The organism is Streptomyces sp. NPDC040589, from assembly GCF_055594445.1.
Genome location: NZ_JBVIWP010000003.1, coordinates 85264 through 142452, shown reverse-complemented (window position 1 = coordinate 142452; position 57189 = coordinate 85264). Strand labels below are relative to the sequence as shown.

Below are 57189 nucleotides of genomic sequence, written 5' to 3'. Positions count from 1 at the left end.
CGCTTCTACCGCACCAAGCTGCCTGACTGGGCGGGCTTCTTCGGCGGTCGCCGCATGGTTCCGATCCTGTCCGCCTTCGCGGGCCTGATCATCGGCATCGTCTTCGGTTACATCTGGCCGGTCCTCGGCACGGCGCTGCACAACTTCGGCGAGTGGCTGGTCGGCTCCGGAGCCGTCGGCGCGGGCATCTTCGGTGTCGCCAACCGCGCGCTGATCCCGATCGGCATGCACCACCTGCTGAACTCCTTCCCCTGGTTCCAGGCCGGCACGTACGAGGGCAAGAGCGGCGACATCGCGCGCTTCCTGGCCGGTGACCCGACCGCCGGGCAGTTCATGACCGGCTTCTTCCCGATCATGATGTTCGCCCTGCCTGCCGCCTGCCTGGCGATCGTGCACTGCGCCCGGCCGGAGCGCCGCAAGGTCGTCGGCGGCATGATGTTCTCGCTCGCGCTGACCTCCTTCGTCACCGGTGTCACCGAGCCGATCGAGTTCACGTTCATGTTCATCGCCCCGGTGCTGTACGCGATCCACGCCGTGCTGACCGGTGTGTCGATGGCGCTGACCTGGGCCCTGGGGATGAAGGACGGCTTCGGCTTCTCGGCCGGCGTGATCGACTTCGGTCTGAACCTGGGCATCGCGACCAACCCGTGGGGCCTGGTCCTGGTCGGGCTGTGCTTCGCGGCGGTGTACTACGTGGTCTTCCGCTTCGCGATCACCAAGTTCAACCTGCCGACGCCGGGCCGCGAGTCCGACGAGGAACTCGCCGAGCTCCAGAAGGCGGAGGCGAAGTAACACGCGGCACGACGAAGGCCCCGGAACCGCCTGGTTCCGGGGCCTTCGCGCGTATGGACCTCATACCTCGTACGTCTGCCTCGGTGCCGCGAGGTCCACCGGCCCGTCGTACACCGCGCGGGCGTCGTCGACGTTGACCTGAGGGTCCGTCCACGGCGGGATGTGGGTGAGGACCAGGTGCCGGGCTCCTGCCCGGGCTGCTGTCTCGCCCGCTTCGCGGCCGTTGAGGTGCAGGTCGGGGATGTTCTCCTTGCCGTGCGTGAACGCCGCCTCGCACAGGAACAGGTCGGCGTCCCGGGCGAGTTCGTCCAGGGCCGGGCTGATGCCCGTGTCGCCGGAGTACGTCAGCACCTTGCCGTCGTGTTCGAGGCGGATGCCGTACGCCTCCACGGGGTGGGCCACCCGCTCGGTGTGCACCGTGAACGGGCCGATCTCGAAGGCGGACGGCTTGACCGTGTGGAAGTCGAAGACCTCGCTCATGGAGGAGGCGGAGGGGGTGTCCGCGTAGGCGGTGGTCAGCCGGTGTTCCGTGCCCTCGGGTCCGTAGACCGGGAGAGGATCGCAGCGGCCGCCGTCGTGGCGGTAGTAGCGCGCGACGAAGTACGCGCACATGTCGATGCAGTGGTCGGCGTGCAGATGGCTGAGGAAGATCGCGTCGAGGTCGTAGAGACCGCAGTGGCGCTGCAACTCGCCCAGGGCACCGTTGCCCATGTCGAGAAGCAGCCGGAAGCCGTCGGCCTCGACGAGGTAGCTCGAACAGGCCGATTCCGCGGACGGGAACGACCCCGAGCAGCCGACGACGGTGAGCTTCATGAAGCAGAAACCTCCGCTGGCGGGAAAGTCTGTGTAAGGGGCGTCGGGGGTCGTGCGGTTTGTCGAGCGTAAGGCGCAAAACCTCCGGTAGCTCCTCCGCCAAGGGCTGTTGTGGGCGAACTCACCTGTGGTGTCACCGGTTCGGGCGGCAGGGCCGGACGTGATCCTTGTGAGGAAGGGCGCATGGGAGGGATGGCGCCGGTAACGTCTCAGTATGGACACGTCCTGGTGGCTGGCGCTCGCCGCGGTGGTACTGCTCGCGCTCATCGCGACGCTCGTCGACGGCTGGGGGCGCCGGTCGCCGGCGCGGCGGGGCCGGCCGGCCGCACCGGCCACCGCGGTGGCGGGCCTGCCGCAGCCGGCGGAGATCTGGTGGGCGGACGTGCCCTACGAGGACGCGGCGCGGACCAAGGACCGGCCGTGTCTGGTGCTGGCGGTGCGCGGGGAGCGGGCGACCGTCGCGAAGATCACCACACGGTTCCGGGACGAGCGCCACGGCGTCATCCCGCTGCCGCCGGGCTCGGTCGGCGATGCCAGGGGCCGTGCGAGCTTCCTGGAGACGGACGAGCTGCGGGAGGTCCCGGTGTGGGGCTTCCGGCGACGGGTCGGGGTGGTGGACCCGGCGCTGTGGGACCGGGTGCGGTATCTGGCGGGGTGAGACCGCCCGCCCCTTCCCGGAGAAACACCCGCCCCGTCCCGGAGAACCGGAGGAGAACCAGAAGGGCCGGAGTGAGAACTCCGGCCCTTTCGTGTGATCCGCCGTCGGCTCACGCCCAGAGCTGTCCCTGGAGCGTCTCGATGGCCGCCTCCGTCGTGGCCGCCGTGTAGACGCCCGTCGACAGGTACTTCCAGCCGCCGTCAGCGACGACGAAGACGATGTCGGCCTGCTCGCCGGCCTTCACGGCCTTGCGGCCCACGCCGAGCGCGGCGTGCAGCGCGGCGCCCGTCGAGACACCGGCGAAGATGCCCTCCTGCTGGAGCAACTCCCGGGTACGGGTGACCGCGTCGGCCGAGCCGACCGAGAAGCGGCTGGTGAGGACGGACGCGTCGTACAGCTCGGGGACGAAGCCCTCGTCGAGGTTGCGCAGGCCGTAGACCAGGTCGTCGTAGCGCGGTTCGGCCGCGACGATCTGGACGTCCGGCTTGTGCTCGCGCAGAAAACGGCCCACGCCCATGAGCGTGCCCGTGGTGCCGAGGCCCGCCACGAAGTGGGTGACGGAGGGCAGGTCGGCGAGGATCTCCGGGCCCGTCGTCGCGTAGTGGGCGCCCGCGTTGTCCGGGTTGCCGTACTGGTACAGCATCACCCAGTCCGGGTGCTCGGCGGAGAGTTCCTTGGCGACGCGCACGGCGGTGTTGGAACCGCCCGCGGCCGGGGAGGAGACGATCTCGGCGCCCCACATGGCCAGCAGGTCCCGGCGCTCCTGGGAGGTGTTCTCCGGCATCACGCAGACGATGCGGTAGCCCTTGAGCTTCGCCGCCATGGCCAGCGAGATGCCGGTGTTGCCCGAGGTGGGCTCCAGGATGGTGCAGCCCGGGGTCAGGCGGCCGTCCTTCTCCGCCTGTTCGATCATGTGCAGGGCCGGACGGTCCTTGACCGAGCCGGTCGGGTTGCGGTCCTCCAGCTTCGCCCAGATACGGACGTCGGGGGACGGCGACAGCCGCGGCAGGCGCACCAGGGGGGTGTTGCCTACCGCGGCCAGGGGTGAGTCGTAGCGCATCGGTGATCAGACCATGCCGCCGGCCACGGCCGGCAGGATCGTGACGTTGTCGCCGTCCGACAGCTTGGTGTTGATGCCGTCGAGGAAGCGCACGTCCTCGTCGTTCAGGTACACGTTGACGAAGCGGCGCAGCTGGTCGCCGTCGACGATGCGGGCCTGGATGCCCGCGTGCCGGGTCTCGAGGTCGGTGAACAGCTCGGCGAGGGTGTCACCGCTGGCCTCCACCGCCTTCTGACCGTCGGTGTACGTGCGGAGGATGGTCGGGATGCGGACCTCGATGGCCATGGCTTCAGGGCTCCTGTCGGGAGTAGTCAGTCGGGGCGCGCGGCAGCGCAGGAACAGCGGGTTGTGCGGTGTGCAACGCCGCGGCTCACGGCCGTACGGCGGCAGGGACCTGCGTCAACAGATGGCGCTGGCGAGCCTGCACAGGTCGACGTGCAGCCGCGCCACGAGCAGCTCGCCCGGCGTCTTGTCGCTCACGTCGTGGAAAACCATGGGGTCATCGTATCGATTCCCGGTCCGGGTACTGGAATGTGATCCCACATCGCGGACGGTTGCGGGCCGGGGAGTGAGACCGCGCTGCTCAGGCCCGCTCAGTACGCCTCGACGACCTGGACCTCTTCCTCCGTGACCTCGCCCTCGACGATACGGAACGAGCGGAACTGGAACTCGCCGGCCCCGTCGGTGTCGGCGGTGGAGACGAGGACGTAGTGGGCGCCCGGCTCGTTCGCGTAGGAGATGTCGGTGCGGGAGGGGTAGGCCTCGGTCGCCGTGTGGGAGTGGTAGATGACCACCGGCTCCTCGTCGCGGTCGTCCATCTCGCGGTAGAGCTTGAGCAGGTCGCCGGAGTCGAACTCGTAGAACGTGGGCGACATGGCCGCGTTCAGCATCGGGATGAAGCGCTCGGGGCGGTCCGAGCCCTCGGGGCCCGCGATCACGCCGCACGCCTCGTCGGGGTGGTCCTTGCGCGCGTGGGCGACGATCTGGTCGACGAGGGCCTGGGTGATGGTCAGCATGCTGGTCAGGATAAGCAGAAGGGCCGTTCCGTACCGAGGGTTGGTACGGAACGGCCCATATGCCGGACGCCCTGAGCGGCAGCGGCAGGGAGTGCCACGAGTACTCCCTGCCGCTGGGCGTCCTGGCTGGTTCGGTTCCGGCGGGCTTCGTCAGCCGACCTTCTCGAAGTCCGGGTCGCGGCGCTCGGCGATCTGCGGGTTGCGGCTCTTGAGGACCGCCCAGCCGATACCGAGGGCGACGGCCCAGCCGGCGGCGACGTACAGGCAGACCCGCGCGTCCTTGTCGTACGCGATCATGCAGGTCACGCCGATGAGGAAGACGAGCGCGACCCAGCTGAAGAGCGCTCCGCCGGGGGCGGGGAAGGACGAGGCGCGCAGCCGGCCCGCGTCGACCGCGGCGCGGTAGCGGATGTGGCTGACGAGGATCATCATCCAGGTCCAGATGCCGGCCGCGGTGGCGACGGAGGTGACGTAGAGGAACGCCTTCTCCGGGACGACGTAGTTCAGGACGACGCCGATGCCCATGAGCGCCACGGAGACCGTGATGCCGACGGCGGGCGTCTTGCGGGCGTTGAGCTTGCCGAACGCCTGCGGCGCCTCGCTGTTGGAGGCCAGGTCGCGCAGCATCCGGCCGGTCGAGTACATGCCCGAGTTGCAGGACGACAGGGCCGCGGTGAGCACCACGAAGTTGACGATGCCCGCGGCGAGCGGGATGCCGATCTCGCCGAACGCGTGGACGAACGGGCTCTCGCCCTCGGAGAACTCGGTCCACTTGACGACGGAGAGGATCACCAGCAGCGCGCCGACGTAGAAGACGATGATGCGCCAGGGCAGGGTGTTGATGGCCTTGGGCAGGGTCTTCTCGGGGTTCTCGGACTCGCCCGCGGTGACGCCGACGAGCTCGACGGCGAGGTAGGCGAACATGACGCCCTGGAGCGTCATCAGGCTGGAGCCGATGCCGTTCGGGAAGAAGCCGTCGTGCGCCCAGAGGTTGGAGACGGTGGCGGTGTCACCGGCGTCGGAGAAGCCGAGGGTGAGCACGCCGAGGCCGATGACGATCATGCCGATGATGGCCGTGACCTTGATCATCGAGAACCAGAACTCGACCTCGCCGAAGATCTTGACGGAGATCAGGTTGACGCCGAAGAGCACCACCAGGAACACCAAGGCGCTGACCCACTGCGGGATCTCCGGGAACCAGAAGTGGATGTAGATCGCGGCGGCCGTGAGTTCGGCCATGCCGGTGACCACCCACATGAGCCAGTACGTCCAGCCCGTGACGAACCCGAAGAACGGGCCGAGGAATTCGCGGGCGTACTCGGCGAAGGAGCCGGAGACGGGCCGGTAGAGGAGCAGTTCGCCCAGGGCCCGCATGATGAAGAAGATGACGACGCCCGCGAGGGCGTACATCAGGATGATGCTGGGCCCGGCCTTGGCGATGTTCGCCCCGGCGCCCATGAACAGGCCGACGCCGATGGCGCCGCCGATGGCGATCATCTGGACCTGACGGCTGCCGAGTCCGCGCTCGTACCCCTCTTCGGGGACGTTTTCCGTGTCGACCTGCGCAGAGGTCATGTGTGGTGCGCCCTTTCTCCATGCCGACCCGGGCCTCGCGTCGGCCTCGGATCGGGTCTCGATCCCCCCGGAATGATGGAGCTGAGCGGGCCCCGGAGGGCCGCTCGTGCCTGGCCGACGGTTGTCGGCTCGGTGGCGCACCCGGCCGAACATTCGGGTGGTGTCGGCCGGGCGGTCGTGAAGATTTATCACGGCCGCAACATTGATCACATGGCTGATTTGTGACGCACCGCACAGGGAGAACCGGACAAAGCGCAGCCGAAGACGGCATAGAAGGCGGGCGCGGTGACGCGATCGTTATCCGGATTTGAGTGTCCTCTGAGCGAACACCGATCGGTCACCCGCCGGTCACAGGACCTGCACTGACCAGGGCATCAGCGTTCACTGATCAAGGCATCAGCGTTCCGACCAGCGTCTCCTGGAGTCCACCCAGCCACAGATAGGCCATCACCATCGGCTTGCGCGGGTCCTCGTCCGGGAGGCGATAGAGGAGATCACTGTCCTCCTCATCGGTGATTTCCAGCCGCGAGCCGATCGCGAGCCTCAGATCGTTCAGGGCACCCAGCCACTGCTGCGACTCCTCCGGCGACAGCTTCAGCACGGCCCCGCCCTCACCGGCCGAGGCCGAGGGGAGCGCGTCCAGGGAGCGGATCACCGCGAGGGCGCTGCCCCGCTTGCCGGCCCGCAGGTCGTTCTCGGTGTAGCGGCGGAACTCGGAGGAGTACGCCCGCTGCTCCTCGGCGTCCCGGGGCGAGGCGGGCTGCTCGGGGTCGCTGTAGGCGTCCGGGAAGAGCCGCTTGAGCACCGGGTCGGTCGGCGGCTCGCTCGGGCCGTCCGCGAACAGCTCGGCGAGCGGGTCGTCGGGGGCGTCCTCGGCGGGGCCGGGGCCGATGAGCTCCAGGAGCTGGACGGCCAGCGACCGGATGATGGAGATCTCGACGTCGTCGAGGGCGACGGCCGCGCCGCCGCCGGGAAGCGGTTCGAAGGTTCCGGGCATGAACGCCTTTTCGCTGCTGGGCGGGCTGCTGGCTACTTGCGGTCCTGCTGGAGAGTGGCCCACAGGCCGTAGCCGTGCATGGCCTGCACGTCGCGCTCCATCTCCTCGCGGCTGCCGCTGGAGACGACCGCCCGGCCCTTGTGGTGGACGTCCATCATGAGCTTGGTGGCCTTGTCCTTGGAGTAGCCGAAATACGTCTGGAAGACGTACGTCACATAGCTCATGAGGTTGACCGGGTCGTTGTGGACGATGGTGACCCAGGGAAGGTCCGGCTCGGGGACGGCGAAGACCTCCTCCGCCGACTCGGTGCGTTCGATCTCCAGGGGTGCGGGTGACGTCACATGCCCATGCTGCCACCCGAGGGGGGTAGTCGCACAAACGGGCCTGGGGGCAAGGCGATCGCGTCGCCCGGAGACACAATCGTCAGACTGACGAAATGGGGGTACGATCTCGCCATGAACACAGCGGACCTTGGGCTGCCGGTGGACGTTCCCTCGACGGCGCTCTTCACGGACCAGTACGAGCTGACGATGCTGCGGGCCGCGCTCGCGGCGGGCACGGCCGAGCGGCGGAGCGTGTTCGAGGTCTTCACCCGGAGGCTGCCGAACGGGCGCCGCTACGGCGTCGTGGCGGGCACCGGGCGGGTGCTGGACGCGGTGGAGAACTTCCGCTTCGACCCGGGCGTCCTCGGCTTCCTGCGCGAGCGGGAGATCGTGGACGAGCAGACCCTCGAATGGCTCGCCGGCTACCGCTTCAGCGGGGACATCTGGGGCTACCCCGAGGGTGAGGTGTACTTCCCGGGCTCGCCGATCATGCGGGTCGAGGGCACCTTCGCCGAGTGCGTGCTACTGGAGACCGTGATCCTGTCGATCCTCAACCACGACTCGGCGATCGCCGCGGCGGCCTCGCGGATGTCGTCGGCCGCCGGTGGCCGGCCGCTGATCGAGATGGGCGCCCGGCGCACGCACGAGCTGGCGGCGGTGGCGGCCTCCCGGGCCGCGTACGTCGGCGGCTTCGCGACCACCTCCGACCTCGCCGCCGGTTTCCGCTACGGCATCCCGACCGTCGGCACCTCCGCGCACGCCTTCACTCTGCTGCACGACAGCGAGCGGGACGCCTTCCAGGCCCAGGTGGACACGCTGGGGCGGGGCACGACCCTGCTCGTCGACACGTACGACGTCGCCGAGGCCGTGCGCACGGCCGTGGAGGTCGCGGGCACCGACCTGGGGGCCGTGCGGATCGACTCCGGCGATCTGCTGCTGGTGGCGCACCGGGTGCGGCAGCAGCTGGACGAGCTGGGGGCGACCGGTACGAAGATCGTCGTGACCTCGGACCTGGACGAGTACGCGATCGCCTCGCTGGCGGCGGCGCCGGTGGACGCGTACGGCGTCGGTACGCAGCTGGTGACCGGCTCCGGGCATCCGACGTCCTCGATGGTCTACAAGCTCGTCGCGCGGGCCGAGTCCACCGACCCGAGGGCGCCGCTGATACCGGTGGCGAAGAAGTCGACCGGGGGCAAGACGTCGGTGGGCGGGCGCAAGTGGGCCGCGCGGCGGCTGGACGCGTACGGGGTCGCCGAGGCCGAGGTGATCGGCACGGGGCCGGTGCCGGCCGGGCTCGCGGACCGGCAGCTGCTGGTGGAGCTGGTCAAGGGTGGTGAGGTCGTGGCCCGTGAGCCGCTGGACGCGGTCCGCGACCGGCACGCGGCCGCTCGCGCGGGGCTTCCGATGTCGGCGACGCAGCTCTCGCGCGGGGAGCCTGTCCTTCCGACGGAGTACGCGCACGGGGCCTCGGGTAGCTAATTGCGGTGTGCCGCTGTGCGCCGACCCGTACCCCCTCCCGCCCTCTCCTCCTTGTCAATAGGCTCGGACGTTCACCGGCCGGGCTTGCCGACCTCATAGCCGAAGGACACCGACCATGCGCCGCGCCTTGATCGTCGTAGACGTGCAGAACGACTTCTGCGAGGGAGGCAGCCTCGCGGTGTCCGGCGGTGCCGATGTGGCTGCCGCCGTCACGGAGCTGATCGGGCAGGCGGCCGGGTCCGGCTACCAGCACGTCGTGGCCAGCCGCGACCACCACATCGCTCCCGGCGGCCACTTCTCCACGAACCCGGACTACGTCCACTCCTGGCCCGCGCACTGCGTCGCGGGCACGGAGGGCGTCGGCTTCCACCCCAACTTCGCCCCCGCGGTCGCTTCCGGTTCGATCGATGCCGTGTTCGACAAGGGGGCGTACTCGGCGGCGTACAGCGGCTTCGAGGGAACGGACGAGAACGGCACGAGCCTGGCCGACTGGCTCCGCTCCCGCGAGGTGACCGAGGTGGACGTGGTCGGCATCGCCACGGACCACTGCGTCCGCGCCACGGCCCTGGACGCGGCCCGGGAGGGCTTCCGCACCCACGTCCTCCTGGACCTGACGGCAGGCGTCTCCCAGGAGACCACCGAGCGGGCCCTGGAGGAGCTGCGCGAGGCGGGCGTGGAGCTGTCCGGGAAGCCGGTCGTCCTGTAGGGAGCGGGCGAGCCACGAGCCCGCCCCGGACCGGAACCGCCCGTGGGCCTTGGCTGCCGGCCGGCCATGTCCGCCGTCGCCCCGGCGGGCGCGCGGGCCGAACGGGCCGCGAGGCGGGCCCGGGCGGGGGGGCGTAACCGGCCGGATCGGCGGAATGATCACACTCGGCCGAACCACCGGCAGGCCCAGGTGGGGCAGGTCCCACCTGGGCGCCGTGCCCTGGCGGTGGGATCACGCCCGGTGGGGCCGCCGCCAGACGCCCGGCGGGCCCCGGCAGGGGCCCATCCGACCGTGGGCCGGGCCTCAGCGAGGGCATCCCGGCCCGGGGTCTGTCGCGGGAGGCCACGGGCCACCGGGCAAGGGGCCGTCCGGCTGGGGTCGGCGAGCCGCCAGGGCCCTGTAGCCCCGGGCGGGCCATGTCCCACCGCGGGGCCGAGCCCCAGTGCTTCCGGTACCGACCATGGCCGTGGCGGACGCCCGGCCGGCGGGTAGCCGGGCGCGCGTGGGCCCGCTCCCAATCCGTGAGGCGGGCGGGAGGGGCTTGGCGTCAGGTCTGGGCCGTCGGGCGTCTCAGGAGGGATCTGATCGGGCGCCACAGTTCCGTGGTGAGGTCCGGGGACAGGACACCGTTGTCAGGGGCCGTGCGCCATATGAGGCCGTCGGGGTGGTGGAGGACCGCCGTGATCTCGTCGGGGGTCGGTGGGGCGGCGTTGCCGCGCAGGTAGACCGCCCGCAGACCCAGGTTTCGGAGCCTGGTCAGGGCTCGGGCGCGGTTGGCCGAGTGGACGAGCACGCGGACGGCGCCGGGGCCGTCGGCGGCGGGGCGGGGCAGGTTCAGTGCCACCACCACCGTGCCGTTCGGCAGCTTGCAGAAGCCTCCTGCGGCCATGCGGTCATCCCCCCGTGTCGGTCGGTGTCAATAAGAGAACCACAGGACGCACCTAAACACGGATCGGCGGTGACCCGCCAGGGGGTCACCGCCGATCATGCTCTGAGCTGGGAAAACGCGTCTTACTTCGCCGCGGGGGCGACCTCGAGCTCGATCGTCGAGCCGTCCTTCGCCTCCTTGATGATCTTGATCTTGGTGTTGGTGTCAGTGATCTTGACGCCGCCGGTCTTGTTCGACTCGTCGTAGTAGGTGTTCTTCCGGTCGTTGAAGACCGACACCCCCTTCGACGACTTGATCTTGGTCGCGACGTCCGCGTTGTGCAGCGTGATGCCGTCCGTGCCGTACAGGCTGAAGGGCGAGTCGTAGGCCTGGATCCGGTTGCGCATCAGCGTGCCGTCGGACCACTTCATGGCCTTCGGGTGCGAGTCGACGGGCAGCAGCAGACCCGTGCCCGGGTGGACGCTGGTGTTGTTGTCCTGCTGGGAGGTGTCCCACTTCCAGATCAACAGGCCGTTCTGGTACGCGTAGTGCTCCACCCAGTCCGGACGGGTCTTGGAGAAGCCGAAGTTGTACGGGCCGACCTTGAGGGTCTTGTCGTACGACACGTACTGGCGGTTCTCCGCGAGGTAGTACTGCGCGTAGTCCTTGGTGAAGGACGCGCCCATGCGGGCGAAGCCGTTCGCCTTCCAGGCCGCGTCCGCGGACTCGGCGTCGTCGGAGAAGACCGCGGCACCGTCGGCGGTCACGGTGATGCGGTCGGCCGTGAAGCCCTTCTGGGCCACGCCGCCGTCGGTCTGGTAGCGGAAGCGCAGGTCGATCTTCTTGCCCGCGTAGGCGTCCAGCGGGAACGCCAGCTTCTTGTACGCGTCGACCGTGCCGGTCAGCGCCGGCTTGTCGCTGCCGTCACGCGGGATCGGCTGACCGTCCACCGTGCCGTCGAGCGCGGTCCAGTTGGCGCCGCCGTCGGTCGACACCTCGGCGTAGAGGTAGTCGTAGTTGGCCTCGATGTCGTACCAGCCGTCGAGGGTCAGCGACGCCGACTTCTTGCCGGTGAGGTCGACCGAACGGGTCAGCGAGTTCTTGAGGTTGTCGCCGCTGCCGCTCCACCACTGCGTGGCGCCCTGCGCGGGCTCCACGATCTCGGTGGTGACCTTCTTCTTGGGCAGCTCCACCACGAGGCCCTGCTTGTGCTTCGTGTTGTACTCGGCGACACCCAGCTTGTGCCACGAGTTCGTCGCGGCCTTCGCGGTGTCGTACTTGAGCCAGCCCAGCTGGAGCTTGTCCCAGGCGGTCATGTCGCCGGGCAGGTCACCGATCTCGTTCTTGCCGGTGCCGAGCCAGGAGCCGGAGGACATCAGGGTCCAGAAGCCGGTGGAGTTGTCGCCGGCGCCGGTGGTGTCGTAGTGGTCCGGCAGACCGAGGTCGTGGCCGTACTCGTGGGCGTAGACGCCGAGTCCGCCGTTCTCCGGCTGGACGGTGTAGTCGCCGACCCAGATGCCGGTGTCGCCGATCTTCGCGCCGCCCAGCTTGTTGTCCGCGGGGCCGGTGGCTCCGGCGTCGGTGCCGAAGGCGTACCAGCGGTGGGCCCAGATCGCGTCGGTGCCCTGTACGCCGCCGCCCGCGGACTCGTCCTCACCGGCGTGCACGACCTGGAAGTGGTCGATGTAGCCGTCGGACTCGTTGAAGTCGCCGTCGCCGTCGAAGTCGTAGCGGTCCCACTGGTCGTACTTCTTGACGTCCGCCTTGATCTCGGCGTCGGTCTTGCCGGCCGCCTTCTGCTGGGCGACCCACGCGTTCAGACCGTCGCTGACGACGTTCCACACGCTCGGGCAGTTGGTGTCACCGCAGGCGTTGTTGCCGTAACGGGCCTCGTTGTAGGGGACCTTGACCCAGTCGGAGACCTCACCCTCGACCGAGTAGCGGCCGGAGGACTGCTTCTCGTAGTACTTCTTGACCGACTCGGTGTTCTTGCCGGTGCCGAAGTAGAGGTCCTCGAAGTACTTCTGGTTGTAGTCCGCCCGCCAGGCCGTGGAGTTGTCCTTCTTGCGGTCCGGCTTGGCTATCTTGTTGTGCAGCGGGCCCGGGGTGCCGCCGTACTTGCTGTCGATCTCGTCGCCGAACTCGACCAGGATCGTGAAGATCTTGTCGGTCTTCTCGCGGCCGAGCTCGACGTACTTGCTGTCGCCCTTCTTGCTCTTGAGCTGGACGACCTTGGAGCCCTCACGGTTCTTGACCGTGGACTTGCCGGATATGACCTGGTTCAGGGCCTCCTGGCGCTGAGCCTCCTGGGTCTTGCTCAGCGGGCCTTCGAGGTTGTGCTCGTCGTGCTTGTGCTCCGCCGGGTCGTGCCGGTCCACGGTGGTGGACCGGGGAGCGGAGGCGTCGTCGGCCTGCGCCACCGCGTAGGTGGAGACGGTGGCGGTGGCCGCCGCGAGCGCCACACCGATGGCGGCCGCTCTGAACGTCCAGGGTCTACTGGTCACTTGAGTTCCTCCCCCGCGTTCGAGCGCGCGGGGGAAGGGGTCTCGTATGTGCCGGAGTCCGCGCGCGCGTGATCAACGCGTGTAGTCAAGTGACGACATTTGACTAGAGGTTAAGCAGAAAAGACAGACCTTGACTTGGACAGGTCAAGTGCACTATGCGGAGTCCACGTTCGTTTTGCGGACAACCAACCGCATGCCCATCTGGCAGCAGGCGCGCGCATATGTCCACTGGGTGGACGCCATGACCCCGTGCGCCCCCTGTGCTCCGGACCTGTTGATTAGGTCACGCTTACCGGCGGTTCCGCTCGGGCACCCTGCCCCTGAGAATGTCACTTGGCGGAACGCTCGGTAAGCGGCGGAAAGCCAGGCCGACACCCCCGTGGACCCCCACTTTCGAGGACATGATGGCCATGCCCCGTCCGACTGCCGCACAGCTCGCCTACGGTTCGTGCACCGTGATCTTCTCGACCCTCGCCATGCTGCTGCTGTCACAGACGAGTTCGGGTGTGGGGGTCGCGATCATCGCCCTCGCGGCGCTCGCCCTCGGGCTGCTGGTCGCCATGACGGTGCCGCTGCCCGGCAAACGCCGCACCACGGTGGAACAGCCCGCCCCCGTGGAACCCCTGCGGGCCTCGGTCCCCGCGCCGGCCCCGGCCCCGGAGCCGGTGCGCGAGCGGGCCGCCTCCTGACCGCCGGCTGATCCCGCTCCGCAGTGACGCGACCGCCTCAACCGGTGCTGACCACGACCGACTTGGCCGCCTTGTCGTGCAGGCCCTGCTTGTAGGGCCGGTCGAAGAAGCTCCAGCCGCCGCAGACCGCTGTCCAGACACAGGCGCAGCAGAAGGCGAACGGGATCCACAGCACCGCGGCGCGCATCAGCGAGTTCTGCACGGAGGGCGTGGCGCCGTTGTCGAGGTTGGCCACGCGCAGGTGCAGCAGCTTCTTGCCGAGGGTCTGGCCGGTCCTGGCGGTCAGGATCGTGTCGTAGGCGATGTACAGGACGGCGGCGACCCCCGACTGCCAGAAGGACTTGCCGACCTCGATGCGGTCGCTGTCCACGTCGTACTCGTTGACGTCGAAGCCCCAGGTGACCAGCCAGACGACGACACCCACCAGGATCATGTCGATGACGCGGGCGAGCGTGCGCTTGCCGCTGTCGGCCAGCGGGGGCATGCCGGCGAGGGGGTCGGTGGGGTAGGAGCCGCCGCCGTACGGATCCCCGCCGTAGGGGCCGCCGCCTGGACCACCGGACGGACCGCCGCCGCCCTGGTACGGCGGGGGTTCGCTGCCGTAGGGCGAGCCCGCGCCCCCACCGGGCGGCTCGTTCGGGGGCCGCTTCCTGAACGGGTCGTCTTCCGGGGGCTGCTGCCCGGAGCCGGGGGGCGGTTCACTGCTCATGGCCCGAGTCGACCGCGAACCCCCCGCCTCCGCATCCGGCAGACGGCCGTACGAGGTACTCAGCCCGCCACGAACGTATGGGCGGCCTTGTCGTGCCAGCACTGGCGCCACGGCTTGTCGAAGAGGCACCAGGCGACGCCGACGATCCCGACGACGAGCAGCCCGGGCACGCTGTAGACCAGCCAGCGGCGCAGGGCGGAGCCGAAGTCCGGGGCCTCGTGGCCCTCGATGTCCCGCACCTCGAGACCCATCAGCCTCTTGCCGAGGGTGCGGCCCCACTTGGCGGTGGGCAGCACCTCGGAGACGACACCGACGAGCAGCAGGACGGCCACGATGATGCCGAGGTAGACCGACGTGGTGCCGTCGAGCAGCCAGACCGTGACGGTCTCGCCGGAGAGCTTGGCCGCGTCGATCTTCTCGTTGACGTGGTCGATCGCCATGGTGCCGAGCGGTACGGCGGCCGCGGCGGTGACGCCCAGGAGGACGACGGTGTCCAGCAATCGGGCGGCCAGGCGCTTGCCGAGCCCGGCGGGGCGGGCCTCGGCCTGGCGCCGGGCGGCCGCCTGGAAGAAGTCCTCGGTCGGCGGCTTCCAGGGCGCGACGGGCTGCTCGTCGCCGGTTCCGGCGAGCCGGTGCACCTGCTGCGCCCAGGACGACTGACCCCCGCCCGGGCCCGCGCTGAGGGGGGTGGCTCCCTGCTGGGGTCCGCCGGACTGCGGGGGAACGGTGGGGGCCGCCTGGGGCCCGGACAGCGCCGTCGGGGCGGCCGCGGAGGACTGGGCTCCCGCCTGCGCGGCGGCGGCCCGGGCGGCGGCCGCCTTGCCGGCACCGAAGCCGGACGACCCCGCGTTGGCCCCGGGACCGGCCGCCCCGGGCTGCGCGCCGAAGGCGGGCCCCGCCGGGCCACCGCCGGCCGGCCCGAAGCCCCCGGCCCCCGCACCACCGTCGGAGGCCGCCGGACCGCCCTGCGCGCCGGAACCAGGCGCCGGGCTCCCCGTGCCCTGGCGCGGCGAGACCGCGCGGAACGTCATCGTGCCCTCGTCGGGAACGTCGGCGGATGCCGCCGCCCCGCCCCCGGACTTCCCCGTCGGGCGGCGGAAGACGAAGGTGCTGCCGGCTGCCGCGGCGTCCGCCTGCCGGCCGCCGGACTCGCCGTCCGGCCCGCGGTCGGCGTGCGGCCCCCGGTCGGCGTGCGGCACTCTGGGGTCGGACCCCGGCGCGGCGGCGGCCCCTTGTGCTCCCTGCGGGGCGCCCCATGAGACGCGGCGGTCCTGGTCGCCGCCGAAGCCGGACTGGCGGGAGCGGTCGGCGCCCCAGGCGGTCGCGGGTTCGGGACGACTGCCGTGCTGGGCGTCGGCGGCCGACGGCTCCTGGGCGGGGTCGGCCGGGTCCTCGTCGAAGAAGTGCGGGCCGGTCTCCTCGACCGAGGCGGCGGAGCCGGACCCCGCACCGGGCGGCGGCGCGAGCGTCTCGCCGTCCTTGGGCGCCGGACGGCTGGTGCCCGGCACCCAGGAGGCACCGTTCCAGTACCGGACATATCCAGGAATGGACGGGTCCGGGTAATACCCTTCGCGGGGCCGGTCGTCACCGGGGGCCGGGGTTGGGGCGCTCATGTCCGTCGGTCCCGTATCTGCTCGGGGGTCAACTGGGGGCCTCCACATCTATCAGACGAGCGCAAGCCCCACGGCCGCTCCCACCGGACCCACCCCATTCGAGCACCGATGTGCTACGCGGCGAAAAAGCGAAAAAACTTCCGGCAAGCCGCGTAATGCGGACGCCCCCACCCGCTCTCCCTCCCTGACCGGCCCTCACGGGCAGCCGTCAGGAGAAGGGAAGACCGCTATGCACACCGTTGTGGAGCGGGAGCTGGAGCTGAGACTCGTCCTGTCGCCGGAGCGCAGGATCCCGGTGCCGGCCCGGCTCGGGTATCTCACCGACGATCCGTACGCCGTCCACGTCACCTTCCACATCGACACCCAGCACCCGGTGCACTGGACGTTCGCCCGCGAGCTGCTCGTGGAGGGCGTGTTCCGGCCGTGCGGGCAGGGGGACGTGCGGGTGTGGCCGGCGAAGTCCGAGGGGCGCGGCGTCGTGCTGATGGGACTGAGTTCACCCGACGGGGACGCCCTGCTGGAGGCCCCGGCGGCCCAGGTGTCGGCGTGGCTGGAGCGCACGCTGCGGGTGGTTCCGCCGGGGGCGGAGGGTGAACAGCTCGGTCTCGACGACGAGCTGGACCAGTTGCTCGCCCAGTGAGAGGGGGCGGGTCAGAACAGCTTGCCCGGGTTGAGGATGCCCAGCGGGTCGAAGGCCTGCTTGACGGCCCGCTGCATCTCCAGCCCGACGGGGCCGATCTCGCGCGCCAGCCACTCCTTCTTCAGGACGCCGACGCCGTGCTCGCCGGTGATGGTGCCGCCGAGTTCCAGGCCGAGGGCCATGATCTCGTCGAAGGACTCGCGGGCGCGCCGGGACTCGTCGGGGTCCGCCGCGTCGAAACACACGGTCGGGTGGGTGTTGCCGTCGCCCGCATGGGCGACGACCCCGATGGTGAGCCGGTACTTCTCGGCGATCCGGTCGACCCCTTCGAGCATCTCTGCGAGCCGGGAGCGGGGCACGCACACATCGTCGATCATCGTCACGCCCTTGACGGCCTCCAGCGCGGTGAGCGACAGCCGCCGCGCCTGGAGCAGCAGTTCGGACTCGGCCACGTCGTCGGCCGGTACGACCTGGGTGGCGCCGGCGGCCTCGCACAGCGCGCCGACGGCGGCGAGGTCGGCGGCCGGGGCCGTGGTGTCGAACGCGGCCAGGAGCAGCGCTTCCGTGCTCTCCGGCAGGCCCATCTGCGCCAGGTCGTTGACGGCCTTGACCGTCGTACGGTCCATGAGTTCGAGGAGTGACGGGACGTGGCCGCCCTCCATGACACGGCACACGGCGTCGCAGGCGGCGGCAGCGGAGGAGAACTCGGCGGCCAGCACCAGCTGCTCGGGCGGCTTGGGGCGCAGCCCGAGGACGGCCCGTACGACGATGCCGAGCGAGCCCTCGGAGCCGACGAACAGCCGGGTGAGGTCGTACCCGGCGACGCCCTTGGCGGTGCGGCGGCCGGTGGACATGAGCCGCCCGTCGGCCAGCACGACGTCCAGGCCGAGGACGTACTCGGCGGTCACGCCGTACTTCACGCAGCACAGGCCGCCCGAGGCCGTGCCGATGTTGCCGCCGATGGTGCACATCTCCCAGCTGGAGGGGTCCGGCGGGTAGTACAGGCCGTGTTCGCCGACGGCCCGGGACAGGGCGGCGTTGATCACGCCGGGCTCGACGACGGCGATGCGGTCGACCGGGTTGATCTCCAGGATCCGGTCCATCTTCGTCAGGGAGAGCACGATGCAGCCGTCGGAGGCGTTCGCGGCTCCGGACAGTCCGGTGCGGGCGCCCTGCGGGACGACCGGGACGCGCAGGGCGGTGGCGGTGCGCATCACGTGCTGGACCTGCTCGGTCGTACGGGGCAGCACGACCACGGCCGGGGTGCCGGCCGGGCAGAAGCTCGCCATGTCGTTGGCGTAGGAGGCCGTGACATCGGAGTCGGTGAGAACCGCGTCGGCGGGGAGGCCGCCGAGCAGGAGGTCGACCAGGTTGCCCGTCGTTTCGGTGTCCTCGGGGCTGCGCGCTTCGATACGGCTCATGATCACAGGTTCGCACCCGGGGCCATCGGTGTGAACCCCGTCCGCGGCACCCTTCGCCTGCCCGGGTGTGGTCGTCGTACTGACGCACAGTGAGCGCCATGGAGAACCATCAGGAGGGCCCGGAGCGACAGGAGAGCAGGAGTTCGAAACACCCCTTTCGCAGCCGGCGGGTGCGGCGTCGGCATGTGCTGATCGCGTCCGTCGCGGGATGTGCCGTGCTCGGCGGGGTGCTGGTGCTGGTGCCGTGGGACCGGCCCGCCCCGCCCGCTCCGCCGTCGCCCGGGGCGCAGGCCATGGCGGCGGTCGCCCGCGGCGTGCCGGCCGCGCTGCCCGGCCTGGCGGAGCTGATCGACACGCGGGAGAAGCGGCTGCGGACGCACCCGAAGGACGCGCGGTCCTGGGCGGTGCTCGGTGGCGCCTATGTGGAGCAGGGGCGGCGGCTGGCGGACCCGGCGTACTACCCGCGTGCCGAGAAGGCGCTGCGTACGTCGCTGAAGGTGCGGCCGAAGCGGAACGCCCGTGCCCTGGCCGGTCTCGCGGCGCTGGCCAACGCCCGCCGGGATTTCCCCGCCGCACGCCAGTGGGGTGAGGCGGCGCTGAAGCTCCAGCCGCGGCGCTGGACGACGTATCCGCTGCTCATCGACGCCTACACCGGGCTGGGCGCGCACCAGGCGGCCGAGCGGGCGCTGGACCGGCTGACGGAGCTGCGCTCCGGGCCCGCCGTGCTGGCGCGGGCCGCCGCCGTCTACCGGGACCACGGCCGGCGGGAGGACGCGGCGGCCTCGCTGGCGGACGCGGCGGCGGCCGCGCGGGCCCCGGCCGAGCGGGCGGCCTATCTGGAGCGGGCCGGGCAGCTGGCCTGGGAGCGCGGGGACCTCGAGGACGCGCTGCGGCACTTCCAGGAGGCGGTGCGTCTCGACCCGGACCAGCGGGCCGCGCAGGCCGGGCAGGGCCGGGCGCTGGCGGCCCTGGGCCGGACGACGGAGGCGCTGAACGCCTACCGGGTGGCGCTCGCCAAGCAGCCGTGTCCGCAGTACGCCCTGGAGCTGGGCGAGTTGTACGAGTCGCTGGAGATGCCGGAGGCGGCCCGGGTGCAGTACGACCTGCTGCGGGAGGGGGTGCGCGAGGCGACCGCGGCCGGTGCCGACGAGGAGCTGGTGCTGGGGCAGTTCGAGGCGGACCACGGCGATCCGAAGGCCGCGGTACGGCGGTTGCGCGCGGAGTGGCAGCGGCAGCCGGGGACGGCGGTGGCCGACGCGCTGGGGTGGGCGCTGCACCGGGCCGGGGAGCATGAGGAGGCGCTGGCGTTCGCGGTGCGGGCGACGGAGGAGAAGCACTCGGGCGGGGTGCGCAGCGCGGCGTACATGTATCACCGCGGCATGATCGAGCGAGAGCTGGAGCGGTACGGGCCGGCCCGGCGGCACCTCGCGGAGGCACTGCGGATCAACCCGCACTTCTCGCCGCTGCAGGTGCCCGCGGCGCGGGCGGCGATGGAGGCGCTGGGTGAGCCGCCGGACACGGAGGTGCCGGTGATGGGCCCGGAGCCGGAAGGGGAATGAGAGGGTGCGGGTGCCCCGTGACACCCGCACCGTCTCAGGGGGCGATCGGGCTACAGGTTGCCGCGGCGGGCCTGCTCGCGTTCGATCGCCTCGAAGAGGGCCTTGAAGTTGCCCTTGCCGAAGCCCATCGAGCCGTGGCGCTCGATGATCTCGAAGAAGACGGTCGGACGGTCCTGGACCGGCTTGGTGAAGATCTGCAGCAGGTAGCCGTCCTCGTCGCGGTCGGCGAGGATCTTCAGCTCGCGCAGGGTGTCGATCGGGACGCGGGTCTCGCCGACCCACTCCCCCAGGGTGTCGTAGTAGGAGTCGGGCGTGTTCAGGAACTCGACGCCGGCCGTGCGCATGGTGCGGACCGTCTGCACGATGTCGTTGGTGTTGAGCGCGATGTGCTGCACACCCGCGCCGCCGTAGAACTCCAGGTACTCGTCGATCTGGGACTTCTTCTTGGCGATGGCCGGCTCGTTGATCGGGAACTTGACCTTGAGCGTGCCGTCGGCGACGACCTTCGACATCAGCGCGCTGTACTCGGTGGCGATGTCGTCGCCCACGAACTCCTTCATGTTCGTGAAGCCCATGACCTTGTTGTAGAAGCCGACCCACTCGTTCATCCGGCCGAGCTCGACGTTGCCGACGCAGTGGTCGATCGCCTGGAAGGTGCGCTGGGCGGGCGGTTCGACCATCGGCTGGGCCGCCACATAGCCGGGCAGATAGGGGCCGTCGTAGCCGGAGCGCTCGACGAGGGTGTGGCGGGTCTCGCCGTAGGTGGCGATGGCGGCCAGGACGACGGTGCCGTGCTCGTCCTTGCGCTCGTACGGCTCGGCGATCGAGCGGGCGCCGTGCTCGAGCGCGTAGGCGTACGCGGCCCGCGCGTCCGGGACCTCGATGGCGAGGTCGACGACACCGTCGCCGTGCTCGGCCACGTGCTTGGCGAGGAAGTGGCCCCAGTCGCTCGTGGGCTTGATGACCGAGGTGAGGACGAAGCGGGCGGAGCCGTTCTCCAGGACGTACGCAGCGGTCTCGCGGCTGCCGTTCTCCGGTCCGGAGTAGGCGACCAGCTTCATGCCGAAGGCGGTGGAGTAGTAGTGCGCCGCCTGCTTGGCGTTGCCCACGGCGAAGACGACCGCGTCCATTCCCTTGACCGGGAAGGGGTCGGCCTGCCGGGCGGTGTCGGGAGTGTGGTGTGTGGTCTGCGTCATAGCCGCAGGGTCTCCCCGCTCGGCAAGGTGCGCAATAGTTTGCGTTTCCGCTGGGCAATCTGTTCAGCAATAGGGCCGTGGCACCGGCCTTTCTGTACAGGATGACCACCTCGGGAGGCTGCTGTGGCGATCGATCATCTGGACGGCCGGATCATCCTGCTGCTGGCCCGGGAGCCGCGGATCGGGGTGCTGGAGATGTCCCGGCGGCTGGGGGTGGCCCGGGGCACGGCGCAGGCCCGGCTGGACCGGCTTCAGTCGAACGGAGTCATCCGCGGCTTTGGTCCGGAGGTGGATCCGGCGGCGCTCGGCTACCCGGTCACGGCGTTCGCGACGCTCCAGATCCGGCAGGGCCAAGGAGCCGACGTACGGGCCCACTTGGCGACCGTGCCGGAGGTGCTGGAGCTGCACACCACCACCGGCAGCGGGGACATGATGTGCCGCCTCGTGGCCCGCTCCAACGCCGATCTCCAGCGTGTGATCGACCGGGTCGTCGGTTTTGATGGCATCGTCCGGGCCTCCACGGCGATCGTCATGGAGAACCCCGTTCCGCTGCGGATCATCCCGCTGGTGGAGCAGGCAGCGGAGGAGACCTGAGTCGTGGGGTGAGCGCGTGTGAACTTCCTGGAGTATCTGGGCAACCAGAAAGAACAGCTGCTCACGGACGCCTACCAGCACGCGAGCGTCGTCTTCCAGTGCATGGTCGTGGCGACCGTGATCGGGGTGCTGATCGCCGTCGTCACCTACGGCAGCGAGTGGTCCGGGAACCTCGCGACCACGACCACCGCCACCATCCTGACCGTCCCGGCACTGGCCCTGATCGGTCTGCTCATCCCGATCGTGGGTCTCGGCGTGCCGCCCACGGTGATCGCCCTGACGCTGTACGGACTGCTGCCGGTCGTCCGCAACGGGATCGTCGGCCTGCGCGGGGTCGACCCGTCACTGGTGGACGCGGCCACGGGCATCGGGATGTCCCGGTCGGCCCGGCTGCTGCGGATCGAGCTGCCGCTGGCCTGGCCGCCGATCCTGACCGGGATCCGGGTCTCGACCCAGATGCTGATGGGCATCGCGGCCATCGCGGCGTACGCCTCCGGCCCTGGCCTCGGCAACGTCATCTTCCGCGGCCTGGCCTCGCTGGGCAGCGCGAACGCGCTCAACCAGGTCCTCGCGGGCACGCTCGGCATCATCGTCCTGGCGTTGCTGTTCGACGCCGCGTACGTCCTGATCGGGCGGCTGACCATTCCCAGGGGGATCCGTGCCTGAGTCCGGCGACCACGGGGCCTCCATCGAGCTGGAGGGCCTGACCAAGCGGTTCCCCGGCAGCGCGCAGCCGGCCGTGGACAACGTGAGCATGGAGATCAAGGCGGGCGAGGTCGTCATCTTCGTCGGCCCCTCGGGCTGCGGTAAGTCGACCACCCTCAAGATGATCAACAGGTTGATCGAGCCGACCGGCGGCCGGATCCGCATCAACGGTGAGGACGTCACCGACATGGACCCGGTCAAGCTGCGCCGCCAGGTCGGCTACGCGATCCAGTCGGCCGGTCTCTTCCCGCACATGACGGTCGCGCAGAACATCGCCCTCGTGCCGAAGATGATCGGCTGGTCGAAGGCCCGGATCAAGGAGCGGACCGAGGAACTCCTCGACCTGGTGGGCCTCGACCCCGGCGAGTTCCACGGCCGCTACCCGCGTCAGCTCTCGGGCGGTCAGCAGCAGCGCGTGGGCGTGGCGAGGGCGCTGGCCGCCGATCCCCCGGTGCTGCTGATGGACGAGCCGTTCGGGGCGGTGGACCCGATCACCCGCGACCATCTCCAGGACGAGCTGATCCGGCTGCAGCACGAGCTGCACAAGACGATCGTCTTCGTCACCCACGACTTCGACGAGGCGATCAAGATCGGCGACCGGATCGCCGTCCTGCGCGAGCGGTCCCACATCGCCCAGTTCGACACCCCGGAGGCCATCCTCACCAACCCGGCGGACGACTTCGTGTCCGGGTTCGTGGGTGCCGGGGCGGCGCTGAAGCGGCTGAACCTGACCCGCGTACGGGACGTGGAGGTCACCGACTATCCGACCGTCACGATCGACGACCCGTTGCAGCAGATCTTCAACCGGCTGCGGGCCGGCGGCACCAACGAGGTCCTGCTGCTCGACCGGCGCGGCCGCCCCTACAAGTGGCTGAGGCGGGGTGACCTGATGCGGGCCCGGGGCTCGCTGGCCCGGGCCGGGACGCTGGTGCACGACACGGTCACCCGGGACGCGACGCTGCGGGACGCGCTGGAGGCGGTGCTCACCGACAACGCGGGGCGGGTGGCGGTGACCGGGCGGCACGGCGAGTACACGGGTGTCGTCGACATGGAGACGCTCATCAACTCCGTGCACGAGATGCTGGAGGCCGACCGGCTCGACGCGCTGGAGCACCAGCACGAACTGGAGTCGCTGCGGGCCTCGCAGACGCACGCGGAGCAGGAGGGCGGCGGCGTCGCGGGCGTGGTCGGCCTCGGCGGGGAGCGGCAGGCGTGACCGCGCCCGAGGTGCAGGACGTTCCGTCCGAGCCGGCGGTCTCGGAGAAGACCGAGGAGAAGGCCGAGGCGCCCCGGACGCCACCGGCTCCCCGGCCCGCACGCATCAGCTGGCAGAAGCTGACCGTCCTGCCCACCGCCCTGGTGGCCCTGCTGCTCGCCACCTGGCTCTGGTTCGTGCAGGCCGACCTGGACGCGCTCTCCCGGAACGCCCTGTCGGGCGGCCAGGTCTCCAAGGCCCTGTGGCAGCACATCCAGCTGACCGTGATCTCCACGTTCTTCGTGCTGATCATCGCGATCCCGCTGGGCATCCTGCTGACCCGCGGGGCGTTCAGCAGGGCCACGCCGGTGGCGATGGCGTTCGCCAACATGGGCCAGGCGACCCCGGCGATCGGCCTGCTGGCCCTCCTCGTCATCTGGCTGGGCATCGGCCGCAGGGCCGCCCTGATCAGCATGATCATCTACGCCATCCTGCCCGTGCTGTCGAACACGATCACCGGCCTGAAGGCGAACGATCCGACCCTGCTGGAGGCGGCCCGCGGCATCGGCATGTCCCCCCTGGGCGTGCTGCGCCGGGTCGAACTGCCACTGGCCGTCCCCCTGATCCTCGCGGGTGTCCGTACGGCCCTGGTCCTCAACGTCGGCACGGCGACCCTTGCGGTCTTCGGCGGGGGCGGCGGCCTCGGCGTACTGATCACGACCGGCATCACCAACCAGCGGATGCCGGTGCTGGTACTCGGCTCGATCCTCACGGTGGCGCTGGCGCTGCTGGTGGACTGGCTGGCGTCGATCGCGGAGCTGCTGCTGCGGCCCAGGGGGTTGCAGTCGTGAGGGGGCGTGGGTGGGTGAGGGTGCGGTGGTGGGGTGGCTCGCGGGCCGTGCCGGGGGTGGGGTGGTGGGGTGGCTTGCGGGCCGTGCCGGGGGTGGGGTGGTGGGGTGGCTTGCGGGCCGTGCCGGGGGTGGGGTGGCTGGGGTGGGGCGGCTTCCCTGTGGTGTCGACAGCGGGGTGGCTGGCGCGGGGCGGAGTCTTCGCACTGTCGGCAGCGGGGCGGCGGGCGAGGGGTGGCGTCCCTGTGGTGTCGACAGCGGGGCGGCTGGCGCGGGGCGGAGTTCCCGCACTGCCGACGGCGGGGCGGCGGGCGAGGGGTGGCGCCCCTGTGGTGTCGACAGCGGGGCGGCTGGCGCGGGACGGCGCCCCCACACTGCCGACGGCGGGGCGGCGGGCGAGGGGTGACGTACGCGCCCTGCCGACAGCGGGGCAGCCGGCGCGGGACGGCGTCCCCACACTGCCGACAGCGGGGCAGCCGGCGCGGGACGGCGTCCCCACACTGCCGACGGCGGGGCTGCGGTCGAGGGGTGACGTACGCGCCCTGCCGACAGCGGGGCAGCCGGCGCGGGACGGCGTCCCCACACTGCCGACGGCGGGGCTGCGGTCGTGGAGTGGCGTACGCGCCCTGCGGGCGGCGGGGCAGCCGGCGCGGGACGGTATCCCCACCCGCCCGACGGCGGACCTGCCGCCACAGGACGGCGTACGTGCCCTGCCGGCGGCGAGGCTGCTGGTGGCAGCCGGGCTGCTGATGGCGGTCTCCGGCTGTGGGCTGACCAGTGGCTCCCCCATGACCGATGACGTGAAGCCGGGCTCGATCGGGCGGGGTGAGCCGCTGAAGGGGGCACAGCTGACGGTGACGTCGAAGTCGTTCACCGAGCAGCTGATCCTCGGCTCGATCATGGGCATCGCGTTCGAGGCGGCCGGTGCGGAGGTGATCGACCGCACCGGCATCCAGGGCTCCATCGGCAGCCGCGAGGCCGTCCGGAAGGGCGACGCGGACGCCGGGTACGAGTACACGGGCACGGCCTGGATCACGTACCTCGGCAACAGCAAGCCCATCCCCGACCCGCGCGAGCAGTGGGAGGCGGTGCGCAAGGACGACGCCCGCAACGGGGTGACCTGGCTGCAGCCCGCGGAACTCAACAACACCTACGCGCTGGCGATGAACCAGGAGAACGCGAAGAAGTACGGCACGAAGACCCTGTCGGACGTGGCGAAACTGGCGAAGTCCGACCCCGGGGCGGTGTCGCTGTGCGTGGAGGTCGAGTTCGCCAACCGGGCGGACGGACTGCCGGGCATGCAGAAGGCGTACGGCATGAACGTACCGGCCCGGGACATCACGCAGATGGACACCGGGATCATCTACACCCAGGCGGCGAAGGGGAGTTGCGCCTACGGGGAGGTGTACACCACCGACGGGCGCATCAACTCGATGAACCTCGCCGTGATGGACGACGACCAGAAGTTCTTCCCCAACTACAACGCCGCCCCGATGATCAACACGAAGACGTTGAAGGAGTGGCCGGCCATCGCGGGCGTGCTCGACCCGGTCACGGCGAAGCTGGACAACGCGGTGGCGCGGAAGCTGAACGCGAAGGTGGATGTGGACGGGGAGGATCCGCACCAGGTGGCGCTGGACTGGATGGTGGAGGAGGGGTTCGTCAAGGAGGGGTGACTTACAAAGAGACCGTTGCAAAGAAGGCTTTGCAACGTTACCTTTGCATGCATGCCCGAAGAACCGACTCCCCGTTTGCTCGACGCCCGCTCGCTCCGTGGTTTGGCGCATCCCCTGCGGATGCAGCTGCTGACCGCGCTGCGCCGCGGCGGACCCGCGACCGCCTCCCAACTGGCGGAGAAACTGGGCGAGTCGAGCGGCGCGACCAGCTACCACCTACGGCAGCTCGCCGCGCACGGCTTCGTCGCGGACGACCCGGAGCGCGGCAAGGGACGGGAGCGCTGGTGGAAGGCGGTGGACCGGGGCGTCCAGCTCGACGAGACCCTGATCAAGGACCCGGACCCCGCCGTACGCGGAGCCGTCGCCCTGTTCCGCTACGAACTCGCGAACGTGCACACCCGAGAGGTGGCCACCTGGCTCGGCAACACGAGTGAGTGGGACGAGGAATGGGACGGCGCCACCGATCTCAGCGACTTCACCCTGCGCCTCACCCCAGAACTCGCCCGTGAGCTGGTCGGCAAGATGCACGACCTGGTCCAGAGCTACCGACCCCTGCCCGAGGGCACCCCGGACGCGGAAACAGTGCGCGTCCACACGCACGTCTTCCCCAGCCGGACGAAGCTGTGAAAGGCCACTACCCGATGCACCCGGACATCCATCTCCCCCTGCACCACGCCCGCGCCGCCGAACTCCGAGCCGAGGCCGGAGCCCCCAGGCCCGACAGATCCAGGCAGGCTCACCACCTGCGCGCCCGTCTCGGCTGGACCCTCGTAGAGGTCGGGTTGCGTCTCGCGACCCGGCCGGGGGCAGCCGCGGCCCACTAACAGCTGGGCACGGACCCCTTCCCCGTCTCCAGGGCCACCAGGGAACTCACCGTGCTCTTCAGCGTGGTCACCGGGACCAGCCGAAGGCCCTTCGGCAGCTCGGCCCGCGCATCCCCGCACTCCGCCTTCGGGACCAGGAACACGGTCGCGCCGTCACGCCGCGCGGCCTGCGTCTTGAGGGCGACACCCCCCACCGCACCGATCGTGCCGTCCGCGGCGATCGTGCCCGTACCGGCGATGACACGGCCCCCGGTGAGATCCCCGCCGCTGCCGTCGCCGTCGAGCTTGTCGATGATCCCCAGGGAGAACAGCAGCCCCGCGCTGGGCCCGCCCACGTCGGCGAGCTTCAGGCTCACCTTGACGTCCTTGGCGTTCAGGCCGAGGTAGCCCAGCGCGGCCTGCGTCGCCGCGTCCTGGGACTCCTTCATCTGCTCCTCGTTGTGCCGCTCGATCTCCTTGACGCTGTCCCCGTCCGGATAGACGGCGTCGCGCGGCATGACCGCCTGGTCGGTGCGGAACCAGCCGTCGATGACGTCGGGGAGCGAGACGCGGGTGTCCGGGGAGGTCGCCTCGATGGTCGTCATGCGCAGCTGCCCGCGGGTGTCCCGGGCCGGTGCGCCCGAGATGGTGATCACCTCGGCGCCCTTGTTCTCCCCGAGTACGTTCGCCGTCATCCCCGGCTGCGCCACCGAGAACGGCAGGGGCGCGAACACCGCCGTGGCGAACAGGGCGGCGACGGGCAGGGCACAGACGGCGATGGCCCGGGGGCGCGTGAGGCGAGAGAACACGGGATCAATCTAACTCGGGGGTGGGATCCGGCCCGGATCAGGTCGTCCGGACCCTGCCCGGGGACACGGCAGAGGTCAGCGCAACGCGTCCGCGACCTCCCGCGCCGCCTCGACGACCCGCTCCCCCACCCGCTCCGGCACCACGTCCGCCAGCATCACCACACCCACACTGCCCTCGACGCCCGTCACACCCAGCAGCGGCGCCGCCGCCCCGCACGCGCCCGCCTCCAGCTCCCCGTGCGTGAGGGTGTAGCCCGGGTCCGCCATCGGGCGCTGCCGGGCCGCGAGGATCGCCTTGCCGGCCGCGCCCCGGTCCAGGGCGTGCCGGAATCCGGCCCGGTAGGCGACGTGGTAGTCCGTCCAGGTCGGCTCCACCACGGCCACGGCGAGCGCGTCCGCCCCGTCGACCAGGGTCAGGTGGGCCGTGGCGCCGATGTCCTCGGCCAGCGACCGCAGCGCCGGCATCGCGGCCTCCCGCACCAGCGGATGGACCTGCCGCCCCAGACCCAGCACGCCGAGCCCGACGCGGGCACGTCCGCCCAGGTCACGGCGTATGAGAGCGTGCTGTTCCAGTGTGGCGAGCAACCGGTACACCACGGTCCGGTTCACGCCCAGCCGGACGGAGAGCTCGGTCACGGTCAGTCCGTGGTCCGTGTCGGCGAGCAGCTTGAGGACACGCAGTCCCCGGTCGAGCGTCTGGGAGGTCTCCGCGGTCACGACGCCCACTCCTTAGTGGTGAGGTCGGCGGCCCTCTGGCGGCTGGTGCGTCACCGAGTCCCGTCGGCAACGCGCTTCAGGGGCCGCCGATCGGCCGGCGGCCCGGCCAGTCCGGACCGCGTCGCTTCACGGCTGCGCTCCGCGGCGGCGCTGCCACGGGGCGTATGCGTAGCCGGACAGTAGCGGGGCGGGTTCGCTGAGCGGAAGGCTCCGTCCAGAATCCGGGCATGTTCCGGGGGCGAGTGACTCCGTTTGCCCGGGTACGTACGACACGGGACCTGTCCCGCGGCCGCACCCGGCGTCACTTCATCCGGGTCGCCCACTCCTGCACCTTGGCGATCCGCTGCCGCAGCTGCCCCGCCGTCGCCTCCGCCGCCGGAGGCCCCCCGCACACGCGCCGCAGCTCCGTGTGGATCACCCCGTGCGGCTTGCCGCTCTGGTGGACGTACGCGCCGACCAGCCCGTTGAGCTGCCGCCGCAGCTCCATCATCTCCTTGTGGGAGACCACCGGCCGCCGCTCGGCGGGCATTTCGAGCAGGTCGGCCTCCTCGTCCGGCTTCTTGCGGCTGTGCGCGATCTGCCGGGCCTGCCGCTTCTGGAGCAGCAACTGGACCTGGTCGGGCTCCAGGAGACCCGGGATCCCGAGGTAGTCCTGCTCCTCCTCGCTCCCCGGGTGGGCCTGCATGCCGAACTCGGCGCCGTTGTACATGACCCGGTCGAAGACGGCCTCGGACTCCAGCGCCTCGAAGGAGAACTGCTCCTGCTCGCCGGTGTCCTCGTCCTGCTCCTTGTTCGCCTCGTCCATCTCCTTCTCGGACTCGGCGTAGGGGTCCTCCTCACCCTGCTTCTTGGGCTTATCGAGGACGTGGTCGCGCTCGCGCTCCATCTCGTTGGCGAAGGAGAGCAGGTCGGGCACGGTCGGCAGGAACACGGAGGCCGTCTCGCCGCGTCGCCGGGAGCGCACGAAACGGCCCACGGCCTGGGCGAAGAAGAGGGGCGTCGAGATGGTCGTGGCGTACACGCCCACCGCGAGCCGGGGCACGTCGACACCTTCGGACACCATGCGCACCGCGACCATCCAGCGGTCGTTGCTGGCGCTGAACTCGTCGATGTTCTTGGACGCGCCGGTGTCGTCGGACAGCACGAGGGTCGCCTTGCTGCCGGTGATCTCACGGATCAGCTTGGCGTAGGCGCGGGCGGAGTCCTGGTCCGCGGCGATGACGAGCGCACCCGCGTCCGGGATGGCCTTGCGCACCTCGGTCAGCCGCTGGTCGGCGGCGCGCAGCACGGAGGGCATCCACTCGCCGCGCGGATCGAGTGCGGTCCGCCAGGCCTGGCTGATGGCGTCCTTGGTCATCGGCTCGCCCAGCCGCGCCGCGATCTCGTCGCCGGCCTTGGTGCGCCAGCGCATGTTGCCGCTGTAGGAGAGGAAGATGACGGGCCGCACGACGTTGTCGGCGAGGGCGTTGCCGTAGCCGTAGGTGTAGTCGGCGGCGGACCGCCTGATCCCGTCGTTCCCCTCCTCGTACGTCACGAAGGGGATGGGGTTGGTGTCGGACCGGAAGGGCGTGCCCGTCAGGGCGAGCCGTCGGGTGGCGGGCTCGAAGGCCTCCAGGCACGCCTCGCCCCAGGACTTGCTGTCACCGGCGTGGTGGATCTCGTCGAGGATGACGAGGGTCTTGCGCTGCTCGACCCGGTTGCGGTGCAGCATGGGCCGCACACCGACACCGGCGTACGTCACGGCGATCCCGTGGTAGTCCTTGCCGAGCGGCCCCGCGCTGTACTCGGGATCCAGCTTGATGCCGATCCGCGCGGCCGCCTCCGCCCACTGCTTCTTCAGGTGCTCGGTGGGCGCGACGACGGTGACCTGCTGGACGACGTGGTGGTGCAGCATCCAGGAGGCCAGCGTCAGCGCGAAGGTCGTCTTGCCGGCGCCGGGGGTGGCGACCGCCAGGAAGTCCCGCGGCTGCTCCTGGATGTACTTCTCCATCGCGCCCTCCTGCCAGGCGCGCAGCTTGCTGGCGGTACCCCAGGGGGCGCGGCCGGGGAACGCCGGGGACAGGTGGTGCGAGGCAGAACTGGTGCCGGCGGTGGTAGTCACGGTCTCCGTAAGGGGGTCGGGCGGCTCGTGCGAGCGAGCCAAACGGCTCGGCTACGTATGACAACCGGGCCACCCTACCGGCGGCCCGACCCCGTCAATGCGCGGACAAGCCCGGACCACCCACGGGTGGGATCCACGTCACAGCCCCCTCAACCGACCCGCGATCACGGAGATGTCCGTTTTCCCGGACTCACCACTCCCGAACCGGTACTCACCGCTCCCGCAGCCGCGTCGTCACCCAGGCCCCCACCAACGCCACCCCAGCCATCGGCAGGAACACGGCGGCGAAGGCGGCCGGATGGGAGCCGGAGGAGTGTGCGGCCGTGTGGCTCACCGCGCCTCCGCCGAGGGCTGCGAAGGCGGCTCCCCCGGCGGACAACAGGACGACGTTGGAGAGACCGTCGGAGATCTGCAGGGCGGCGGAGTTGGAGCCGGCTTCCGACGGGGCGGAGAGCTGGAGCAGGAGCACGCTCGTGGAGGAGATGACGAGCCCCATGCCGAGGCAGCCGAAGGCCCAGGCGACGGCCAGGGTCCAGACGGGCACGGAGTCGATCAGCACACTCGGCGCCGTGGCGATGGCCGCCGTCACCAGCAGCATCCCGACCGTCGTCAACCGCTCCCGGTACGACTCGAACCGCGGCCGCGACTGCACCCACGAGCCCAGCGCCCACGTCCCTCCGCCCGCGGCGAGCGAGAACCCGGCCAGGGTCGGACTGAGCCCGCGCTGGGTCACCAGCATCAGCGGCACGAACGACTCCGCGGCGATGAAGGACCCCGCGGCGACACCGCGCAGCAGCACGACCGACGGCAGCCCGCGGGCGGCCCGGTACGTGCCCTTAGGCAACAGCCCGAGCACGGCAGGCACCAGCAGGGCCACGCCCACGGCGCCGGGCAGGAGGGAGAGGGGGCGCAGATCCTGGGCGGCGTACTGGAGCAGCCCCGCGCCGAGGGAGATGGCCAGGGCGAGACGGATACGCCGACGGTCGAAGGACTTCGGGGCCGCCTCCCCGATCGGACCGCCCGCCCGGCGACGTATCTGCGGCAGCGCGAGCGCCAGCGGGAAGACGACGAGCACCGGAATCCCGACGAACACCCACCGCCAGCCCAGCTGCTCCGTCACCGTGCCGGCCGCGAGCGGACCGACGATCGACGGTACGACCCAGCTCGCCGCGAACGCCGCCATGATCGCCGGCCGCAGCCGCTCCGGATAGGCCCGTCCGACGACGACGTACAGCGCGACGATCACCAGCCCGCCACCGAACCCCTGCACGGCCCGCCCCAGGATGAACAGCCACATCACCCCGGCCGTCCCCGACAGCAGCAGCCCGGCCCCGAAGGAGGAGATGCCCACGGCCAACGGCCCGAGGGGCCCACGCCGGTCGGACCACTGCCCGGCGAGCACCATCCCGAACAGACTCGTGGTGAAGTACCCGGAGAACGCGAACGCGTAGAGCGACACCCCGTCCAGCTCCCGCGCCGCGACCGGCATCGCCGTCCCCACGGCCGTCGCCTCGAAGGCGATGAGCAGCACGACGGAGACGATCCCGACGCTCAACGCCCGATAGGCCCGCCCCAACACGGACTCCTCCGCCTCGGCGACCGAGGTGGCGTCGGTGGCGTCTACGACCTCTGGGTCACTCGGCTTGGGGACGGTCATGCCCGCCAGCGTAAGTTCCAAGCGGCACGTTGACCCCTGTCGCGAGACGGTGAACCACCCCGACCTTGGTCGTACGCCCCTGGCAGGACCCCCGCTCTGTGAACGCCGTATGGCAGTCCCATTGCGGCACACCCGATGCCCTTGAGCACCGCTTCCCCACCGACCTACGGTCAGTACATCGAGTTGGAACACGGCCGTGTGCCCGAGTGGTTCAGGGGCTCGCCTGCAAAGCGAGTTACGTGGGTTCGAATCCCGCCACGGCCTCCACAGCGTCAGCCGGCGTCCGGAAGCGGCTCCTGGCCGGCCTCCTCGTCGGCTTTTCGCCAAGCCCGGCGAGCGTTCTCCGCGCGTACGGCGTCCAGCCACCGCCAGAGGCCGATCTCCTCGAGTCTCAGACCGGGACAGGCGATCCGGTGCGGTACGCGGCATACGGCCCCGGGCGTGGGCTCGTCCGCGCGGCTGTTCCATGCCGTCCCGTTGGAGTCCACGTACCAGCGGTGCCAGGCGGGCACCATGTGCGCGGGGACCGGCATGTCCGGTTCGAGGAGGACGTGCCAGCCGTAGTAGGTGATGCGCCGATCGCCGACGAGCCCACAGTTGGGGCACACGGGCGGAGCGGGCGGCTCGGGACCGGTGGCGCCTTCCATCGCGGCCTGGGCCCGATCGGCCTTCTCCCACGGCTGCGGCACGCCCGGCGGCGCCTGCCGGTGTCCGTCGGGATCGGGTAACGGGATGATGCTCGACTCGGCTGTATCCCCCATGAATCGAGAATCAGGGGCTGCTCAGGACCGGGGTAGGGCGCAATAAGGGCGCAACGGGAGCAGTCGGGTGGGCAAGGAAGCAGGTCACCGCTCCGCTCCCCCGCCCTGCTGTTGACCCTGACGCACGGGCAACCCTCCAACCTGATCCGCATGACTGCCACAAGCGACAGCACCACACGCCACCTCACCGTTCAGCACGACGGCGTCACCATCCCGGTGTCCCGTGGCGGCCGGGGACGACCCCTGGTTCTGTGCCCGGGGCTGAACTGCACACAGGCCGACCTGCACGAGCTGATCGATCTGCTGCGGCGCGATCACGAGGTCGTGGTCTTCGATCTCCGGGGGCACGGGCTCTCCTCCGCCGCCGAGCGGTACTCCTTCGACGCGTTTCTGGGTGATCTCCGTGCCGTGATGGGGGAACTCGAGCTGCCGTCGCCGCCCTTGCTCGTGGGGTACTCCCTGGGCGCGGATCTGGCCGTGCACTACGCGGCCGAGTGTCCCGACGGCGTCGCCGGGCTTGTACTCATCGACGGGGCGAATCCGCTGCCCGAGCCGTTCGTCACCGACGTCGACCTCGCGGAGTTCCGGGAGATGGCGCGGCACGAGGCCATGCGGAAGGAAGGCAAAGAGCGAGCCCGTCGGGTAATGCTCAGTGCCCAGGAGATCTTCGAACTCGGCCTTGAGATGGATGTGGTGCGGGCCGAAATTCTCGAGCGCTACCGGAAGGTTGATGGAGCCGTGCGCATGATCATGTCGAGAGCGATCGCCGGCCGCAGCGGCGCGGGGCGTGCGCCGCGGCACAACCGGCTCTGGCGGGCCGGCGTCGAACGGCTCGTCCGGGAGCGGGCGAACGTCTCCGTCTCCTGGCTCGACGCCGACCACCGGCTGGTCTTCACCCACGCATCGGACATCGCCGAGATCATCCGGAGCGCACACCAGCCGGTCGGCGGGCCGGCCTCCTGAGCCAGACTGGGCCCATGCTGACGATCGGCGAGCTCGCGGCCTACGCCGGAGTGACCGTGCGCGCCGTGCGGCACTATCACGCCAAGGGACTGCTGCCGGAGCCCGAACGGGATCACTCCGGCTATCGGCGGTACGACGCCGGGGCCGTGGTGGAGCTGATCAGGATCCGGACTCTCGCCGAAGCCGGGGTTCCGCTGGCGCGCGTGCGGGAGTTGCTCCAGGCCGGGGAGGAGGAGTTCGCCTCGGCCGTCGCGGACATCGACGGGCGGCTGGAAGCGGAGATCCGGGTGCGGCAGCGGCACCGCGCGCGGATCGCCCGCCTCGCCTCGGGAGACAGTCTGGCGCTGCCCCCTGAAGTGGTCGGGTTCCTCGACCGGCTGCGGGCGCTCGGCGTCGACGAGCGGATCGTCCAGGCCGAGCGCGACGGCTGGATCCCGCTGGTCGCACACTCACCCGAGCGGGTGCCGGAGTGGATCGCGCGCAAGCGGGAGCAGATCGCCGATCCGGAGTTCGCCGACTTCTACCTGGCCTTGAGTGCGGCTCTCGGGTGGGGCGACGGTGATCCGCGGCTGGTCGAACTGGCCCCGGATGGCCGCCTACGTCACGAGGCTGGCCGAGGAGCGGGGCGAGGAATACGTCGGCGACCCGGGCGGCATCGAGCCGGAGCTCGCCGAGTTGATGGACGCGTTCGTCTTCGACACCGTGCCGTCCGCCCGTCGGCTCATCGAGCTGCTGAGGCAGCGGGGCTGGGCCGGCTGGACCAGCCTCCAGCCCGTGACCCCACGCCCTACAGGACCCCGCCCGCCTCGTCCCGAAACACATCCGTCCAGTAATGCCGCCCCGACCTCCCCGCCATGACCCCCGTGGGGTCGACCGCCGAGAGGACCTGGAGCATCGTCATGGCCAGCTGGTCGTACGTGTCGGTCGTCAGCTCGTGGTCCGACTGGGAGTCGATGGCGCGTTCGCGGTGGAGGAGCCAGAGGGTGAAGGCGAGGGTCGAGAGGTCCGTGTTCAGCGGGTACAGGGTCGCGTCGGGCTCGCTCCAGTTCAGGACCGCGCCCGTCTCGCCGTCGACGACCAGGCTGTTGTCGTCGACCAGGCAGCCGAGGCGTATCAAGTGGTGGGCGCGAGAAGGGAGTCGCGTCGGGACGTCCGCGTCGGCGTAGTACTCGGCCAGCGTCGCCAGTGGTACGTCCGTGTCCAGGGAGAAGACATGGGCGTCCTCGGGCAGGCCGGCCTCGCGGAGGAAGCGGCGGGTCGGCTCGTGGGTGAGCGTCGCGGGGAAATCGACGTCCTCGAAGCGGACCACCTTGCCGGGGCCGAACTCCTGGTCCAGCAGGCGGTGCGGGAGGTCCAGGGACAAGCCGGAAGCTCCGCCGCGGCCCGCGACGAGGGAGAGCGGGCGGATGAGGGCCGCCATCTTCCAGAAGGGGGCCGGTTCGCCGTCCGTGCCGTCCCGGAACACCGCCAGGAGGTGCTGGGACGCCTGCGCCACCGCCTTCGGGCCGTAGCGGCCCGCGTAGGACGCGAACTGGCCGCGCAGGCCCGCCAGTTCGTCCGTCGCCTCGGCGAACCGCACCAGGGTCCGCAGCGAGGGGGCCAGGGGGCGGCGGTCCATCAGGTCGGGGCGGTCGTGCAGGAAGGGCGTCGTCGAGACCTCGCCCGTCGCACCGTCCAGCAGGACCGACTCCGTCTCCAGGCCCCCGGGGCCCAGCAGTCCGCCTATCACCAGCTGCTCGCGCAGCTCCGCCGACAGCCGGTCCGCCGGATCGCCCGTCGAGTCCGCCACCGTGCGCAGGCCCTCCCGGCGCAGCTCGGCGAAGCTCAGCACGCCGTTCCCGGAGGGCAGTCCGGGGCCGGTCAGCCAGTGCCGCGTCGACGCGTGCGTCACCCACGGGTCCAGCTCGGACTCGGTCAGGGTGATCACCGCGGAACCGGCGTCGGTCGTACTCATGGGCTCCCCCGCATGTGCTTGCTCAGCGTCCCCTGGCGGAGCACGGCAGACCGCCCGGCCAGGCCCGGCAGCCGTCCCCCACTGCCCAGAACACTACGCCCCACCACTGACAACGCCCCGGAACAGCGACGCGCGCCCAGCGAGTTCAAGTCCAGCCAGTTCAAGTCCAGCGGCTGCGCGTCCACCTCACCAGACGCTCAGACCCCCTGGCGCGTTCCGTTCCCGCCGGAATCGCCTCCACGAGGACGGCCCCTTCCGGCAGGGACGTCAGGACCGTTCCGTGACCACCGCGGCCTGCGGGCGGATCGGCAGCCGGTTCACGGGGCGGCCCGTGGCGGCTCGTACGGCGGACGCGACGGCCGCCGGGGACGTCACCACCGGCACCGCGCTGACCGCCTTCGCGCCGAAGGGGGCGACCACGTCCCGTTCCTCGACCAGCTTGACGATGCGGATGTCCGGCGCGTCGAGGGCCGTCGGGAGGGCGTAACCGGTCAGGTCCGGGTGGCGGATCAGGCCGCGCGGGGTGCGCAGGTTCTCGGTCAGCGCGATGCCCACGCCCTGGGTCACGCCCGCCTCGATGCGGGCGGCCAGCTGGGCCGGGTTCAGGACCCGCCCCACGTCCTGGGCGACGGCCAGTTCCACGACCCGTACGGAACCGATCTCGATGTCGACGTCCACCACCGCGCGGATCGCGCAGAAGGACATGCCCACGAAGGCGTCGCCCTGCCCGGCCTCGTTCAGCGGCTCGGTCGGGTGCGGGCGGCACTGGGCGGTGGCCCACAGTTCCTTGCCGTCCAGCGCCTCGGTGACGGTCGTCGAGAGGACCCCGTCGTACGACGTGATCTTGCCGTCGTTGATCTGGAGCAGCTCCGTGGACATGCCGAACTTGTGGGCGAGCGGCTGGAGGAGCTGCGTACGGACCATCTTGGCCGCGCGCTCCACCGCACCGCCCGACACCCAGGTGTGCCGGCCGTGGCAGGCCGCGCCCGCCGTGGGCTGGTCGGTGTCGACCGGCGCCACGTGCACCTCGTCGACGCCGAGCGTCTCCTGGACGATCTGCCGGGCCAGGGTCGTGAAGCCCTGGCCGGTCTCGACGGCCGCGCACAGGACCGTCGCCACACCGTCCTGGACCTTGACGGTCGCCGTGGAGACCTCGTCCGCGCCCTCCGCGCCGAGCATGTGCACCATGCCCACGCCGTAGCCCACGCCCCGGCGCACCGCGCCCGGTTCGCCCGCGCCCTCGGGGCCGCCGGGCAGCAGCCACTCGTCCTCGGGGGTGTCCTTGGGCAGCGGCGGCAGCGGGAAGTCCCGTACGGCCTGGAGCAGTTCGGCGACCGGGGCCGGGCAGGTCACCGTCTGGCCGGTCGGGAGTACGTCGCCGGTGGCCATGGCGTTGCGCAGCCGCACCTCGGCCGGGTCGATGCCGAGCTTCTTGGCGATCTTGTCCATCTGCGCCTCGTAGGCGGCGCAGACCTGCATGGCCCCTTCGCCGCGTACGTGGCCCGACGGGGGGTTGTTGGTGCGTACGGCCCAGCCCTCGATGAAGGCGTTCGGGACGACGTACGGGCCGCAGGCGAAGCCCACGGCGGCGGCGAGGGCCTCGGCGGAGCTGTCGGCGTAGGCGCCCGCGTCGAGCAGGATCTGCGCCTCGACCTTCACGAGCGTGCCCTCGGCGTCCGCGTGGTGGCGGTAGCGCAGCAGGGTGGGGTGCCGGTGGGCGTGGCCGAGGAACGACTCCTCGCGCGTGGCCGTGAGCTTCACCGGGCAGCCGGTCCGCAGCGCCAGCAGGCCGAGCGGGAGCTGGAAGCCCTGGTCCTCGCGGTCGGCCGTGGCGCCGGGGACACCGGTGACGACGACCTTGACGCGCTCGGGCTCCAGGCCGAAGGCGGCGGCGGCCGCGTCGCGGTCGGAGTGCGGGTCGGTGGAGGCGAGGTACAGCTCCACGCCGCCGTCCGGGCGCGGTACGGCCAGGCCCGCCTCGGCGCCGATGGGCGCGGGGTCCTGGCGGCCGATGCGGTACAGGCCCTCGACGACGATCTCGCCGGCCGCGTCCGGGTCGCCGTGGTGCAGCGGGATGTGCCGGATCAGGTTGCCGTCGGGGTGCAGGGGCTCGGCCTCGAAGGCATGCTCCGGGTCGGTCACCGGGTCGAGCACCTCGTACTCGACGATGACGGCGGCGGCGGCCATGCGCGCGGTGTCCGGGTGGTCGGCGGCGACGGCGGCGATGGGCTCGCCGTGGTGGCGTACGACCTCGGAGGCGAAGACCGGGCGGTCGGCCGTGCCGCGGCCGTGGAACGGGCTGCCGGGGATGTCCTCGTGGGTGACGACGGCGCGTACGCCGGCCATCTCGCGCGCGTGGGAGGTGTCGATCGACACGATGCGCGCGTGCGGGTGCGGTGAGCGCAGCACGGCCGCCCACAGCAGCCCCTCGGCCCACAGGTCGGCGGCGTACGGGAAGGTGCCCTCCGTCTTGGCGCGGGCGTCCGCGGCCGGGAGGGAGACACCGAGGCCGTGCGGCAGCGGTTCGGGGGCGGGGGCGGCCTCCGCGGCCTGAGCGGTGGCTGCTTCGTTGCTCACGCGGGGCCTCCGTCCTGGCCGTAGGGCTGGTCGTGCGGGTCCGGGGAATGCGCGTCTTGGGAATGCCCGTCCTGGGCGTGCGCGTCCGGGGGCGATCCGAAGGCCGACGGGTGGACGCCGCCGGCGCCCGGGCCCGCCTGGCGCGGGATACGCGCCTCGTCGGTGTCGCCCGCGGCGGGCGCGGCGTGTGTCTCGCGTTCGGCGACGACGTCCTTCACGGCGTCGACCACGCCCCGGTAGCCGGAGCAGCGGCACAGGTTGCCGCAGAGCGCCTGGCGGGTCTCCAGCTCGGTGGGCGCCGGGTTGCCCTCCAGGAGGTCGTGCACGGTCATCGCCATGCCCGGTACGCAGAAGCCGCACTGCACGGCGCCGCAGCGCGCGAGCGCCCGCTGTACGTCCGAGGGCTGCCCGTCCTCGGCCAGGCCCTCGACGGTGCGGACTTCACTGCCGGCGGCGGTCACGGCGGGGACCAGGCAGGACGCGACGAGCCGTCCGTCGACCTGGACGTTGCACGCCCCGCACTCGCCCTGCGAGCAGCCGTCCTTGGCGCCGGCCAGCCCGAGCCGCTCGCGCAGCACGTACAGCAGGGACTCGCCGATCCACGCGTCGGTGACGGGCCGGTCGGTGCCGTTGACGCGCAGGACGAAGGAGGCGAGGGGGTGTTCCTCCTGCGGGAGGGTGGGTCCGTCCTGGGGTGCGGAGGCCTCGTCGTCCAGGGCACCGGAGGGGTCCTTCGGTTCCGGGGCGCCCGGGGCCTCGCTGTCGGCGGCCTCCGGTCCGGCGTCCGTGTCCGCGTCCGCCATGTCGGGGAGGGGCACGGCGACCGGCTCGGCGGGGCCGTCAGCGCCCTCTGCGGCGTCCGGGGCGTCCTCGGCGGGCCCGTCGGCCTCACCGGTCCCGGGAGCGGTCTGTGAGGCGTCCTGAACGGCCTCCGGGGGCACGGCGTGTTCGGCGTGTGCCTCGTACGGCTGGGCGGGCTCGGAGGGCGCGGGGTACTCGTCCGGGTGTCCGGCGGGGCCGGACGGTTCGGGTGCGTGGCCGGGTACGCCGGACGGCTCGGCCGCGTGATCGGCGCCGCGCTCGGCGCCGTGCTCGGCCCGGTGCTCGGCTCCGTGCTCGACTCGGTGATCGGCGAAGCCGGAGGGCTCCGATCCGTGGTCGGCGAAGCCGGACGGCTCCGGCGCATGGCCGAGCCCCCCGGGCTCAGCCGCGTGGCCGCTGCCCGGCGTCCGGTGCGTCGGGTCCGTCTCCTGCGGCAGGGGTCCGGCGGGCGGCTGCTCCGGGGCGTGCGCGCTCTGGTCCGGTGCGTACGCGGAGGGCGGTCCGGCGAGCCCCTGCTGCCCGTGCCCGTGGCCCTGCTCGTGTTCCTGCGGGTAGCCCGGCCCGGCCTGCTCGTGGCCCGGCGCGTCCTGCGGGACCTGCTGCCCCCACGGCTCGCCCGGCGCCTGTGTCGCCCACGGCGCGGGCGCGCCGCCCGGGAGCGTGGCCGGCGGGTTGCCGCCCCACTGCTCGACCAGCGAGGAGGTGGTGAACTCTCCCGACTCGTCCGGAAGGTCGCCCCCGGCGACGGGGATGGACCACTGCCCGGTCACGTCATGGCCGGGCGCGGGCTCCGCCGCCGCGGCCTCCTCGAAGTTCCACTGCCCGGTGGCTCCCGGGTTGTACGTGAACCGGTCGTCCCCGCCGTGCTGTCCCGTCCCGGGGTCGGATCCGTACGGCGTACCGGAGCCGTAGGGCGCGTCGGATCCGTACGGCGTGTCGGCCCCGTAGGGCTGCTCCGCGAGCTCGTGGCCCTGCTGCTGGTGTGCCGCGTGCGGGTCGTGCCACTGGGCGCCGTCGACGGGCGCGCCGGGCACCGGCCACGCGCTCGTGGCGGCCGGGTCGGTTCCGGCGGTCGTGGCGGGGTCGACCGTTATCTGCGGCGGTACGTAGCCGTGGCCGGGCGCGGCGAGGGGACTGTCGGCGGCCAGCAGGGCGTCGACGCCCCCCTCGGGCAGCTCGACGAAGGCGGTGGCGCCGTCGTCGTACTCGCCCTGGGGCAGCGGGTCCCAGCGGCTGCCGCCCCGGGGTGTGCCCTGTCCGTGCTGGTCCTCGGTCACGACAGCGCCCTCCCCAGTGCTCGTCGGGCCAGCGCGGCGACGGTGCGCCGCAGGTGCAGTACGGCGGGCGGAAGCTGCGGTACGGAGCCGTCCTCGGCCGGGGCCGCGTCGGGGATGCAGGCCGTGGCGACGTACTCCCCGAAGGCGTTGAGCGCCTCCGGAACGATCGCGCGGTTGTTGTCCCAGTCGATGAGCCGGCCGACCCATTCCTCGGCCTGCAGGGGCCGTAGCGCCATCGGCGCTATGGCGCCCACCGCGCAGCGCACTCCCCGGCGCGCGGGGTCCAGGACCAGGGCCACGGACGCCACGGCGCGCCCGGGGCCGGTGCGGCCGGTCGCCTTCAGGAAGACCTGCGGGGCGTGCAGCAGCGGCACGCGCACGTAGCCGATGAGTTCACCGGCGCGCAGCATGTCCATCCCGGCCAGCAGGTGCGACACCGGGATCTCCCGGCGGGCTCCGCCCGGGCCCGCGATGATCAGTGTCGCCTCCAGGGCCGCCAGGACCGGCAGCGCGTCACCGGTGGGGGCGGCCGAGGCGATGTTGCCGCCCAGGGTGCCCGCGTTGCGGATGTGCGGCGGGCCCGCGGCGCGCGCGGCGGCGGCGAGCGCCGGGATCAGGGCCGCGAAGTCGGGGCGTCCCATGCGCGCGTGGGTGAGGCCCGCGCCGAGCAGCGCGTGGCCGTCCTGGTACTGCCAGCCGCGGATCTCGCTGATCCGGCCGAGTCCCACCAGCGCGGCGGGCCTGAGCTGCCCGGAGTTGACGGAGGCCATCAGGTCAGTGCCGCCCGCGACGGGCACGGCGGCGGGCACGGCGGTGAGTGCCGCGACGGCCTCGTCCAGCGTCGTGGGCAGCGTGACGGCCTGCGCCGCCTGCGGTGCGTGCGTGGTCAAACCGGCTGCCCCTTCCCGCTGCCCCACCTGGTCCCACCTGTGCTGCCGTACGGTACGTGCTGACAGGGCGGACGTGGCAACTCTGGCACATCTTGGCGAGAGCCGAAGACACGGGTCCGCTAGGAGGCATTCGCCCACCTCATCGGGGAGATGGTCCGTTTTCGCACGGGTTCACCAGTGCGTACCGATTGGCACTTTCGGTGACCCTTGTGCGCATTTTCCGTGGCCTGTTCGAGCTGTTCGGTAGTCACGAGCAGGTCCTACCGGTGGGGCGGCGGGCCGTCGATCGGGCGCCCCAGCACTCCGGGGCGCCGCTGCCAGGGCAGCGGTCCGGCGGGGGGCCGGTAGGCGACGCCCAGGGCGTCGAGCCGCCGGTAGTGGGCCGTCATCCGGTGCTCGAAGCCGGTGAAGTCCCGTTCCGCCGGGGCGGGCAGGGCGCTCCAGGCGACCTCGGCGAACGCCGCGAGCCGGGGGAACGCCTGGTAGTCCACACGCGCGTGGTCCTCCATCACCTCGGTCCACAGGTTGGCCTGCGTGCCCAGCACATGCCGCGTCTCCTCGGGCGTCAGCTCCGGCGGCACGGGCTCGAACCGGTAGACGTCCTCCAGGGTGCGCACCCACCCGATCGGTACCGGCTCGTCGGGGCCCGGGTCCTGACGGTGGTCCAGATACACCTGCTGCTCGGGGCACATGACGACGTCGTGGCCGGCCCGGGCTGCGGCGATGCCTCCGGCGTAGCCGCGCCAGGAGGATACGGCCGCGCCCTTCGCCAGCCCGCCCTCCAGGATCTCGTCCCAGCCGATCAGCCGGCGCCCGCGCGTGGAGAGCCACGCGTCGAAGTGCCCGATGAACCAGGACTGGAGCTCGTCCTCGTCCGCGAGCCCGAGTTCCCCGATGCGCGCCTGGGCGGTCTCCGAGCGCCGCCACTGCTCCTTGGGGCATTCGTCGCCGCCGATGTGGACGAACTCCGACGGGAACAGCTCGAGGACTTCCTCGAAGACGCCCTCGTAGAAGCGCAGGGTGTTGTCAGTGGGGGCGAGTACGTTCGGGTTGATTCCCCAGGTGTCCCAGACGGAGAGGCTGTTGGTGTCGATGACGTCGGTGTTGCCGAGTTCCGGGTACGCGGCGATGGCGGCCTGCGAGTGGCCGGGTACGTCGATTTCGGGGACGACGGTGATATGCCGCTCGGCGGCGTAGGCGACGATCTCCCGGATGTCGTCCCGGGTGTAGTAGCCGCCGTGCGGCTTCTCCTCCCACAGCGGCGAGGCGCGGTGGCCGGTTTTCGTACGGGTCCGCCAGGAGCCGATCTCCGTCAGCCGCGGATGCCGCTCGATCTCGATGCGCCAGCCCTGGTCGTCCGTCAGATGGAAGTGGAAGACGTTGAGTTTGTGCGCCGCCATCAGATCGAGGTAACGCAGGACGCCTTCCTTGGGCATGAAGTGCCGGGCGACGTCGAGCATCAGGCCGCGCCAGCGGAATCGGGGGGCGTCCTCGATCGTGAGGTGCGGCACGGCCCAGTCGCGGTCGCGGCTGAGCGGGGCCCTGCGGTAGGCGTCGGGGCCGAGGAGCTGCCGCAGCGTCTGGGCGCCCCAGAAGACACCGGCCGCGCTGCCGCCCTCGACGAGGATGCCGTCGGCGTCGCTGACGAGGCGGTACTCCTCGGGGCCGAGTTCGGGGGCCAGTCGGAGCCTGATGCCATCGCCATCGCGGTCGCGGTCGGCGTCGTCGGGTTCCCGTCCCTCGTGGAGCGGCAGGCCGGTGGCCTGCCGGAGGGCCGTGCGCAGCCAGTGGCCCACGCCCTCCGTCCCGGGGCCGGCGCAGAGCCGGGAGTGCGCCGTCAGCCGCACCTCGCCGGAGCCGGTGGCGAGGCTGCGGGGTGCCGGAATCAGATCGGTCACGTCAGTCCTTCACCGCTCCGCCCAGTCCGGAGACCAGGCGCCGCTGTACGAGTACGAAGAAGACCAGGACCGGGATGGTCATCACCGTGGAGGCGGCCATGACGCCGCCCCAGTCCGGGTCGTCGGGCTTGTAGAACACCAGCAGCGCCATGGGCAGCGTCGACTGGGAAGTGTCACTGATGATGAACGACTTGGCGAAGAGGAAGTCGTTCCAGGCGGAGATGAACGAAAACACGCTGGTGGCCACGAGGCCCGGCAGGACGAGGGGGAAAAGGATCTGCCAGAGGAATCGCGCCCGGCTCGCCCCGTCGATGTAGGCGGCCTCCTCCAGCGCCTCCGGGACGCCTTTCACGAACCCCCGCAGCATCCAGATCGCGAAGGGCAGCGAGAAGGCGATGTGGGGCAGGATCAGCGAGCCGAGGGTGTTCAGCTGGCCGAAGTCCCGCATGAGGAAGAAGAGGGGGATCGTGAGGGCTTCCACGGGCACCATCTGGGCCACCAGAAACATGATCAGCAGGGTGGTCCGGAGGCGGAAGCGGAATCGGGTCACGGCGGTCGCGGCGAGAAACGCGATCAGCGCGGAGGCGATCACGACACAGCTCGCGACGACGAGGCTGTTGAGGAAGTAACGGCCGAATTCCTGCTGCCCGAAGACACGCCGGAAGGAATCCAGGGAGGGCGCGAGAGTCCACGGCCGGGGCTCGCTCGACTCGATCTCCCCGGCCGGTTTGAAGGCGCTGAGCACCATCCAGTAGAGGGGGAAGGCGACGACGACCGCGATCAGCAGGGCCGAGACCTCGGCGGCCAGCCGTCCCGGGCGGCGGACACGGGCGCGTAGAAAGTTCACAGTTCCTCCCCCTGCCGGCGCAGCAGCCGCAGGTACACCAGCGTGACGGCGAGCAGGATCAGCAGCATCACGACGCCGATCGCCGAGCCGAGGCTGTACTGCGAGGACGCGAACGCCTGCTGGTAGGCGTAGACGTTCAGGACCATGTTCTGGCCCGCGATGCCGCCGCCGTTCGTCATGACATAGATCTGGGTGAAGACCTTGAAGTCCCAGATGACCGACTGGATGGTGACGACGACCAGGATCGGCCGGAGCATCGGGGCGAGTACGGAGCGCCAGACGCGCCACTGCGAGGCGCCGTCCAGGGCGGCGGCCTCCAGCACCTCGCCGGGTACGGCGCGGATCCCGGCGTACACGGTCACCATCACGAACGGGAAGGAGCACCACACCACTTCGAGCAGGACGAGGAAGAAGGCGCTGAGACGCCCGTACGTCCACGAGTGGTCGCCGAGGCCCAGCATCCGGTTCACCGGGCCGAAGTCCGGGTCGAAGAGGAACAGCCAGACGGTGGAGCCGGTGACGGCCGGGGTCGCCCACGCGCCCAGCGCGGCCAGCATCAGCGCGAGCCGCGGTACGGCCCGCACGCGCGTGAGGAGCACGGCGAGGGCGCAGCCGACCGCGAGCGTGGAGACGACGCAGGCCGCCGCGAACAGCAGGGTGGCGAGCAGCACCTGCCAGAACTGCGGGTCCCCGAACAGCTCGGCGTAGTTCGCGAACCCCTGGAACGTGGTCGGCGCGCCGCCGCTGACCTGGGCCTGGGTGTACTCGAAGAACGAGATCAGGCCGAGTTGATAGATCGGGTAGACCAGCAACCCGCCGAGCACGACGAGCGCGGGCGCGAGGTAGAGCCAGGGCGTCCAGCCGCCGGAGACCCGCGAGTTCCTGCCGGACACGGCTCGCCGCGAGCCCGCCCGGCCGTTCCGCGTCCCACCGGGCCCCTTGCCCGAGGGCCTCCCCGCCGAGCCGCCGCCATACCCTGCGCGCCCCTGGCCGGAACCGTCCGACACCGGCCCGACCGGGCTCGGGGCGGACGCGGGCACACTCGCGGGACCGGATGCAGTACGGGCACCGTGCGCACGAGCCTCGCCGGATCCGCCCCGGGCCGGGTCGGCCGGGTTCGCGGGAGCGGGTGCGGACGGCGTACGGGCACCGTGCGGCCTGGGTTCGGCTTCGCCTGGGGCCGTGTCGGCCGAGTCGTTCGCGGCCAGGCCGGACCCGGCCGGGTCGGCTTGCGCCGGTTCGGTGCGGTCGTTCATCCGGGTCACCCGGCGGAGCCGAACGCGGCGTTCATCTTCTTCGCGGCGTCCTCGGAGGCGGCGGGCACGTCCTTCTTGCCGGCGATGACCTCCTGGAACATCGTCGGCAGGACGAGCGAGGAGTCGATCTGGGCCCAGGCGGGTGAGGCGGGGACGAACTTGGTGCCGGCCGAGAGCGTCTGCACGAAGGGCTTCACGAACGGCTCCTCGGTCGCGACCTGCTGCCGTACGTCCGTGAAGGTCGGCAGGAAGCCCATCGCGCCGAAGAGTTCGGTCTGCGTCTTCTTCGAGGCGAGCTGTTCCATCAGCTCGACGGCGAGCGTGCGGTGCGAGGTGCTCTTCAGGACGCCGATGTTGTTGCCACCGGCGAAGGCGGGAGCGATCGAGCCGGACTTCACACCCGGCAGCGGGACGACGGCGTACTCGCCCTTGACCTTCCCGGCCTCGACGGCGGTGTGGCTGAAGTCGCCGCCGATCGCCATCCCGGCCTTCCCGGCGGCGAAGGCGGAGATCGTGTCGTTGCCGCCCATGCCCGCGCACTTGGCGGCCGGACAGTTGTCGTCGCCGAAGAGGGACGTGTACGCCTTGATGCCCTTCTGGGCCTGAGGGCTGTCTATGCCGGAGGCGTAGGAACCGCCCTTGCCGTTCGCGAGTTCACCGCCGTTGGCCCAGACGAACGGCATCGCGCCGTAGGTGTAGGCGCCACCGACGACGAGCCCGTAGAGGTCGGGCTTCGCGGCGCGGATCGCACGGGCGGTGGAGGCCAGTTCGTCCATCGTCTTCGGGGGCTTCAGACCCAGTTCCTCGAAGACGTCCGTGCGGTAGTACAGGGCGCGGACTCCGACGTAGAACGGGGCGCCGTACATCTTGCCGTCCACCGTCACCGACTGCTTCGCGGTCGGGTCGGTGTCCTTCGCCTCGCTCCAGTCGCCGAAGTCCTTCGTGACGTCGAGGAGTCCGCCGTCCTTCACATAGCCGGCCGTGTCGGTGTTGCCGTACTCCATGACGTCGGGAGCGGAGGCGGGGTCGTTGAAGGCGGCCTTGACGCGCTGGGCGCGGGTGTCGATCGGGATGTACTCGACGTTGACCTTGGTGCCCTTGTGGGCCTTCTCGAAGTCGGCGACGACCGAGTCGACGACCTTCTCCTTGGGGGTGTTGCCGACCTCCTGGAAGAGCCAGACACGCAGCGCGCCGGTCTTCTCGTCCTTGTCGGAGGAGGAGTTACTGGAGGTCTGGGGCGCGCAGGCGGTGGCCAGCAGGGCGGCGAGCGCCGTGAGCCCGGCAAAACGGACGGACAGCTTCATGAAGTGCTCCTCCGAGGGAGTGTTGCAACATGCGCAATGAAGGTTTCGCTGTGCACAACACATCGGAGGCTAGGGACTGCATGAACGCGACCACAAGAGGTCTCAACCACTCTGTGACCGGCTGAAGCGTCCCGCGCAACGCCCGGACAGCACAAAAGCCTCCAGGGCGCGCAAAACGCACCCTGGAGGCCTCAGGTCACACGGGCCGGGCGCCGACTACTTGTCGCCCTTGCCCTTGTCGTCGTCGCCGGAGCCCATGGACTCGTAGATCTCCTTGCACATGGGACACACGGGGTACTTCTTCGGGTCGCGGCCCGGCACCCACACCTTGCCGCACAGCGCCACGACGGGGGTGCCGTCGAGGGCGCTCGCCATGATCTTGTCCTTCTGGACGTAATGGGCGAAGCGCTCGTGGTCACCGTCACCGTGCGAGGTCTGCGGCGTCGGCTCTACGAGGGTCCCCGTACCAGTCCCGCGCTCGGGCTCGAGAGTGCTCATAGGCCCCAGGGTACTGAAGCTCACACGCATCAGTTGAGCGAAGGGTCGTCCGGATACGTCGCCACCATCGCCAGCTCGCCCCGCTGACGGCGCAGGACCTCGCGCCAGAGCCGCTCGGGACACGGGGACGAGACATCGCCGGGCTCCGACTCCACGACGTACCACGCGCCGTCCACCAGCTCGTCCTCCAGCTGGCCGGGGCCCCAGCCGGCGTATCCGGCGAAGATCCGCAGGGAGCCGAGGGCGGAGGCCAGCAGCTGCGGCGGGGCCTCCAGATCGACCAGACCGATCGCGCCGTGCACCCGGCGCCAGCCCAGCGGGCCGGCCTCCCCGGACGCGCCGCCGGGGACGACCGCGACCCCGATGGCCGAGTCCAGCGAGACCGGCCCGCCCTGGAAGACGACGCCGGGCTCGCCGGCGAGGTCGCCCCAGCCCTCCAGGATGTCGTTCACATCCACCGGGGTGGGGCGGTTGAGGACGACACCGAGGGAGCCCTCCTCGTCGTGGTCGAGGAGCAGCACCACCGCGCGGTCGAAGTTCGGGTCCGCCAGGGCGGGGGTGGCCACGAGCAACCGCCCTGTGAGCGAGGACACCTCGGTCATGGCAGACATGATCCCGCATCTTCCCTCCGCGTGGGGAGGCAATGGGGGGACGCGAGGGCATGCAGCTCAGGGCGCACTGATGCGTCGTGCGCGCACGAAAGCGACCGTGACCCCATGTGCCCGGCACGGAACAGTTCGTGTTGTGACAGAGCTATGACGTGTCTGGGTCTGACTCAGGCTTACAGAAGGGGGGTGGTGGGCGATTACCCTTTCCCTTCTGGCCCCTGCCCGACTCCACGGAACGCGAGATTCATGACCGTCAACGGCACTGAAGACGTACTGCTTGTCCACGGCGGAACCCCGCTGGAGGGCGAGATCCGTGTCCGCGGTGCGAAGAACCTCGTACCGAAGGCCATGGTGGCGGCGCTGCTGGGCAGCGCTCCGAGCCGGCTGCGCAATGTTCCGGACATCCGTGACGTACGGGTCGTGCGGGGTCTGCTGCAGCTGCACGGTGTGACGGTCCGTCCGGGGGACGAGCCCGGCGAACTGGTGATGGACCCGACGCGCGTGGAGAGCGCGAACGTCGCTGACATCGATGCCCACGCCGGTTCGAGCCGCATCCCGATCCTGTTCTGCGGTCCGCTGCTCCACCGCCTCGGCCACGCCTTCATTCCCGGCCTCGGCGGCTGCGACATCGGCGGCCGGCCCATCGACTTCCACTTCGACGTGCTGCGGCAGTTCGGCGCGCGCATCGAGAAGCGGGACGACGGGCAGTACCTGGAGGCGCCCCAGCGGCTGCGCGGTACGAAGATCCGGCTTCCGTACCCGTCCGTCGGCGCGACCGAGCAGGTGCTGCTGACGGCGGTCCTCGCGGAGGGCGTCACGGAGCTGTCCAACGCGGCCGTCGAGCCGGAGATCGAGGACCTGATCTGCGTTCTGCAGAAAATGGGCGCGATCATCGCGATGGACACCGACCGGACGATCCGCATCACCGGTGTGGACAAGCTCGGCGGCTACACCCACCACGCCCTGTCGGACCGGCTGGAGGCCGCGTCCTGGGCGTCGGCGGCGCTGGCGACCGAGGGCAACGTCTACGTCCGCGGCGCGCAGCAGCGCTCGATGATGACGTTCCTCAACACCTTCCGGAAGGTGGGCGGGGCCTTCGAGATCGACGACGAGGGCATCCGCTTCTGGCACCCCGGCGGCCAGCTCAAGTCCATCGCGCTGGAGACGGACGTCCACCCCGGCTTCCAGACCGACTGGCAGCAGCCGCTGGTGGTGGCCCTGACCCAGGCCACGGGCCTGTCCATCGTCCACGAGACGGTCTACGAGTCCCGCCTCGGCTTCACCTCCGCCCTGAACCAGATGGGCGCGCACATCCAGCTCTACCGCGAGTGCCTGGGCGGCTCCGACTGCCGCTTCGGCCAGCGCAACTTCCTCCACTCGGCCGTCGTCTCGGGCCCGACCAAGCTCCAGGGCGCGGACCTGGTCATCCCCGACCTCCGCGGCGGCTTCTCGTACCTCATCGCGGCCCTGGCGGCCCAGGGCACGTCCCGAGTCCACGGCATCGGCCTCATCAACCGCGGCTACGAGAACTTCATGGAGAAGCTGATGGAGCTCGGCGCGAAGGTCGAACTCCCCGGCAAGGCGCTGGGCTGACCTCACACCAGCTCGACACCCACCCGACCGACGCCCGGGGCCATCCCCCCGGGCGTCAGCCGTAGTCACCAGCACGGCGCTCGGCCCGTGCCCGCCTGAGGCACAACGCCCACCCGGCTGGGGGTCCGGGGGTCACCCCCCGGGCAGGCACAGCATGGAGAAGCTGATGGAGCTGGGCGCGAAGGTCGAGCTGCCGGGCAAGGCGCTCGGATAGCACGCGCAGTGACGCCAAAGGGGCGGCCACCCGGTTCGGGTGGCCGCCCCTTTGATGTCACTCACTGTGGTTCGTACGCCGTCGGCGTACGAACGCCAGGGTTACTTGCCCTTGGCGGCTTCCTTGAGCTTCGAGCCCGCGGAGACCTTCACGCTGTAGCCGGCGGGGATCTGGATGGGCTCGCCGGTCTGCGGGTTGCGGGCGGTGCGAGCGGCACGGTGGGTGCGCTCGAAGGTCAGGAAGCCGGGGATCGTGACCTTCTCGTCGCCCTTGGAGACGATGTCGCCGACGACCTCGGCGAACGCGGCCAGCACGGCGTCGGCGTCCTTGCGGGTCACCTCGGCGCGGTCGGCCAGCGCGGCCACCAGCTCACTGCGGTTCATGTTGTTACTCCCGTGTTCATCTTGCCGTTGAGGCGTCAGATCGAAGCCGATGCTGCCAGGGTCCTCCGTGAGTCCCCGGACCGGGTCCGTCGTCAGACCCTCGCGCCCAGAGACGCATCCTGCCCCTACCTGCGGCGGGAAAGCCAATCCGGCACCCGCACGTGTCGTGAGTACACCCTTCAGGAGTCACACGAAAAGAGGGCCTGAGCCTGGCCGCCACGATAGGGCTCCGCTGCTCACAGAGGTCCTGCGACGCGCCGTTACCCGCGCTGCCGTGGGGATACTCACAGTCAGAGGGCCGACGCCCCCACCGCCTTGGCGGCCTCCCGCACGGCCCCGGCGACCGCGCCCGCGACCTTGTCGTTGAAGACGCTCGGGATGATGTAGTTCGGGTTCAGCTCGTCCTCGGTCACCACGTCCGCGAGGGCGGTCGCGGCGGCCAGCATCATCTCGGTGTTGACCGTGCGGGACTGGGCGTCCAGCAGACCGCGGAAGACACCCGGGAAGACCAGCACGTTGTTGATCTGGTTCGGGAAGTCGGAACGGCCGGTCGCGACAACGGCCGCGGTCTGGCGGGCGATTGCCGGGTCGACCTCGGGGTCCGGGTTCGCAAGCGCGAACACGATGGCACCGTCGGCCATGGCGGCCACGTCGTCGCCGTCGAGGACGTTCGGGGCCGAGACGCCGATGAAGACGTCGGCGCCGCGCACGGCCTCCTTGAGCGAGCCCGTGAGGCCCTCGGGGTTGGTGTTGTCGGCGATCCAGCGCAGCGCGGAGTCCGGGGCGGCGTCCACCAGGTCCTCGCGGCCGGCGTGCACGACGCCGTGGATGTCGGCGACGACGGCGTTCTTGACGCCCGCGGCGAGCAGCAGCTTCAGGATGGCCGTACCGGCCGCGCCCGCGCCGGACATGACGACGCGGATGTTCTCGATCGCCTTGCCGGTGACGCGAAGTGCGTTCGTCAGGGCGGCGAGGACGACGATCGCGGTGCCGTGCTGGTCGTCGTGGAAGACGGGGATGTCGAGGGCCTCGCGCAGCCGGGCCTCGATCTCGAAGCAGCGGGGGGCGGAGATGTCCTCGAGGTTGATGCCGGCGAAGCCCGGGGCGATGGCCTTGACGATCTCGACGATCGCGTCGGTGTCCTGGGTGTCGAGGCAGATCGGCCAGGCGTCGATACCGGCGAACCGCTTGAAGAGGGCCGCCTTGCCCTCCATGACGGGCAGCGCGGCCTTCGGGCCGATGTTGCCCAGGCCCAGCACGGCGGAGCCGTCCGTCACGACCGCAACGGAGTTGCGTTTGATGGTGAGGCGGCGGGCGTCCTCGGGGTTCTCGGCGATCGCCATGCAGACGCGGGCCACGCCCGGCGTGTAGACCATGGACAGGTCGTCACGGTTGCGGATGGGGTGCTTCGACGCCATCTCGATCTTGCCGCCGAGGTGCATGAGGAAGGTCCGGTCCGAGACCTTGCCCAGCGTGACGCCCTCGATGCCGCGGAGTTCCTCGACGATCTCGTCCGCGTGCGCGGTCGACGAGGCCGCGATGGTGACGTCGATACGGAGCTTCTCGTGACCGGATGCGGTGACGTCGAGGCCGGTCACCGAGCCTCCGGAGGACTCCACGGCGGTGGTGAGCTGCGAGACGGCGGTTCCGCTCGCGGGCACCTCCAGCCGGACCGTCATCGAGTAGGAGACGCTGGGCGCCGTTGCCATGGCCGACTTCCTCTGCTTTCACCTGATGCTGAGATGTGCGGTCCGATCGTCGCACCTACCGCTGGGTAGCTGGTAGCCGCCTCCGATTGCGAACTTTTTGTTCGCGGAACAGGCCAGCAAAAAGAGACCCACGTCACGTCCGACGTGGGTCTCTGCGTAAGTCAGGTGGCACCGACCCGCCATGCTCGCCTCGCGGCAAGTGGTCGCTCGTAGCGACGAAGGTTGGGCCCGGGGGCTTGGATCGGGCCGGTGCCACATCCAGGCTAACAAACAGATCCCGTAAGGCCATTCCCGTACCGGGAGTTCATTTCGCGGACAAGTGGGTATCGGGCCGCGGTCCGTCAGAGGGCCGGGATCAGTCCCTCAGCAGGTCCGGGACTCCCGCCGCGTCGGGCTCGTCCCGCTCCGCCGAGACGACCGTGAGCTGCTGGGTGGCGCGGGTCAGTGCGACATAGAGCACACGCAGTCCGGCCGGGGACTCGTCGGCGATCTCCGCCGGGGAGACCACGACCGTCGCGTCGTACTCCAGGCCCTTCGCCTCCAGGCTGCCCAGTGCCACCACTCGGTCGCCGAGCCCGGCGAGCCAGCGCCGGGCCTCCGCGCGGCGCTGCATGGCGACGACCACGCCGACCGTGCCGTCGACGCGCTCCAGCAGCCGGGCCGCCTCGTCGCGGACGGTCTCGGCGAGGGTGTCCTCGACGACCGTGAAACGAGGCTCGACGCCGGTGGAGCGGACGGCTTTCGGGGACTCGGAGCCGGGCATGGCCAGGGCCAGCACCTTCGAGGCCAGGTCGGCGATCTCGGCCGGGTTGCGGTAGTTCACGGTGAGCTGGAAGCGGCGGCGCGGGCGGGTGCCGAGGGCCTCGTCGCGGGCCTGGGCCGCCTCGTCCGGGTCGGACCAGGAGGACTGGGCCGGGTCGCCGACGACCGTCCAGGTGGCGTGCCGGCCGCGGCGGCCGACCATGCGCCACTGCATCGGGGTGAGGTCCTGCGCCTCGTCGACGATGACGTGCGCGTACTCGGTGCGCTCCTGGGCGAGTCGCTCGGCCCGCTCGCGCTGGGACTCCTCGCGCACCGGCATCAGCTCCTCCAGGCCGGTGAGCTGGTCCAGCGGGTCGAGCTCGCGCTTCCTCCGGGGGCGGGCGGGGGCGCCGAGGATGGCCTGGAGCTCGTCGAGCAGGGCGATGTCGTGCACGGAGCGGCCGTCGCGCTTGAGGGAGCGGGCGACCTTGCGGACCTCGCCGGGGTTGAGGATCCGCCGGGCCCAGCGTCCGAGGCGCCGCTCGTCGGTCATGGCGTCCAGGACGGCCGCCGGGGTCAGCTCCGGCCACCAGGCGTCGAGGAACGCGATGAAGGCGTCCTCGGAGGTGATGTCCTCGTCGAAGGAGGAGCGCAGCTCGGCGGCCAGCTCCGGATCGCTGTGCCGGTTGGCCGAGCCGGACTGCTCCCACAGGGCGTCCAGGAGCAGCTTGCGGGCGCGCGGGCGCAGCAGGTTGACGGGGGCGGTGCCGCCGAGGGCGGCGCGGCGGATGCCCTCCAGTTCTTGAGCCTCCAGCTCCAGGCGGCGGCCGAAGGCGACCACGCGCAGCCGGGTCGGCGCGTCGTTCATCTCCAAGGCGCCGCGGGCGGCCTTCCGCAGCACCTTGAGCATGCGGTACGAGCCCTTGGCGCGGGCCACGGACGGGGCGTCGTAGAGCGCGGCCTCGTTGCCCTCGACGAGTGAGCCGATGGCGCGGATGGCGACCTGGCCCTCCTCGCCGAGGGAGGGCAGCACGCCCTCGGTGTAGGCGACGAGCAGCGGGGTCGGCGAGACGATCAGGATGCCGCCCGCGTACCGGCGCCGGTCCTGGTAGAGGAGGTAGGCCGCGCGGTGCAGGGCCACGGCGGTCTTGCCGGTGCCGGGGCCGCCCTCGACGTAGGTCACGGAGGCGGCGGGGGCGCGGATGACCAGGTCCTGTTCGGCCTGGATGGAGGCGACGATGTCGCGCATGGTGTGGCTGCGGGCCTGGCCGAGCGCGGCCATCAGGGCGCCGTCGCCGATGACGGGCAGCTCGTGGCCGTCGAGGAAGGCCGTCAGCTCGGGGCGCATCAGGTCGTCCTCGACGCCGAGCACCTTGCGGCCCTTGGAGCGGATGACACGGCGGCGGACGACGCGGCCGGGGTCGACGGGGGTGGAGCGGTAGAAGGGGGCGGCGGCCGGGGCCCGCCAGTCGATGACCAGCGGGGCGTAGTCCTGGTCGAGGACGCCGATGCGGCCGATGTGCAGGGTCTCGGCGATGTCGGCGGTGTCGCCCTCACGGACCGCGCCCTCGGCGGGCTCCACCGCTGTGTACGCGCCGTCGGGGCCCTTCTTGCCGTCCTTGCCGGTCAGCAGGTCGATACGGCCGAAGAGGAAGTCCTCGAACTCGTTGTTGAGCCGGTTGAGGTGGACGCCGGCCCGGAAGACCTGCGCGTCCCGCTCGGCCAGTGCGCCGGGCGTGCCGACCTGGCCGCGCTGGGCCGCGTCGTTCATGAGGAACTCGGCCTCGTGGATCTTCTCCTCGAGGCGTCGGTACACCCGGTCGAGGTGTTCCTGCTCGACGCTGATCTCGCGGTCTCTCAAGGAGTCATCGAGCGCGGCTTCCTGCTGAGCCTGAGCGGCCACCGGGCCCCCTTCTGACGTGCATGGCAGCCGTCTACCGTACGCGAAGGGGACCCCGAAAGGCTACGCGTCGACCTCGACCAGGCGCTTGCCGTCGAAGGTCACGATCTCGAAGTGGTCGATCTCGTTGGGCTGGAAGGCGGCGCCCCCCTGGACGTACAGCGGTTCCTTGGCCTTCTCGGTCGTGGCGTCCGGGATGCCGTAGCCCCAGTTCGGGACGGACCAGGAGGAGAGGGTCTCGCGCTCGCCGTTCTTCCCGACCGCGACGAGGGCGCACTTCAGCGGGCCCTTGAGGTTCTTCGCCTCCAGGACCATGCCGGTGCCCCAGTCCTTCTTCTGGAGGGCGACCGTCGCGGTGACCTTGGTGGTCGGGTCGGTGGCCGTGATCTTGTCGGAGATGCCGTTGAAGGCCTCCTTGGCCGGGCTCGCGGCGAGCGGGCGGTTCTCCGCGCCCCCGCCGTCGCCGCCGCCGTTCGTCGCGACCGCGACGAAGGGACCGCCGACGATCAGCGCGGCGGACGCGGCCACCATGTAGAAGCTGCGGCGGCGCTTCTGGGCGCGGCGCTCGGCGACCTCGTCGACGAGCTTCTCCACCAGGCGCGGCCGGGGCTTCGCGGACAGCGACTCGCCGATCGCGGGCGTGCCGGAGCCGGGCAGGTCGGCGAGGGCGGCGAGCATCGGCTCCATGCCGGCCAGCTCGTCGAGCTGTTGGGCGCACCATTCACAGCCCGCGAGGTGGGCTTCGAAAACGGTTGCTTCGGCGTCGTCGAGGATGCCGAGGGCGTAGGCGCCGACGGTCTCGTGCTCGTTCGGCACCGGGGATTCCTGCATGGGTCCTGACATACCCATGCCTCCCGTACCGAACCCTTGGTTACCCCCGTAAACACTCATCACGCCGTCACCCCCCGCTCCTCCAGTGCGAGCTTCATCGAACGCAGGGCGTAGAACACCCTCGAGCGGACGGTTCCGCTGGGTATGCCCAGAGTCTCGGCCGCCTCATTGACGGTACGCCCCTTGAAGTACGTCTCGACGAGCACCTCCCGGTGGGCGGGGGTCAGGTCGTCGAGTGCGTCCGACAGAGTCATCAGCCACAGCGCCTTGTCGATCTCGTCCTCCGCGGGGATGACCTCCAGCGGCGACGGGTCGACCTCCTGCGGCCGGGCCTGCCGGCTGCGGTGGCCGTCGATGACGATGCGCCGGGCGACCGTCACCAGCCAGGGGCGTACCGATCCGGTCGCCCGATTGAGCTGACCGGCGTTCTTCCAGGCACGTATGAGGGTCTCCTGCACGACGTCCTCGGCGCGCTGCCGGTCTCCGGCGACCAGTCGCAGGACGTAGGCGAGCAGGGGTCCGGCGTGTTCTCTGTACAGAGCACGCATCAGCTCCTCGTCGGGTTCCGAGGGCTGGGACATGCGATGTCGGGCCCTCGGTGCACGTTCATTGGCCACGACGGAATCCTTGCGCACGCCCACCTCCGGTGTCCGGGGGTTCCCCCAGTCGGTCGCTCCACATGCCGTACGGAAGCGAGCGGTTGGGCGTTCAAGGAGACGTGACAGATTTCTTCGAGGTGACGTGACGAGCTGGACATGGGGTCACATTCCCACCCCGCGATCTTCACATTTCTGCCACATGAGCAAGATCAAGTCAGGACTTCCCTACGGTGGCGTAGGTAAACGGTATGTAATCGAAATCACTTCGACAGCGCGTTCGCATAAGTGTCTTTTAGGGCGCGGGAATTGAGTGCAGTCACCACGCAACGGCCTTGCTGTGGTGGGCAAATGGGACTTAAGTCCGTGCGAGTGCCGCGCGGCGGCGATGCCGGGCGACTCGTTCGCGGTTCCCGCAGACCTCACTTGAGCACCAGCGCCTCCTGCGTCCCCGGGAGGTGTCGAGGTACACGATCGGGCAGTTGTCGCCCTCGCACTGGCGCAGGGCCGCGCGGGCGACGGGGTCGGTGAGCAGGTCCACGGCGTCCCGGGCGACGGCGGCGAGCAGGGCGGCGCAGTCGGGTGGGCCGTCCAACTGCCGTATGAGCTCACCGTCTCCGTCGCGGACGGCGCGCGGGGCGGGGGGTGCGGGAGTGGCCAGGTCGTTGACGCGCGCGAGCGCGAAGTCGTACGCCCGCGCCCGGGGCACCGACCAGCCGCGCACCAACCTCCCGACCTGGTCGCGCAGTTCACGGAAGGCGGCCGGCCAGGCGGCGTCGGCGTGGGCCAGGACGGTGTCCGCCGGGACGAGACCGGAGCCGGTGATCCAGGCGCGCAGCACGGCCACGGAGTCGAGCCGCTCCTCCGGGTGCGTGGTGGAGAGCAGATCCAGGCAGATCCGCCCGGCATCGAACCGCAGCTCGTACGGGGCCGTGGCCGTACCCAATGCCATGTGCCTGTCACCGCCTAGGGGTTCACCCCGGTCGCGAGAGGGCCGGTGAGATGCCAGTGAGAGGGCTGGGAATCCGTTCCCTCATACAGTGCCTGCCCACTCCCCCGCCGGAAACCCCTCGGCACGGGCCTGACGCGACCGGCCGTCCCGCCGGGGTGGGCGTTCCGGCCGGGGGCCGGTGTACGGGTGCGCACGCCGGTACCTCCGGGGCGGCTCGCGCAGCGGCCACGCACGCCGGTGCGCGAATCCGGCCGCGGCCCGGCCTCCTACGCCGGGTGCCTCCAGCCCGACCGCCGACGCAGCCCTGCACACCGGTGCCTCAGCCCGGCGCGCAGCCCAGCCCCGATGCCCTCGTCTCAGTCGCAGCACAGCTCATCCGCCGGTGCCCCCAGCGCTGCCGCGCACCGGCGGCTGCCCGGCGGGGGCGGGGTCGACTGTCGTCGTCGGCGACGCCGGCGGGGGCGGGGTCGACTGTCGTCGTCGGCGAAGCCGGCGGGGGCTGTCGGGCGGTCGCCCCCGGAGGGAGACCCCCTCAAGGGGCGCCCCGGGGAGGACCGTCAGCGGTTCGGCCCCCCAGAGAGCCATCGGCATGCCTGGATGCCGTCCGCGACATCGCCCGGGCAGACCATCGGCGGGCGGGGCACCGGAGGTGACTCTCGGCGGTCGCCCCGGACAGAGATACCCAGCGGTCGCCCCGGGGAGAACCCTCAGCACTTCGCCCCCCAGAGAGCCATCGGCATGCCTGGATGCCGTCCGCGACATCGCCCGGGCAGACCGTCGGCGGGCGGGGCACCGGGGTGACTCTCGGCGGTCGCCCCGGACAGAGATACCCAGCGGTCGCCCCGGGGAGAACCCTCAGCACTTCGCCCCCCAGAGAGCCATCGGCATGCCT

51 protein-coding genes, 1 tRNA gene and 1 pseudogene (1 of these 53 only partly in view) are annotated in these 57189 nt (G+C 71.0%); 18 read left to right on the top strand and 35 right to left on the bottom strand.

Annotated elements, in window-relative coordinates; all coding sequences use genetic code 11:
• Positions 1–792 carry the 3' portion of a PTS transporter subunit EIIC gene (locus ACZ58V_RS13150; RefSeq protein WP_468190302.1) on the top strand. 471 nt of this gene lie to the left of the window's left edge, so only the last 792 of its 1263 coding nucleotides appear in the window; the start codon falls outside the window, past its left edge; its stop codon occupies positions 790–792.
• Between the two features lie 60 nt (positions 793–852).
• Here ACZ58V_RS13150 and ACZ58V_RS13145 read toward each other — a convergent pair whose 3' ends face one another.
• Positions 853–1605, bottom strand: a complete 753-nt coding sequence (locus tag ACZ58V_RS13145; protein ID WP_468190304.1) for an MBL fold metallo-hydrolase — start codon at positions 1603–1605, stop codon at positions 853–855.
• A 214-nt stretch (positions 1606–1819) separates the two neighbouring features.
• On the opposite strand from ACZ58V_RS13145, the gene ACZ58V_RS13140 reads away from it, so the two are divergent.
• Complete coding sequence (locus ACZ58V_RS13140) at positions 1820–2263, top strand: type II toxin-antitoxin system PemK/MazF family toxin (protein ID WP_468190306.1); 444 nt, start codon at positions 1820–1822, stop codon at positions 2261–2263.
• Positions 2264–2372: 109 nt separating this feature from the next.
• Here the strand turns inward: ACZ58V_RS13140 and ACZ58V_RS13135 are convergent, their stop codons facing one another.
• The 7 genes from ACZ58V_RS13135 to clpS all read right to left on the bottom strand — a co-directional run bounded on the left by ACZ58V_RS13135 (position 2373) and on the right by clpS (position 7252).
• The gene (locus ACZ58V_RS13135) at positions 2373–3323 is read right to left on the bottom strand and encodes a PLP-dependent cysteine synthase family protein (RefSeq protein ID WP_468190308.1); all 951 of its coding nucleotides are present in this window, start codon (positions 3321–3323) and stop codon (positions 2373–2375) included.
• Between the two features lie 6 nt (positions 3324–3329).
• The gene (locus ACZ58V_RS13130; RefSeq protein WP_184593209.1) at positions 3330–3608 is read right to left on the bottom strand and encodes a MoaD/ThiS family protein; all 279 of its coding nucleotides are present in this window, start codon (positions 3606–3608) and stop codon (positions 3330–3332) included.
• 114 nt (positions 3609–3722) lie between these two features.
• Positions 3723–3818 carry a putative leader peptide gene (locus ACZ58V_RS13125; RefSeq protein WP_311125941.1) on the bottom strand — a complete coding sequence of 32 codons (96 nt, stop codon included), beginning with the start codon at positions 3816–3818 and terminating at the stop codon, positions 3723–3725.
• Positions 3819–3916: 98 nt separating this feature from the next.
• Entirely contained in the window at positions 3917–4339 is a 423-nt protein-coding gene (locus ACZ58V_RS13120; RefSeq protein WP_391097849.1) for a M67 family metallopeptidase, read from the bottom strand.
• Between the two features lie 150 nt (positions 4340–4489).
• Positions 4490–5914, bottom strand: a complete 1425-nt coding sequence (locus ACZ58V_RS13115; RefSeq protein WP_471290041.1) for an amino acid permease — start codon at positions 5912–5914, stop codon at positions 4490–4492.
• Between the two features lie 388 nt (positions 5915–6302).
• A complete protein-coding gene (locus tag ACZ58V_RS13110) occupies positions 6303–6911 on the bottom strand; it encodes a DUF2017 domain-containing protein (RefSeq protein WP_471290040.1) in 609 nt (202 codons plus the stop codon).
• A 32-nt stretch (positions 6912–6943) separates the two neighbouring features.
• Positions 6944–7252, bottom strand: a complete 309-nt coding sequence (clpS, locus tag ACZ58V_RS13105; RefSeq protein WP_184593217.1) for an ATP-dependent Clp protease adapter ClpS — start codon at positions 7250–7252, stop codon at positions 6944–6946.
• Positions 7253–7366: 114 nt separating this feature from the next.
• On the opposite strand from clpS, the gene ACZ58V_RS13100 reads away from it, so the two are divergent.
• Together ACZ58V_RS13100 and ACZ58V_RS13095 are read left to right on the top strand one after the other, a co-directional pair.
• A complete protein-coding gene (locus ACZ58V_RS13100; RefSeq protein ID WP_471290039.1) occupies positions 7367–8713 on the top strand; it encodes a nicotinate phosphoribosyltransferase in 1347 nt (448 codons plus the stop codon).
• Positions 8714–8828: 115 nt separating this feature from the next.
• Complete coding sequence (locus tag ACZ58V_RS13095) at positions 8829–9419, top strand: nicotinamidase (RefSeq protein WP_468190319.1); 591 nt, start codon at positions 8829–8831, stop codon at positions 9417–9419.
• A gap of 547 nt (positions 9420–9966) precedes the next feature.
• Here ACZ58V_RS13095 and ACZ58V_RS13090 read toward each other — a convergent pair.
• Together ACZ58V_RS13090 and ACZ58V_RS13085 are read right to left on the bottom strand one after the other, a co-directional pair.
• Complete coding sequence (locus tag ACZ58V_RS13090) at positions 9967–10308, bottom strand: hypothetical protein (protein ID WP_468190321.1); 342 nt, start codon at positions 10306–10308, stop codon at positions 9967–9969.
• Between the two features lie 122 nt (positions 10309–10430).
• Complete coding sequence (locus tag ACZ58V_RS13085) at positions 10431–12791, bottom strand: immune inhibitor A domain-containing protein (protein WP_471290038.1); 2361 nt, start codon at positions 12789–12791, stop codon at positions 10431–10433.
• Positions 12792–13195: 404 nt separating this feature from the next.
• Here ACZ58V_RS13085 and ACZ58V_RS13080 point away from each other — a divergent pair, with 404 nt between their 5' ends.
• On the top strand, positions 13196–13480 hold the full coding sequence (locus ACZ58V_RS13080; protein ID WP_468190533.1) for a hypothetical protein: 285 nt from the start codon (positions 13196–13198) through the stop codon (positions 13478–13480).
• 37 nt (positions 13481–13517) lie between these two features.
• On the opposite strand, the gene ACZ58V_RS13075 is transcribed toward ACZ58V_RS13080, so the two are convergent.
• Both ACZ58V_RS13075 and ACZ58V_RS13070 read right to left on the bottom strand, forming a co-directional pair.
• Complete coding sequence (locus ACZ58V_RS13075) at positions 13518–14189, bottom strand: RDD family protein (protein WP_468190325.1); 672 nt, start codon at positions 14187–14189, stop codon at positions 13518–13520.
• A 59-nt stretch (positions 14190–14248) separates the two neighbouring features.
• A complete protein-coding gene (locus tag ACZ58V_RS13070; protein WP_471290037.1) occupies positions 14249–15802 on the bottom strand; it encodes an RDD family protein in 1554 nt (517 codons plus the stop codon).
• 229 nt (positions 15803–16031) lie between these two features.
• Here ACZ58V_RS13070 and ACZ58V_RS13065 point away from each other — a divergent pair, with 229 nt between their 5' ends.
• Positions 16032–16442 carry an SsgA family sporulation/cell division regulator gene (locus ACZ58V_RS13065; protein WP_189723951.1) on the top strand — a complete coding sequence of 137 codons (411 nt, stop codon included), beginning with the start codon at positions 16032–16034 and terminating at the stop codon, positions 16440–16442.
• 11 nt (positions 16443–16453) lie between these two features.
• On the opposite strand, the gene ACZ58V_RS13060 is transcribed toward ACZ58V_RS13065, so the two are convergent.
• Complete coding sequence (locus ACZ58V_RS13060; RefSeq protein WP_471290036.1) at positions 16454–17869, bottom strand: FAD-binding oxidoreductase; 1416 nt, start codon at positions 17867–17869, stop codon at positions 16454–16456.
• Between the two features lie 92 nt (positions 17870–17961).
• On the opposite strand from ACZ58V_RS13060, the gene ACZ58V_RS13055 reads away from it, so the two are divergent.
• Positions 17962–19422 carry a tetratricopeptide repeat protein gene (locus ACZ58V_RS13055; RefSeq protein WP_471290034.1) on the top strand — a complete coding sequence of 487 codons (1461 nt, stop codon included), beginning with the start codon at positions 17962–17964 and terminating at the stop codon, positions 19420–19422.
• A 50-nt stretch (positions 19423–19472) separates the two neighbouring features.
• Here the strand turns inward: ACZ58V_RS13055 and hppD are convergent, their stop codons facing one another.
• On the bottom strand, positions 19473–20618 hold the full coding sequence (hppD, locus tag ACZ58V_RS13050) for a 4-hydroxyphenylpyruvate dioxygenase (protein WP_468190333.1): 1146 nt from the start codon (positions 20616–20618) through the stop codon (positions 19473–19475).
• A 123-nt stretch (positions 20619–20741) separates the two neighbouring features.
• On the opposite strand from hppD, the gene ACZ58V_RS13045 reads away from it, so the two are divergent.
• The 7 genes from ACZ58V_RS13045 (at position 20742) to ACZ58V_RS13015 (ending at position 26460) form a co-directional block, all read left to right on the top strand.
• Complete coding sequence (locus tag ACZ58V_RS13045) at positions 20742–21212, top strand: Lrp/AsnC family transcriptional regulator (protein WP_382580320.1); 471 nt, start codon at positions 20742–20744, stop codon at positions 21210–21212.
• Between the two features lie 18 nt (positions 21213–21230).
• Positions 21231–21878: an ABC transporter permease gene (locus tag ACZ58V_RS13040; RefSeq protein ID WP_189723955.1), complete on the top strand. Its 648-nt coding sequence runs from the start codon at positions 21231–21233 to the stop codon at positions 21876–21878.
• A complete protein-coding gene (locus ACZ58V_RS13035; protein WP_471290032.1) occupies positions 21871–23133 on the top strand; it encodes a betaine/proline/choline family ABC transporter ATP-binding protein in 1263 nt (420 codons plus the stop codon). The genes ACZ58V_RS13040 and ACZ58V_RS13035 overlap by 8 nt, the downstream gene beginning before the upstream one ends.
• A gap of 11 nt (positions 23134–23144) precedes the next feature.
• On the top strand, positions 23145–23963 hold the full coding sequence (locus tag ACZ58V_RS13030; RefSeq protein ID WP_471290681.1) for an ABC transporter permease: 819 nt from the start codon (positions 23145–23147) through the stop codon (positions 23961–23963).
• A 746-nt stretch (positions 23964–24709) separates the two neighbouring features.
• The gene (locus ACZ58V_RS13025; protein WP_468190535.1) at positions 24710–25636 is read left to right on the top strand and encodes a glycine betaine ABC transporter substrate-binding protein; all 927 of its coding nucleotides are present in this window, start codon (positions 24710–24712) and stop codon (positions 25634–25636) included.
• A 51-nt stretch (positions 25637–25687) separates the two neighbouring features.
• Positions 25688–26263, top strand: a complete 576-nt coding sequence (locus tag ACZ58V_RS13020) for an ArsR/SmtB family transcription factor (protein WP_468190340.1) — start codon at positions 25688–25690, stop codon at positions 26261–26263.
• A gap of 14 nt (positions 26264–26277) precedes the next feature.
• Positions 26278–26460, top strand: coding sequence for a hypothetical protein (locus ACZ58V_RS13015; RefSeq protein WP_468190342.1), 183 nt, complete (start codon positions 26278–26280; stop codon positions 26458–26460).
• Here the strand turns inward: ACZ58V_RS13015 and ACZ58V_RS13010 are convergent.
• From ACZ58V_RS13010 to ACZ58V_RS12995, 4 genes are all read right to left on the bottom strand, one after another.
• On the bottom strand, positions 26457–27248 hold the full coding sequence (locus ACZ58V_RS13010) for a S16 family serine protease (RefSeq protein WP_468190344.1): 792 nt from the start codon (positions 27246–27248) through the stop codon (positions 26457–26459). The two genes, ACZ58V_RS13015 and ACZ58V_RS13010, sit on opposite strands and share 4 nt — an antisense overlap.
• A 75-nt stretch (positions 27249–27323) precedes the next feature.
• Entirely contained in the window at positions 27324–27965 is a 642-nt protein-coding gene (locus tag ACZ58V_RS13005) for an IclR family transcriptional regulator (RefSeq protein ID WP_468190346.1), read from the bottom strand.
• 301 nt (positions 27966–28266) lie between these two features.
• The gene (locus tag ACZ58V_RS13000; RefSeq protein ID WP_468190348.1) at positions 28267–30066 is read right to left on the bottom strand and encodes a DEAD/DEAH box helicase; all 1800 of its coding nucleotides are present in this window, start codon (positions 30064–30066) and stop codon (positions 28267–28269) included.
• A 211-nt stretch (positions 30067–30277) separates the two neighbouring features.
• Positions 30278–31723, bottom strand: a complete 1446-nt coding sequence (locus tag ACZ58V_RS12995; protein ID WP_471290030.1) for an MFS transporter — start codon at positions 31721–31723, stop codon at positions 30278–30280.
• Positions 31724–31915: 192 nt separating this feature from the next.
• On the opposite strand from ACZ58V_RS12995, the gene ACZ58V_RS12990 reads away from it, so the two are divergent.
• A tRNA-Cys gene (locus ACZ58V_RS12990) sits at positions 31916–31990 on the top strand.
• Positions 31991–31995: 5 nt separating this feature from the next.
• Here ACZ58V_RS12990 and ACZ58V_RS12985 read toward each other — a convergent pair.
• Positions 31996–32484, bottom strand: coding sequence for a DUF6083 domain-containing protein (locus ACZ58V_RS12985; protein ID WP_471290029.1), 489 nt, complete (start codon positions 32482–32484; stop codon positions 31996–31998).
• A 111-nt stretch (positions 32485–32595) separates the two neighbouring features.
• On the opposite strand from ACZ58V_RS12985, the gene ACZ58V_RS12980 reads away from it, so the two are divergent.
• Positions 32596–33447: an alpha/beta fold hydrolase gene (locus ACZ58V_RS12980; protein WP_471290028.1), complete on the top strand. Its 852-nt coding sequence runs from the start codon at positions 32596–32598 to the stop codon at positions 33445–33447.
• 14 nt (positions 33448–33461) lie between these two features.
• Positions 33462–34305, top strand: a pseudogene (locus tag ACZ58V_RS12975) (MerR family transcriptional regulator).
• Here the strand turns inward: ACZ58V_RS12975 and ACZ58V_RS12970 are convergent.
• From ACZ58V_RS12970 to ACZ58V_RS12925, 10 genes are all read right to left on the bottom strand, one after another.
• The gene (locus ACZ58V_RS12970) at positions 34235–35401 is read right to left on the bottom strand and encodes an SUKH-4 family immunity protein (RefSeq protein ID WP_471290026.1); all 1167 of its coding nucleotides are present in this window, start codon (positions 35399–35401) and stop codon (positions 34235–34237) included. The pseudogene ACZ58V_RS12975 and the gene ACZ58V_RS12970 overlap by 71 nt on opposite strands.
• Positions 35402–35668: 267 nt before the next feature.
• Positions 35669–37978, bottom strand: a complete 2310-nt coding sequence (locus ACZ58V_RS12965) for a xanthine dehydrogenase family protein molybdopterin-binding subunit (protein ID WP_471290025.1) — start codon at positions 37976–37978, stop codon at positions 35669–35671.
• Positions 37975–40077 carry a (2Fe-2S)-binding protein gene (locus tag ACZ58V_RS12960; protein WP_471290023.1) on the bottom strand — a complete coding sequence of 701 codons (2103 nt, stop codon included), beginning with the start codon at positions 40075–40077 and terminating at the stop codon, positions 37975–37977. The genes ACZ58V_RS12965 and ACZ58V_RS12960 overlap by 4 nt, the downstream gene beginning before the upstream one ends.
• Positions 40074–40967, bottom strand: coding sequence for an FAD binding domain-containing protein (locus ACZ58V_RS12955; protein ID WP_468190368.1), 894 nt, complete (start codon positions 40965–40967; stop codon positions 40074–40076). The genes ACZ58V_RS12960 and ACZ58V_RS12955 overlap by 4 nt, the downstream gene beginning before the upstream one ends.
• Before the next feature lie 260 nt (positions 40968–41227).
• Positions 41228–42865 (bottom strand): beta-N-acetylhexosaminidase, encoded by a 1638-nt coding sequence (locus tag ACZ58V_RS12950; protein WP_471290022.1) that lies wholly within the window; start codon positions 42863–42865, stop codon positions 41228–41230.
• A gap of 1 nt (position 42866) precedes the next feature.
• Entirely contained in the window at positions 42867–43712 is an 846-nt protein-coding gene (locus tag ACZ58V_RS12945; RefSeq protein ID WP_468190372.1) for a carbohydrate ABC transporter permease, read from the bottom strand.
• The gene (locus tag ACZ58V_RS12940; protein ID WP_468190374.1) at positions 43709–44605 is read right to left on the bottom strand and encodes a carbohydrate ABC transporter permease; all 897 of its coding nucleotides are present in this window, start codon (positions 44603–44605) and stop codon (positions 43709–43711) included. The genes ACZ58V_RS12945 and ACZ58V_RS12940 overlap by 4 nt, the downstream gene beginning before the upstream one ends.
• 368 nt (positions 44606–44973) lie before the next feature.
• Positions 44974–46272: an extracellular solute-binding protein gene (locus tag ACZ58V_RS12935; protein ID WP_468190376.1), complete on the bottom strand. Its 1299-nt coding sequence runs from the start codon at positions 46270–46272 to the stop codon at positions 44974–44976.
• 216 nt (positions 46273–46488) lie between these two features.
• On the bottom strand, positions 46489–46770 hold the full coding sequence (locus tag ACZ58V_RS12930; RefSeq protein ID WP_010039914.1) for a DUF3039 domain-containing protein: 282 nt from the start codon (positions 46768–46770) through the stop codon (positions 46489–46491).
• Between the two features lie 29 nt (positions 46771–46799).
• Positions 46800–47372, bottom strand: a complete 573-nt coding sequence (locus tag ACZ58V_RS12925; RefSeq protein ID WP_468190378.1) for a YqgE/AlgH family protein — start codon at positions 47370–47372, stop codon at positions 46800–46802.
• A gap of 252 nt (positions 47373–47624) precedes the next feature.
• Here ACZ58V_RS12925 and murA point away from each other — a divergent pair, with 252 nt between their 5' ends.
• Positions 47625–48971, top strand: coding sequence for a UDP-N-acetylglucosamine 1-carboxyvinyltransferase (gene murA / locus ACZ58V_RS12920; RefSeq protein WP_382836577.1), 1347 nt, complete (start codon positions 47625–47627; stop codon positions 48969–48971).
• Positions 48972–49286: 315 nt separating this feature from the next.
• Here murA and ACZ58V_RS12915 read toward each other — a convergent pair whose 3' ends face one another.
• From ACZ58V_RS12915 to ACZ58V_RS12890, 6 genes are all read right to left on the bottom strand, one after another.
• Positions 49287–49568 (bottom strand): HU family DNA-binding protein, encoded by a 282-nt coding sequence (locus ACZ58V_RS12915; RefSeq protein WP_003950507.1) that lies wholly within the window; start codon positions 49566–49568, stop codon positions 49287–49289.
• A 290-nt stretch (positions 49569–49858) separates the two neighbouring features.
• Positions 49859–51277, bottom strand: a complete 1419-nt coding sequence (locus ACZ58V_RS12910; RefSeq protein WP_189723976.1) for an NAD-dependent malic enzyme — start codon at positions 51275–51277, stop codon at positions 49859–49861.
• 355 nt (positions 51278–51632) lie between these two features.
• Positions 51633–53921: a HelD family protein gene (locus tag ACZ58V_RS12905; protein ID WP_471290020.1), complete on the bottom strand. Its 2289-nt coding sequence runs from the start codon at positions 53919–53921 to the stop codon at positions 51633–51635.
• A 60-nt stretch (positions 53922–53981) separates the two neighbouring features.
• Positions 53982–54809, bottom strand: coding sequence for an anti-sigma factor family protein (locus ACZ58V_RS12900; protein WP_468190384.1), 828 nt, complete (start codon positions 54807–54809; stop codon positions 53982–53984).
• Positions 54809–55330, bottom strand: coding sequence for a sigma-70 family RNA polymerase sigma factor (locus ACZ58V_RS12895; RefSeq protein WP_010039908.1), 522 nt, complete (start codon positions 55328–55330; stop codon positions 54809–54811). The genes ACZ58V_RS12900 and ACZ58V_RS12895 overlap by 1 nt, the downstream gene beginning before the upstream one ends.
• 373 nt (positions 55331–55703) lie before the next feature.
• Positions 55704–56297 (bottom strand): CGNR zinc finger domain-containing protein, encoded by a 594-nt coding sequence (locus ACZ58V_RS12890; RefSeq protein ID WP_468190387.1) that lies wholly within the window; start codon positions 56295–56297, stop codon positions 55704–55706.
• Between the last annotated feature and the right edge of the window lie 892 nt (positions 56298–57189).

Coding starts and splice junctions, on each gene's coding strand:
- ACZ58V_RS13145 (WP_468190304.1), bottom strand. CDS start 1,605: ATGAAGCTCACCGTCGTCGGCTGCTCGGGGTCGTTCCCGTCCGCGGAA.
- ACZ58V_RS13140 (WP_468190306.1), top strand. CDS start 1,820: ATGGACACGTCCTGGTGGCTGGCGCTCGCCGCGGTGGTACTGCTCGCG.
- ACZ58V_RS13135 (WP_468190308.1), bottom strand. CDS start 3,323: ATGCGCTACGACTCACCCCTGGCCGCGGTAGGCAACACCCCCCTGGTG.
- ACZ58V_RS13130 (WP_184593209.1), bottom strand. CDS start 3,608: ATGGCCATCGAGGTCCGCATCCCGACCATCCTCCGCACGTACACCGAC.
- ACZ58V_RS13125 (WP_311125941.1), bottom strand. CDS start 3,818: ATGGTTTTCCACGACGTGAGCGACAAGACGCCGGGCGAGCTGCTCGTG.
- ACZ58V_RS13120 (WP_391097849.1), bottom strand. CDS start 4,339: ATGCTGACCATCACCCAGGCCCTCGTCGACCAGATCGTCGCCCACGCG.
- ACZ58V_RS13115 (WP_471290041.1), bottom strand. CDS start 5,914: ATGACCTCTGCGCAGGTCGACACGGAAAACGTCCCCGAAGAGGGGTAC.
- ACZ58V_RS13110 (WP_471290040.1), bottom strand. CDS start 6,911: ATGCCCGGAACCTTCGAACCGCTTCCCGGCGGCGGCGCGGCCGTCGCC.
- ACZ58V_RS13100 (WP_471290039.1), top strand. CDS start 7,367: ATGAACACAGCGGACCTTGGGCTGCCGGTGGACGTTCCCTCGACGGCG.
- ACZ58V_RS13095 (WP_468190319.1), top strand. CDS start 8,829: ATGCGCCGCGCCTTGATCGTCGTAGACGTGCAGAACGACTTCTGCGAG.
- ACZ58V_RS13090 (WP_468190321.1), bottom strand. CDS start 10,308: ATGGCCGCAGGAGGCTTCTGCAAGCTGCCGAACGGCACGGTGGTGGTG.
- ACZ58V_RS13080 (WP_468190533.1), top strand. CDS start 13,196: ATGGCCATGCCCCGTCCGACTGCCGCACAGCTCGCCTACGGTTCGTGC.
- ACZ58V_RS13075 (WP_468190325.1), bottom strand. CDS start 14,189: ATGAGCAGTGAACCGCCCCCCGGCTCCGGGCAGCAGCCCCCGGAAGAC.
- ACZ58V_RS13070 (WP_471290037.1), bottom strand. CDS start 15,802: ATGAGCGCCCCAACCCCGGCCCCCGGTGACGACCGGCCCCGCGAAGGG.
- ACZ58V_RS13065 (WP_189723951.1), top strand. CDS start 16,032: ATGCACACCGTTGTGGAGCGGGAGCTGGAGCTGAGACTCGTCCTGTCG.
- ACZ58V_RS13055 (WP_471290034.1), top strand. CDS start 17,962: ATGGAGAACCATCAGGAGGGCCCGGAGCGACAGGAGAGCAGGAGTTCG.
- hppD (WP_468190333.1), bottom strand. CDS start 20,618: ATGACGCAGACCACACACCACACTCCCGACACCGCCCGGCAGGCCGAC.
- ACZ58V_RS13025 (WP_468190535.1), top strand. CDS start 24,710: ATGGCGGTCTCCGGCTGTGGGCTGACCAGTGGCTCCCCCATGACCGAT.
- ACZ58V_RS13020 (WP_468190340.1), top strand. CDS start 25,688: ATGCCCGAAGAACCGACTCCCCGTTTGCTCGACGCCCGCTCGCTCCGT.
- ACZ58V_RS13015 (WP_468190342.1), top strand. CDS start 26,278: ATGCACCCGGACATCCATCTCCCCCTGCACCACGCCCGCGCCGCCGAA.
- ACZ58V_RS12995 (WP_471290030.1), bottom strand. CDS start 31,723: ATGACCGTCCCCAAGCCGAGTGACCCAGAGGTCGTAGACGCCACCGAC.
- ACZ58V_RS12985 (WP_471290029.1), bottom strand. CDS start 32,484: ATGGGGGATACAGCCGAGTCGAGCATCATCCCGTTACCCGATCCCGAC.
- ACZ58V_RS12970 (WP_471290026.1), bottom strand. CDS start 35,401: ATGAGTACGACCGACGCCGGTTCCGCGGTGATCACCCTGACCGAGTCC.
- ACZ58V_RS12935 (WP_468190376.1), bottom strand. CDS start 46,272: ATGAAGCTGTCCGTCCGTTTTGCCGGGCTCACGGCGCTCGCCGCCCTG.
- ACZ58V_RS12930 (WP_010039914.1), bottom strand. CDS start 46,770: ATGAGCACTCTCGAGCCCGAGCGCGGGACTGGTACGGGGACCCTCGTA.
- ACZ58V_RS12925 (WP_468190378.1), bottom strand. CDS start 47,372: ATGACCGAGGTGTCCTCGCTCACAGGGCGGTTGCTCGTGGCCACCCCC.
- murA (WP_382836577.1), top strand. CDS start 47,625: ATGACCGTCAACGGCACTGAAGACGTACTGCTTGTCCACGGCGGAACC.
- ACZ58V_RS12915 (WP_003950507.1), bottom strand. CDS start 49,568: ATGAACCGCAGTGAGCTGGTGGCCGCGCTGGCCGACCGCGCCGAGGTG.
- ACZ58V_RS12910 (WP_189723976.1), bottom strand. CDS start 51,277: ATGGCAACGGCGCCCAGCGTCTCCTACTCGATGACGGTCCGGCTGGAG.
- ACZ58V_RS12900 (WP_468190384.1), bottom strand. CDS start 54,809: ATGAGTGTTTACGGGGGTAACCAAGGGTTCGGTACGGGAGGCATGGGT.
- ACZ58V_RS12895 (WP_010039908.1), bottom strand. CDS start 55,330: ATGTCCCAGCCCTCGGAACCCGACGAGGAGCTGATGCGTGCTCTGTAC.
- ACZ58V_RS12890 (WP_468190387.1), bottom strand. CDS start 56,297: ATGGCATTGGGTACGGCCACGGCCCCGTACGAGCTGCGGTTCGATGCC.